This is a genomic window from Sulfurovum sp. TSL6, assembly GCF_019972115.1.
Classification (GTDB): domain Bacteria; phylum Campylobacterota; class Campylobacteria; order Campylobacterales; family Sulfurovaceae; genus Sulfurovum.
In genome coordinates this window covers 230,686-288,047 of the sequence record NZ_BPFJ01000003.1, presented here as the reverse complement: position 1 = coordinate 288,047, position 57,362 = coordinate 230,686, and the positions used below count along the sequence as shown (strand labels likewise).

Annotated in this window: 67 protein-coding genes (2 of these 67 only partly in view); 21 read left to right on the top strand and 46 right to left on the bottom strand. The window is 38.8% G+C overall.

The window, feature by feature from the left end; all coding sequences use genetic code 11:
• Positions 1–288, bottom strand: partial view of a hypothetical protein gene (locus tag LDM93_RS10405; RefSeq protein ID WP_223892339.1) — the start only. Its footprint begins 366 nt before the window's first position; the window shows 288 of its 654 coding nt (coding positions 1–288); the start codon lies at positions 286–288; its stop codon lies beyond the left edge, outside the window.
• A 189-nt stretch (positions 289–477) separates the two neighbouring features.
• Positions 478–1,227, bottom strand: a complete 750-nt coding sequence (locus LDM93_RS10400; protein WP_223892338.1) for a hypothetical protein — start codon at positions 1,225–1,227, stop codon at positions 478–480.
• 259 nt (positions 1,228–1,486) lie between these two features.
• Here LDM93_RS10400 and LDM93_RS10395 point away from each other — a divergent pair, with 259 nt between their 5' ends.
• Entirely contained in the window at positions 1,487–2,572 is a 1,086-nt protein-coding gene (locus LDM93_RS10395; RefSeq protein ID WP_223892337.1) for an HNH endonuclease, read from the top strand.
• 96 nt (positions 2,573–2,668) lie between these two features.
• Here LDM93_RS10395 and LDM93_RS10390 read toward each other — a convergent pair whose 3' ends face one another.
• A complete protein-coding gene (locus LDM93_RS10390) occupies positions 2,669–3,076 on the bottom strand; it encodes a hypothetical protein (protein ID WP_223892336.1) in 408 nt (135 codons plus the stop codon).
• 381 nt (positions 3,077–3,457) lie between these two features.
• On the opposite strand from LDM93_RS10390, the gene rpsR (LDM93_RS10385) reads away from it, so the two are divergent.
• A complete protein-coding gene (gene rpsR, locus LDM93_RS10385) occupies positions 3,458–3,721 on the top strand; it encodes a 30S ribosomal protein S18 (RefSeq protein ID WP_223892335.1) in 264 nt (87 codons plus the stop codon).
• A 521-nt stretch (positions 3,722–4,242) separates the two neighbouring features.
• Entirely contained in the window at positions 4,243–4,506 is a 264-nt protein-coding gene (gene rpsR / locus LDM93_RS10380) for a 30S ribosomal protein S18 (protein WP_223892334.1), read from the top strand.
• A gap of 63 nt (positions 4,507–4,569) precedes the next feature.
• Here rpsR (LDM93_RS10380) and LDM93_RS10375 read toward each other — a convergent pair whose 3' ends face one another.
• The 18 genes from LDM93_RS10375 to yajC all read right to left on the bottom strand — a co-directional run bounded on the left by LDM93_RS10375 (position 4,570) and on the right by yajC (position 23,032).
• Positions 4,570–5,277 carry a class I SAM-dependent methyltransferase gene (locus LDM93_RS10375; protein ID WP_223892333.1) on the bottom strand — a complete coding sequence of 236 codons (708 nt, stop codon included), beginning with the start codon at positions 5,275–5,277 and terminating at the stop codon, positions 4,570–4,572.
• Positions 5,270–5,890: an ATP phosphoribosyltransferase gene (gene hisG, locus LDM93_RS10370; protein WP_223892332.1), complete on the bottom strand. Its 621-nt coding sequence runs from the start codon at positions 5,888–5,890 to the stop codon at positions 5,270–5,272. Before hisG ends, LDM93_RS10375 begins: the two co-directional genes overlap by 8 nt.
• Complete coding sequence (locus LDM93_RS10365; RefSeq protein ID WP_223892331.1) at positions 5,884–6,549, bottom strand: type III pantothenate kinase; 666 nt, start codon at positions 6,547–6,549, stop codon at positions 5,884–5,886. Before LDM93_RS10365 ends, hisG begins: the two co-directional genes overlap by 7 nt.
• Positions 6,536–6,868 (bottom strand): hypothetical protein, encoded by a 333-nt coding sequence (locus LDM93_RS10360; RefSeq protein ID WP_223892330.1) that lies wholly within the window; start codon positions 6,866–6,868, stop codon positions 6,536–6,538. Before LDM93_RS10360 ends, LDM93_RS10365 begins: the two co-directional genes overlap by 14 nt.
• Complete coding sequence (locus tag LDM93_RS10355) at positions 6,865–7,689, bottom strand: tyrosine-type recombinase/integrase (protein ID WP_223892329.1); 825 nt, start codon at positions 7,687–7,689, stop codon at positions 6,865–6,867. The genes LDM93_RS10360 and LDM93_RS10355 overlap by 4 nt, the downstream gene beginning before the upstream one ends.
• Complete coding sequence (locus LDM93_RS10350) at positions 7,682–8,695, bottom strand: hypothetical protein (protein ID WP_223892328.1); 1,014 nt, start codon at positions 8,693–8,695, stop codon at positions 7,682–7,684. The genes LDM93_RS10355 and LDM93_RS10350 overlap by 8 nt, the downstream gene beginning before the upstream one ends.
• Positions 8,695–9,273, bottom strand: coding sequence for a hypothetical protein (locus LDM93_RS10345; RefSeq protein WP_223892327.1), 579 nt, complete (start codon positions 9,271–9,273; stop codon positions 8,695–8,697). The genes LDM93_RS10350 and LDM93_RS10345 overlap by 1 nt, the downstream gene beginning before the upstream one ends.
• A 66-nt stretch (positions 9,274–9,339) precedes the next feature.
• Positions 9,340–11,562, bottom strand: a complete 2,223-nt coding sequence (locus LDM93_RS10340) for an endonuclease MutS2 (RefSeq protein WP_223892511.1) — start codon at positions 11,560–11,562, stop codon at positions 9,340–9,342.
• A 4-nt stretch (positions 11,563–11,566) separates the two neighbouring features.
• On the bottom strand, positions 11,567–12,883 hold the full coding sequence (murC, locus tag LDM93_RS10335; RefSeq protein ID WP_223892326.1) for a UDP-N-acetylmuramate--L-alanine ligase: 1,317 nt from the start codon (positions 12,881–12,883) through the stop codon (positions 11,567–11,569).
• Entirely contained in the window at positions 12,884–13,486 is a 603-nt protein-coding gene (locus LDM93_RS10330) for a hypothetical protein (RefSeq protein WP_223892325.1), read from the bottom strand.
• Positions 13,483–14,610 (bottom strand): succinyldiaminopimelate transaminase, encoded by a 1,128-nt coding sequence (locus tag LDM93_RS10325; RefSeq protein WP_223892324.1) that lies wholly within the window; start codon positions 14,608–14,610, stop codon positions 13,483–13,485. Before LDM93_RS10325 ends, LDM93_RS10330 begins: the two co-directional genes overlap by 4 nt.
• Positions 14,611–14,654: 44 nt before the next feature.
• Positions 14,655–16,397: a D-alanyl-D-alanine carboxypeptidase/D-alanyl-D-alanine-endopeptidase gene (gene dacB / locus LDM93_RS10320; protein ID WP_223892323.1), complete on the bottom strand. Its 1,743-nt coding sequence runs from the start codon at positions 16,395–16,397 to the stop codon at positions 14,655–14,657.
• Entirely contained in the window at positions 16,391–17,545 is a 1,155-nt protein-coding gene (locus LDM93_RS10315; protein ID WP_223892322.1) for a MalY/PatB family protein, read from the bottom strand. Before LDM93_RS10315 ends, dacB begins: the two co-directional genes overlap by 7 nt.
• Positions 17,538–19,640, bottom strand: coding sequence for a 5-histidylcysteine sulfoxide synthase (gene ovoA / locus LDM93_RS10310; protein WP_223892510.1), 2,103 nt, complete (start codon positions 19,638–19,640; stop codon positions 17,538–17,540). The genes LDM93_RS10315 and ovoA overlap by 8 nt, the downstream gene beginning before the upstream one ends.
• Before the next feature lie 56 nt (positions 19,641–19,696).
• Positions 19,697–20,035 carry a DUF6394 family protein gene (locus LDM93_RS10305; protein WP_223892321.1) on the bottom strand — a complete coding sequence of 113 codons (339 nt, stop codon included), beginning with the start codon at positions 20,033–20,035 and terminating at the stop codon, positions 19,697–19,699.
• Between the two features lie 171 nt (positions 20,036–20,206).
• A complete protein-coding gene (gene secF, locus LDM93_RS10300) occupies positions 20,207–21,178 on the bottom strand; it encodes a protein translocase subunit SecF (RefSeq protein WP_223892320.1) in 972 nt (323 codons plus the stop codon).
• A complete protein-coding gene (secD, locus tag LDM93_RS10295; protein WP_223892319.1) occupies positions 21,178–22,758 on the bottom strand; it encodes a protein translocase subunit SecD in 1,581 nt (526 codons plus the stop codon). The genes secF and secD overlap by 1 nt, the downstream gene beginning before the upstream one ends.
• Positions 22,745–23,032, bottom strand: a complete 288-nt coding sequence (gene yajC / locus LDM93_RS10290) for a preprotein translocase subunit YajC (protein ID WP_223892318.1) — start codon at positions 23,030–23,032, stop codon at positions 22,745–22,747. The genes secD and yajC overlap by 14 nt, the downstream gene beginning before the upstream one ends.
• Here yajC and LDM93_RS10285 point away from each other — a divergent pair.
• Positions 22,983–24,329 carry an apolipoprotein N-acyltransferase gene (locus LDM93_RS10285; RefSeq protein ID WP_374706130.1) on the top strand — a complete coding sequence of 449 codons (1,347 nt, stop codon included), beginning with the start codon at positions 22,983–22,985 and terminating at the stop codon, positions 24,327–24,329. The genes yajC and LDM93_RS10285 overlap by 50 nt on opposite strands.
• Positions 24,330–24,382: 53 nt before the next feature.
• On the opposite strand, the gene LDM93_RS10280 is transcribed toward LDM93_RS10285, so the two are convergent.
• Positions 24,383–24,820, bottom strand: a complete 438-nt coding sequence (locus LDM93_RS10280) for a bacteriohemerythrin (protein WP_223892317.1) — start codon at positions 24,818–24,820, stop codon at positions 24,383–24,385.
• A gap of 246 nt (positions 24,821–25,066) precedes the next feature.
• Between LDM93_RS10280 and LDM93_RS10275 the strand changes: the two genes are divergently transcribed.
• From LDM93_RS10275 to LDM93_RS10250, 6 genes are all read left to right on the top strand, one after another.
• Positions 25,067–25,693, top strand: a complete 627-nt coding sequence (locus LDM93_RS10275; RefSeq protein WP_223892316.1) for a Crp/Fnr family transcriptional regulator — start codon at positions 25,067–25,069, stop codon at positions 25,691–25,693.
• Positions 25,694–25,766: 73 nt separating this feature from the next.
• Positions 25,767–26,192 carry a bacteriohemerythrin gene (locus tag LDM93_RS10270; protein WP_223892315.1) on the top strand — a complete coding sequence of 142 codons (426 nt, stop codon included), beginning with the start codon at positions 25,767–25,769 and terminating at the stop codon, positions 26,190–26,192.
• An 11-nt stretch (positions 26,193–26,203) separates the two neighbouring features.
• Complete coding sequence (locus LDM93_RS10265; RefSeq protein ID WP_223892314.1) at positions 26,204–26,992, top strand: Spy/CpxP family protein refolding chaperone; 789 nt, start codon at positions 26,204–26,206, stop codon at positions 26,990–26,992.
• Positions 26,993–27,073: 81 nt separating this feature from the next.
• Entirely contained in the window at positions 27,074–27,682 is a 609-nt protein-coding gene (locus LDM93_RS10260) for a hypothetical protein (RefSeq protein WP_308440705.1), read from the top strand.
• Positions 27,683–27,842: 160 nt separating this feature from the next.
• Positions 27,843–28,271, top strand: coding sequence for a globin domain-containing protein (locus LDM93_RS10255; protein ID WP_223892313.1), 429 nt, complete (start codon positions 27,843–27,845; stop codon positions 28,269–28,271).
• A 73-nt stretch (positions 28,272–28,344) separates the two neighbouring features.
• Positions 28,345–28,905 (top strand): HPP family protein, encoded by a 561-nt coding sequence (locus tag LDM93_RS10250; protein ID WP_308440704.1) that lies wholly within the window; start codon positions 28,345–28,347, stop codon positions 28,903–28,905.
• 43 nt (positions 28,906–28,948) lie between these two features.
• Here the strand turns inward: LDM93_RS10250 and LDM93_RS10245 are convergent, their stop codons facing one another.
• The gene (locus LDM93_RS10245; RefSeq protein ID WP_223892312.1) at positions 28,949–30,316 is read right to left on the bottom strand and encodes a hypothetical protein; all 1,368 of its coding nucleotides are present in this window, start codon (positions 30,314–30,316) and stop codon (positions 28,949–28,951) included.
• 64 nt (positions 30,317–30,380) lie between these two features.
• Here LDM93_RS10245 and yidD point away from each other — a divergent pair, with 64 nt between their 5' ends.
• From yidD to LDM93_RS10220, 5 genes are all read left to right on the top strand, one after another.
• Positions 30,381–30,743, top strand: coding sequence for a membrane protein insertion efficiency factor YidD (gene yidD / locus LDM93_RS10240; RefSeq protein ID WP_223892311.1), 363 nt, complete (start codon positions 30,381–30,383; stop codon positions 30,741–30,743).
• Positions 30,721–31,731 carry a dihydroorotase gene (pyrC, locus tag LDM93_RS10235; protein WP_223892310.1) on the top strand — a complete coding sequence of 337 codons (1,011 nt, stop codon included), beginning with the start codon at positions 30,721–30,723 and terminating at the stop codon, positions 31,729–31,731. Before yidD ends, pyrC begins: the two co-directional genes overlap by 23 nt.
• A 109-nt stretch (positions 31,732–31,840) precedes the next feature.
• Positions 31,841–32,761 carry a cysteine synthase A gene (gene cysK / locus LDM93_RS10230; protein WP_223892309.1) on the top strand — a complete coding sequence of 307 codons (921 nt, stop codon included), beginning with the start codon at positions 31,841–31,843 and terminating at the stop codon, positions 32,759–32,761.
• Positions 32,761–33,363, top strand: coding sequence for an aminotransferase class IV (locus tag LDM93_RS10225; protein WP_223892308.1), 603 nt, complete (start codon positions 32,761–32,763; stop codon positions 33,361–33,363). Before cysK ends, LDM93_RS10225 begins: the two co-directional genes overlap by 1 nt.
• A gap of 10 nt (positions 33,364–33,373) precedes the next feature.
• Positions 33,374–33,835: a hypothetical protein gene (locus LDM93_RS10220; protein ID WP_223892307.1), complete on the top strand. Its 462-nt coding sequence runs from the start codon at positions 33,374–33,376 to the stop codon at positions 33,833–33,835.
• An 8-nt stretch (positions 33,836–33,843) separates the two neighbouring features.
• Here LDM93_RS10220 and LDM93_RS10215 read toward each other — a convergent pair whose 3' ends face one another.
• Positions 33,844–34,746: a LysR family transcriptional regulator gene (locus LDM93_RS10215; RefSeq protein WP_223892306.1), complete on the bottom strand. Its 903-nt coding sequence runs from the start codon at positions 34,744–34,746 to the stop codon at positions 33,844–33,846.
• A gap of 212 nt (positions 34,747–34,958) precedes the next feature.
• Between LDM93_RS10215 and LDM93_RS10210 the strand changes: the two genes are divergently transcribed.
• The 4 genes from LDM93_RS10210 to LDM93_RS10195 all read left to right on the top strand — a co-directional run bounded on the left by LDM93_RS10210 (position 34,959) and on the right by LDM93_RS10195 (position 40,085).
• Entirely contained in the window at positions 34,959–37,025 is a 2,067-nt protein-coding gene (locus LDM93_RS10210) for an ATP-dependent helicase (protein ID WP_223892305.1), read from the top strand.
• A gap of 150 nt (positions 37,026–37,175) precedes the next feature.
• Entirely contained in the window at positions 37,176–38,006 is an 831-nt protein-coding gene (gene truB, locus LDM93_RS10205) for a tRNA pseudouridine(55) synthase TruB (RefSeq protein WP_223892304.1), read from the top strand.
• Positions 38,007–38,119: 113 nt separating this feature from the next.
• Positions 38,120–39,022 carry a 4-(cytidine 5'-diphospho)-2-C-methyl-D-erythritol kinase gene (locus tag LDM93_RS10200; protein ID WP_223892303.1) on the top strand — a complete coding sequence of 301 codons (903 nt, stop codon included), beginning with the start codon at positions 38,120–38,122 and terminating at the stop codon, positions 39,020–39,022.
• Positions 39,023–39,122: 100 nt separating this feature from the next.
• Complete coding sequence (locus tag LDM93_RS10195) at positions 39,123–40,085, top strand: acyl-CoA desaturase (protein WP_223892302.1); 963 nt, start codon at positions 39,123–39,125, stop codon at positions 40,083–40,085.
• Between the two features lie 32 nt (positions 40,086–40,117).
• On the opposite strand, the gene LDM93_RS10190 is transcribed toward LDM93_RS10195, so the two are convergent.
• From LDM93_RS10190 to truC, 5 genes are all read right to left on the bottom strand, one after another.
• The gene (locus tag LDM93_RS10190; protein ID WP_223892301.1) at positions 40,118–40,351 is read right to left on the bottom strand and encodes a VF530 family DNA-binding protein; all 234 of its coding nucleotides are present in this window, start codon (positions 40,349–40,351) and stop codon (positions 40,118–40,120) included.
• A gap of 30 nt (positions 40,352–40,381) precedes the next feature.
• A complete protein-coding gene (locus LDM93_RS10185; RefSeq protein ID WP_223892300.1) occupies positions 40,382–41,323 on the bottom strand; it encodes an alpha-L-glutamate ligase-like protein in 942 nt (313 codons plus the stop codon).
• Positions 41,324–41,326: 3 nt separating this feature from the next.
• Positions 41,327–42,856 carry an inactive transglutaminase family protein gene (locus LDM93_RS10180; RefSeq protein ID WP_223892299.1) on the bottom strand — a complete coding sequence of 510 codons (1,530 nt, stop codon included), beginning with the start codon at positions 42,854–42,856 and terminating at the stop codon, positions 41,327–41,329.
• Positions 42,857–42,867: 11 nt separating this feature from the next.
• Complete coding sequence (locus LDM93_RS10175; RefSeq protein ID WP_223892298.1) at positions 42,868–43,434, bottom strand: RimK/LysX family protein; 567 nt, start codon at positions 43,432–43,434, stop codon at positions 42,868–42,870.
• 108 nt (positions 43,435–43,542) lie between these two features.
• Positions 43,543–44,289 (bottom strand): tRNA pseudouridine(65) synthase TruC, encoded by a 747-nt coding sequence (gene truC, locus LDM93_RS10170; RefSeq protein WP_223892297.1) that lies wholly within the window; start codon positions 44,287–44,289, stop codon positions 43,543–43,545.
• A 48-nt stretch (positions 44,290–44,337) separates the two neighbouring features.
• On the opposite strand from truC, the gene smpB reads away from it, so the two are divergent.
• Together smpB and LDM93_RS10160 are read left to right on the top strand one after the other, a co-directional pair.
• Positions 44,338–44,799 carry an SsrA-binding protein SmpB gene (smpB, locus tag LDM93_RS10165; protein WP_223892296.1) on the top strand — a complete coding sequence of 154 codons (462 nt, stop codon included), beginning with the start codon at positions 44,338–44,340 and terminating at the stop codon, positions 44,797–44,799.
• Between the two features lie 7 nt (positions 44,800–44,806).
• On the top strand, positions 44,807–45,289 hold the full coding sequence (locus LDM93_RS10160; protein WP_223892295.1) for a HugZ family protein: 483 nt from the start codon (positions 44,807–44,809) through the stop codon (positions 45,287–45,289).
• Between the two features lie 2 nt (positions 45,290–45,291).
• On the opposite strand, the gene LDM93_RS10155 is transcribed toward LDM93_RS10160, so the two are convergent.
• The 17 genes from LDM93_RS10155 to purE (LDM93_RS10075) all read right to left on the bottom strand — a co-directional run.
• On the bottom strand, positions 45,292–46,215 hold the full coding sequence (locus LDM93_RS10155) for a hypothetical protein (protein ID WP_223892294.1): 924 nt from the start codon (positions 46,213–46,215) through the stop codon (positions 45,292–45,294).
• A 7-nt stretch (positions 46,216–46,222) separates the two neighbouring features.
• On the bottom strand, positions 46,223–46,786 hold the full coding sequence (locus LDM93_RS10150) for a hypothetical protein (RefSeq protein ID WP_223892293.1): 564 nt from the start codon (positions 46,784–46,786) through the stop codon (positions 46,223–46,225).
• A gap of 202 nt (positions 46,787–46,988) precedes the next feature.
• Positions 46,989–47,348 (bottom strand): 50S ribosomal protein L19, encoded by a 360-nt coding sequence (gene rplS, locus LDM93_RS10145; RefSeq protein WP_223892292.1) that lies wholly within the window; start codon positions 47,346–47,348, stop codon positions 46,989–46,991.
• Positions 47,338–48,033 (bottom strand): tRNA (guanosine(37)-N1)-methyltransferase TrmD, encoded by a 696-nt coding sequence (trmD, locus tag LDM93_RS10140; RefSeq protein WP_223892291.1) that lies wholly within the window; start codon positions 48,031–48,033, stop codon positions 47,338–47,340. Before trmD ends, rplS begins: the two co-directional genes overlap by 11 nt.
• A gap of 4 nt (positions 48,034–48,037) precedes the next feature.
• Complete coding sequence (gene rimM, locus LDM93_RS10135; RefSeq protein ID WP_223892290.1) at positions 48,038–48,565, bottom strand: ribosome maturation factor RimM; 528 nt, start codon at positions 48,563–48,565, stop codon at positions 48,038–48,040.
• Positions 48,566–48,572: 7 nt separating this feature from the next.
• On the bottom strand, positions 48,573–48,815 hold the full coding sequence (locus tag LDM93_RS10130; protein ID WP_223892289.1) for a KH domain-containing protein: 243 nt from the start codon (positions 48,813–48,815) through the stop codon (positions 48,573–48,575).
• 5 nt (positions 48,816–48,820) lie between these two features.
• Complete coding sequence (gene rpsP, locus LDM93_RS10125; RefSeq protein ID WP_223892288.1) at positions 48,821–49,051, bottom strand: 30S ribosomal protein S16; 231 nt, start codon at positions 49,049–49,051, stop codon at positions 48,821–48,823.
• 234 nt (positions 49,052–49,285) lie between these two features.
• On the bottom strand, positions 49,286–50,644 hold the full coding sequence (ffh, locus tag LDM93_RS10120; RefSeq protein ID WP_223892287.1) for a signal recognition particle protein: 1,359 nt from the start codon (positions 50,642–50,644) through the stop codon (positions 49,286–49,288).
• A 228-nt stretch (positions 50,645–50,872) separates the two neighbouring features.
• Positions 50,873–51,610: an RluA family pseudouridine synthase gene (locus tag LDM93_RS10115; RefSeq protein WP_223892286.1), complete on the bottom strand. Its 738-nt coding sequence runs from the start codon at positions 51,608–51,610 to the stop codon at positions 50,873–50,875.
• A gap of 109 nt (positions 51,611–51,719) precedes the next feature.
• Positions 51,720–52,019 (bottom strand): DUF167 domain-containing protein, encoded by a 300-nt coding sequence (locus LDM93_RS10110; protein ID WP_223892285.1) that lies wholly within the window; start codon positions 52,017–52,019, stop codon positions 51,720–51,722.
• A complete protein-coding gene (gene waaA / locus LDM93_RS10105; protein ID WP_223892284.1) occupies positions 52,009–53,178 on the bottom strand; it encodes a lipid IV(A) 3-deoxy-D-manno-octulosonic acid transferase in 1,170 nt (389 codons plus the stop codon). Before waaA ends, LDM93_RS10110 begins: the two co-directional genes overlap by 11 nt.
• Positions 53,179–53,188: 10 nt before the next feature.
• Positions 53,189–53,908 (bottom strand): zinc ribbon domain-containing protein, encoded by a 720-nt coding sequence (locus LDM93_RS10100; RefSeq protein ID WP_223892283.1) that lies wholly within the window; start codon positions 53,906–53,908, stop codon positions 53,189–53,191.
• A 61-nt stretch (positions 53,909–53,969) separates the two neighbouring features.
• Complete coding sequence (locus LDM93_RS10095) at positions 53,970–54,698, bottom strand: Nif3-like dinuclear metal center hexameric protein (RefSeq protein WP_223892282.1); 729 nt, start codon at positions 54,696–54,698, stop codon at positions 53,970–53,972.
• Between the two features lies 1 nt (position 54,699).
• On the bottom strand, positions 54,700–55,200 hold the full coding sequence (gene purE, locus LDM93_RS10090) for a 5-(carboxyamino)imidazole ribonucleotide mutase (RefSeq protein ID WP_223892281.1): 501 nt from the start codon (positions 55,198–55,200) through the stop codon (positions 54,700–54,702).
• Positions 55,188–56,348, bottom strand: a complete 1,161-nt coding sequence (locus tag LDM93_RS10085; protein ID WP_223892280.1) for a 5-(carboxyamino)imidazole ribonucleotide synthase — start codon at positions 56,346–56,348, stop codon at positions 55,188–55,190. The genes purE (LDM93_RS10090) and LDM93_RS10085 overlap by 13 nt, the downstream gene beginning before the upstream one ends.
• A gap of 30 nt (positions 56,349–56,378) precedes the next feature.
• Positions 56,379–57,272, bottom strand: coding sequence for a glycine--tRNA ligase subunit alpha (glyQ, locus tag LDM93_RS10080; RefSeq protein WP_223892279.1), 894 nt, complete (start codon positions 57,270–57,272; stop codon positions 56,379–56,381).
• A gap of 24 nt (positions 57,273–57,296) precedes the next feature.
• A protein-coding gene (gene purE / locus LDM93_RS10075; protein ID WP_223892278.1) for a 5-(carboxyamino)imidazole ribonucleotide mutase crosses the window boundary here: on the bottom strand, positions 57,297–57,362 show its 3' portion. It continues 429 nt past the right edge of the window; the window shows 66 of its 495 coding nt (coding positions 430–495); its start codon lies beyond the right edge, outside the window; its stop codon occupies positions 57,297–57,299.

Here is a 57,362-nt window from a genome sequence, read left to right as displayed (position 1 = left end):
AGCATTACTTGTTCTTTCTCCTAGTGGTCTAGGCATAAAGTGAGGACTAATATCATTTAATTTTTTTAGAATAATTCGAGCATTCCAATCTTGAGTGTAATCACCAGAATCGTCGTCATCTGTTTCTCCTTCAAGGGCTCTAAAATCCTCATAACGCTTTTGATCACAAATGATAGAGGCAAAACAGACTTGCTCAACTATTTTTCTGAATTGAAGAAAACAAAACTCTATATCCAAAGGTGAGAGATTGCTGTTTCTATTGTTGAGATTATCATTAATAGCTTTCATTCGTAATTTTATTTCGAGCATCATTGAACGATAAATTAGGTGTGATTCTATGGTTATTTCCTCATTAATTAATAACGTTTACTGGTTCCCACGTTGTACGTGGTAACCCATACTTCAATTTTTTATACTAGCTAAATATGAGTTTATAATCAAACCCTCATATGCATTCCCACGATGTTAGACTTTTTGCTAATTAGTATTTTCTTTATCAATTCCAGTAGATAAAGAAATTATTTTTTCTTTCGGGAATTGTTTTTTCAGAGATTTGCTTAATTTGTTAGCTATGGAATTTAGACTTAGAATTGTAGAATCAACATGTTCGATAACATCATCTGTAGTGTTACATAATGTATGGAAAAGTCTTTCACCTAACACTTTTTTCATATGTTCAACTGTATAATCACCACCATGCATTATGTTTGCAGTTTCTAATGCTAGTTGTGCTTCTTGGCGATGAACTATAGACCTTTCATTTATCACTGCTATTGCAGCTTTATATCTTGCTTCTTCTACTGAAAGCTCGCCGACTAGATTTTTATCATCCGTATCGAGCAAAAATGATAATGAATCAATATTAAATGAAATATCATCTTTAAAATGTAGAAGAGTAGGTATCATTTCAAGAAATGCAGTAGGTTTAGCGCGTACTGGATCAATAAATTGTCTTTGATATTGCGTAAGTGTATTAAGCATTGTAGCAAGTTTAAAAATTGCCAAATTGCCACTCACTCTATTTTTATTTATTTGCTCCTGTTTTTCTTTGTTACTTTGAAAATCGAAAGCAAACTTAGCACCAAAATAAGCAGCTAACAAGGTTACGATTGCTGGGACATAGTTGGAAAACAGGTAATCTACGTGTTTTCCTTTTAAAATCCATCCAGCAACTGTACCTAAAATAAAGGCTGTAGCAATTGAAATGATTATACTTATATACTTCATTCTTGATTGTTATCCTAACTATTTATTCAACTTATTCAAAGAATATATGTTCTTTTGTTACCGTACTTCAGTAATAAGTATATCAAAAACGCTTTGTATTAAAGCCTTATACAATATATATCTTTATGAGCTTTTTTATCTTCATATGTCTTGCCTTTAAATTTGAGGATATCAAATTAAGCTTTGGATATAATTTACGAAGAAAAGGGGGCAAAAATATGCCAAAACATAATTTCAGTATAGAGATGAGTTTTTAACCATGTACCATAAAGAGTGTGATGGAAGTATAGTTGATATCTCTGGTAAATATATATTTTTCAGTTTTGAAAAATTCATCAATGATATTTGTCATGGTAATTGTTGTTTTATATGTGGTGCAAAACAATCTGATAAAAACTTTAATGACGAACATGTTATTCCAAATTGGATCTTACGCAAATACAAACTTCATAGAACAACAATAGAATTGCCAGGCGATAAGTTATATAACTATGGTCATTATAAAATCCCTTGTTGCGAAGAGTGTAACTCATTAATGGGTCAAACTATAGAGGAACCAATTAGGGACTTACTACATCTTCCATTCAATGAATTTGTAGGAAAGATATTCGATGTCGATAATGAAACATATTTACAATTTGTCAACTGGTTATACTTGATTTTTTTAAAAACTCATCTCAAAGATACTACAGTGAGACTCAATCAGGACAGAAGAAAGGGTGATGGTAAAGTATCATCACTTTTGGATTTGAAAACACTTCATCATATTCATTGTATGGCACGTGCATTTTATACCAAATGCACAATTGATAAGTCAGCATTTCCAATGCTCAATATTTTTCATATAGATGATGATTATGCAAATTCATATGATTATGCTGATCTAAGTTATTGTACTTCAATGATGATGCAAATAGATGAAAAATGTATTATTTTTGCATTAGATGATTCGGGCATGGCAACATATGCTGCTAGACCAATGCTAGATAAAGTTGCAGGAAATAATATAACCCCAATACAAGCAAGGGAAATTTTAGCACGGATTGGTTTTGCAAATTTCATCTTAAAAGAACGTCCAGTGTATCATACAATGACTGACCCAGACAATGGAAGTACAATGATTCTTGGCGATGTTCCTGATAATATTGAAATGCTAGATCACGAAAATGAAGACTTTGGTATGTTATTTTATCAAACAACAAAAGGCTTATTGGAACATATGGTTGTAGACAACATATCGGATGTAAAACAAGAGGTTAAAGAAGGACTAACAACTTTTCTAGTGGATGAGGATGGACAATTTAACACTAGGTCAATGATATTTATCGAGGACAAAAATAACTGATTTTAAAACGCGAAGAATTATGTGTGAATTATTTACGGAAGACGGATTTGAAACAAAACATAGAAACCTTATAAAATATATAACAATATAAGGTTTTCATTTATCTTTTAGCAGATCTTTGTCTTCCTCTGAAATGAGAATAATTTTAATATTTTTTCTTGACAAGTAGAGTGGTTTAATAATCTCATTGATAAGTTCTACAGCAAGAGGATTTGATGTATATATACCAATATGTGTTATGTTCTTTTTGAAAATTTTCCTGTAAGCTCTTTGTGTTGTTTGAATTGAGCCACCTATACCTATTCTCATACGTTTTATATAGGGTTTTCGAATTCTTATACTTCTTTTCAAAAAAATATTATCACTAAGCTCTTTTGATAATTGCTGAATTGTGATAATACTTTTAGATTTGGAAAACTCTAGATAAATTCGAACAGCTGCAATGTCACCAGAAGAGTAAGCTTTAATGCTTGGTTTATTTTTTTCTACTTGTCGCCTATTCAAAATAATCCTTATGCCACACCTTAATATAAAAAAGTTTTTCAACATTTGCACATATGTATTTTCTTCTAAATTATGGGCACTTAAGTAATATGCTCTATATTTTATGGAAGTTAATTATTAAGAGTATATCAAAAATACTTTGTAGAAGAGACCTTATAATCTATATACTTTATAAGGTTTTAGAAAAGTAATCTATTTAACATAATGATGTTTGAAACAAACAAGTCTAATATCATGTTGATGGACTTTTATATAAGTCACCCCCCATAAGAAAAATCAAAGTCTATTTACTGTAATATACGACTTTAAAATTCTTGCTCATTATAGGACGAGTTATAAATTACTCGTATTTATCTGGGCTATTAAACCAAAAGGACCATCATGGCAGAAAGAAGAAAATTCAAAAAAAGATTTTGTAAATATTGTGAAATGAAAGTAGACTTTATAGACTACAAAGACTTGGGACAACTTAAATTCTCACTAAGTGAGAGATTTAAAATTATGCCAAGAAGACTCACTGGCAACTGTAAAAGACACCAAGAGCTTGTAACTGGAGCAATCAAAAGAGCTAGACAAACAGCACTTATTCCTTATATCGTAGATAGAAAGAATGTTGTTGAAAATCCATTTGAAAACGTAAGATAGATTGTACCTTCCTCTTGTTCCCATTCTATCAATGGGAACAAATACCTTAAATATCCTCTAAACTTTTTAAAATCACTATTAAAACACACCTATTTTAAATAATTTGTCTAAAGAATAACTGACTAAAAGTAAAATAAAATAGTATCGATAAAGGGAGTAAAAAGTGTATATTTATAAAAGTTAATGTATTATCTTAATATTAATTTTACCAAATATATTTTTGGTTTTTTGTGTTTATACACAATCCAAGTATCCACTGTGCCTCTATAATTTATTATCTAGGAAACCTTGAAAACACAGTCCTTGTTTAAGGGATATTTTTAAAATCTACATCTTCAGGAAAAAGTCTATAAAAATATTCTATAACCACTCAAAATGTAAATATAATTAATTGTTTTTTCTAAAATAATTGGATTTATTTACATTTAACGTAATATAATTGTGTGCTAATCCCATAAATAAGGGGAATACACAGTTATTTACACTATATTTGTTATACATAACCTTTTTAGGAGAACACCATGGCAGAAAGAAGAAAATTCAAAAAAAGATTTTGTAAATATTGTGAAATGAAAGTAGACTTTATAGACTACAAAGATTTAGGGCAACTTAAATTCTCACTAAGTGAGAGATTTAAAATTATGCCAAGAAGACTCACTGGTAACTGTAAAAGACACCAAGAGCTTGTAACTGGAGCAATCAAAAGAGCTAGACAAACAGCACTTATTCCTTATATCGTAGATAGAAAGAATGTTGTTGAAAATCCATTTGAAAACGTAAAATAGATTTTAGCTTACAGTGACAAAAAGTCCATCTTCAAGATGGACTTTACATCTCAATAAACCCTCTTAACCTTTTTTCAATACAAGAAACAATTTATCCGATTCATCCAAATCATAAAGATTGACATCATCACTCTGAACCAGTTCCAAACCACTTAGCATCACTATCTCGTCTAGAGAATGATAATATTGTCTAATCGTCTCTTGAGACTTTTTAAAACTGCTCCCCTCTTTTTCAAAAAGTGTGAACTCAGAACTATACACACCCTCTTCAAAGTCACTGTCCACAGTTAAAAATCTCTCTTCGTCATCCACGATATAAGAACCTACTGCTACATTTTCAAAACCATACAGCGTGTTGATGTCACAAAGAAAATATCCGCCATCATGTAAGTGCTCTTTTACACATCCTAAGAATTGTGCCAATTGTACTTTATCGAGATAGTTCAGCATATCGAAAACAGCTGTCAATACGTCATAATGGGCATGTAGTTTGCATAAGTCTACACACTCCGCATCATAGCCTTGTTCAAGTGTTCTTGAGACCATAAGGGGACTGAGGTCTATCCCTTTAACCTCTGGAATCTCTAATGCACCTTGCATTTGACGTAAGAAGTCTCCAGAACCGCACCCCACATCCAGAAGGCTGTTAAAATCTATGGAGTTTAAAAAAAGAAGGTAATGGGCATAGAGACTTGGGGCAGCCTCTTTTACGCCAAGAAGGCCCTCTACTTTTGCGTAGAGGTCAAGAGGGTCTGAAGTAGAATTAGCCACGGCTTTCTACAACAGCTTTGATCTTTTCATATAAAGAGAGAATCTCTTCTTTCTTTGCATAAAAACTATTTTTATTTGAGATCAGATGTGCAGAAGAATCCATAATGTCTTCAGCCACTTTCAATCCGTTCTCTCTCATCGTTGAACCTGTTTCAACGATGTCCACAATAGCATCAGCCAGACCGACAAGAGGTGCCAGTTCTATAGAGCCGTAAAGCTTCACTACTTCTACACCTACGGCTTTTTTTGCAAAATAGTTCTTCGTGATATTGACCATCTTTGTAGCCACTTTGATGTTAGGACGTGACCAGTCAAGTTCATCTTCATTTTTGATACCGATAGCCACTTTACATTTTCCTAACTGCATATCCAGAAGCTGGATAATATCTAACTCTTTTTCAGTAATGACGTCAAGTCCAACCACACCGATGTCTGCTGCACCGTGTTCTACGTAAGTCGGTACATCTTGATTACGTACATTCAAAAAACGAAACTCACCCATATCCAAGATGAGTTCTCTACCTTCAAACTTAAATTCTCCACCGAAAATCTCAGCAAATATTTCAAGTGTCTGTTCTGCTATTCTTCCCTTTGGAAGTGCTACTGTTAACATATCTCTGATTCCTTAATCACTTTCCGCATCCCGTTAAATACCAACATTTCATCGTAAGTGGCTTCTTCAAAAAAACTTGATAAAAATTTTCCGTCTCCACCGGTAAAATAAAGCTTTTTACCATCACTATGCTTATCTATGAGTGCTTTTATAGACGCGATTATACCATAGCTTATCCCATCTTTAGTTGTGGAGGGCAATTGCTCTAAAGATATCGTTTCATTCAACGTTGTGTCCAAGACCGGTGAGATAGAACGATAGGCTTGTAACATCGCTTTTATTCCGGGCAAGATAAATCCGCCCCTATACTTTCCCTCTTCCATGATATCGACGGTAATAGCAGAACCTGCATCCACAAACAACCCATTTTCATGACTCAGACACAATGCTCTTCTATCTACGCCCATTGTCTCATAGGCACCTTCCAAGTGTATCTGTGGAGAGATATTTTTCCATAAGGCAATATTTTCTATGGTACTGTCAAAGTGTTGTTTGACAGAGATATAGCAGAGGGCCTCTTTGTTATATTTACGAATCGCCTCTTCATAGGACAAATGCTCTATCTCACGCCCATTATAAATATGGAAATGGGTATTTCCTATATCTGCGAGTAACAACCTATCCTTTATCTCAGTACTTCTCATTTCATTCGGGCTCATGCCATACCTTCCAGCCATTCTCTTCAAGCATTGCTTTGGCATGTGAGCATAATGGTGCTTTGATAAGTATGTATTTTTTAGTGATATTACTGCCCACATACTTTTCCAGTTTTTCATGTAATACCATCAAGTCACCTGTTTCTTTACGAAGTACTCTGCTTTTCTTTTCAAGCTGCATGACCAGTGCATAATACCCTTTCAGGTCAACACCTAAATAGAGTGAAACTTTTTTACGGGAACCCAGTTCTTTTGGCAGGATCTCCTGAAGAGATTTAAAAATAAGTTTTTTATAGTTCAAATATTCAACCAGTGCTTTCATGACACTCCTTTTAACGGATGATAACTGTTCATGGTCTCTGCCAAATTCTGTTTTTGTATATGGGTATAGATCTGTGTGGTCTCCAGAGAACTGTGTCCCAACAACTCCTGCACCACACGCAGATCTGCGCCACCGATGATAAGAGAAGAGGCAAAAGAGTGTCGTAATACATGGGGTGATACACCCAAATACTTCTTCACGATTTTATACGCAGAGATACGGCTGAGGACATCACCTTTGTAATTTAACCAAATATAACTGCTTGCCATATCCTGTTCCTGCATATACATCTCCAATGCCTGAACAGCTATAGGTGCAAGAGGTACGATGCGCTCTTTTTCTCCTTTTGCAAAACGTATCTTCAGCCATCCGTCCACGATATCACTGCGCTGTACATTCAATGCTTCTGAAATACGGCAACCGCTCGCATACAAGAAGAGTATCAGTGAATAATCACGCAGTCCCATGATCTTACTTCTGTCAATATTTTTTAAACCTTGCAGTATCTCTTCACTGCTCATGTATTTGGGTAGATTTTTGGGTACTTTTGCCATAGGGATCTTGATCTTTTCATGTGTAAAGTCTTGCTTATGACAAAAATGGAAAAATGTATTGATAGAAGAGAGTTTTCTGTTTAACGTTCTTTTGTTCTCAAAGGTAGATAAAAATTTTAATATATCCGTAGTATCGAGTTTCGTCAGTGCTTTTTGACTCAACACTTCGAGTTGGGTAAGGTCACCCAAATAAGAAGAAATAGTCAGTGTATCCAGTGCCTTGGTGACACTAAGATACTCTTCGAAAGCACTCAGTAGATCACTCATAACCTAGTTTAGATAATTCAATCATATCACCGTCTTTATAGAGCTTTGTTCCAGTAATGAATGCTGGCTCATCCACTTCACCAACATCATAGATCTTCTGTTTTGTCAATGCACTGTTCATCACGATCAGTGACCCTCCCTGGTCTAAACCATACACCTTGCCATTAAAGGCCGTACCTACAGAATAGTGTGCAAATTTATACTTTGCTTCTCCCACTTTTTCAAGATAGCTATTTAAAGCAAGTATCTCTCCTTCTTTTGTAAAGAGATAAATAATACCCTTATCAAATGCCACTTCAGAGATATTTGCTTTATACTCATTCTGTCCACTGCTACCTAAGGTAAGGAGTCTTTTTGGCGTTGCAGCGATCATAGTGTTGCCCTTGCGAGACAAGTATATAATGTTATTAAATACTTTTTCAGTACTGAGATAGACCACTTTTGCATTATCACTGTCATTGATATTGACAATAATGAGTTTTCCGTCAAGCATAGGCATAACAACTAAACCATCAATAAAGATCGGACTTGCCGCTCTTGTATCAATGGCAACTGTTGCCTCAGATCTACTTTCAACCAATTTTCTATTGTCTTTCATTTGATAAATACCAAAGGTATTGTTGTTGAGAATATAGGCAATGACACCATTGTGGATCGTTGCAGAAACGACAGGCACTTTTAAAGATACTTCACGTACCGCTTCTTTCGTTTTTTTATCAATTACTTTTAAAATACCCTCAGTATTTGTAGCCAGTATATAGGTATCGTTTTCATTTAAAAATCTATACCCTTCACCAAGGTTGACAGTGCTTACACCCGCCTTACTAATGTATTGACCACTTTTAAGTGTTCCGCCTTCACGACTAAGGTCGCTGATACTTCCACCATACGAAGTTGAAGCATTGGAGGCTGAAAATGTCTGTTCTGGTTCAAAGTATTTTTTACTGCTGCACCCTGAAAAGAGTAAAGCTGCTACAGTAAATGTAAGTAGTGACAAACCTTTCATTAGTTTGCCTTTATGGTAGAGTGTTTAAGGAACTCTTTGATCACTGAAAGGGATGAACGTTCGTCTATAAGCTCCAATTTATTCTGAGCCGTTTTTACATCACCTGCAAGAATAGACAAATAGGCTTCTTCAAACAGTGCCATCTCTTTATAGAGCTTTGAGTCCACAGGTTTTTTCTTGAGCACGCCTGCAGTATAGCCACTGGCATCAGCGATCACACTGTTCGTACTTGAAGTCAAAGACTCTAACGCTTTGATATCTTCCTTTTTCACTGCTTGCGCATAAGTGTAAAGCTCTAAAAGTGCCGGATTATTCTCTTGAAGTACTTTAAGAGCATTGCTATCATCACTGTCACTCTGTAGTGTTAGGAAAGCTTCATTTGCTTTTACAAGCTTTGCTTCATGCAGAGCACTTATCACAGCTTGTCCCCCAAAGAACAAAATAAGTACGACAATCACACCCCACAATTGAAACTTGTATTTTTTATACAGTGACTCTAGTTTAAAAGCACTCTCTAGTACCTTCTCATCACCACTTAACTCTTTTTTTACATAATTCACATCATCTTGAATGCTCACGTAGCTCTCCTGCAACATTTTTATGCATATATTATACCTTTTGGAGTTAAAAGAGGGGTTATAGTTCTAGAGTTCGACGACTGTAATGCCTAAGTTTCCGGGCATTCTATAAAACTTCTGTATTTTAGGATGTTGTTTAAGATACTCTGTCACCAATTTGGCTAATACACCCCCGCCAGTACCATGAATGATCTGTACTTCACTTAGTCCGTTCACTAAGGCATCTGAAATAAATTTATCGACGGTATCTATAGCTTCATCAGCATACATACCAAGTAGTTTTACAGAAACAGCTGCTCCTGACTTTTCAACATTGACCTTGACCTCTTTTGCTTTAGGTTTGACTTTGATCTGAGGGGTATCTCCTCTTCTTTTGAGTTGTCCCAAAGGCACTCTCATCTTCAATCCATCTACGATGATCGTCGCATCTTTACCACGGATACCGAGTATCTCACCTTTGTGAGAGCGGTATTTCACCTTGTCCCCTTCTTTGAGTGGTACTTCCTCTTTTAATTTCACTTCTTTTTGCTTGAAATCTTTACGTTGATGTGCCACATTCAGCAGGCGTCTACCCTCTGCTGACTCTTGTGCTTTGAGCGCTTCTCTTGCTTTTTTTGTCGCTGCATTATAACGGTTTTCCAGGGTTGCTAGGGCTTTTCTGTGGCTCTCCTGAAGCTTCACTTCTTCATCCTGGAGTCTCTGTTTTTGTCTCTCTACAGCTTTTAACTCATCATCTATTTTGGCGATCTTCGTGCGCATTTCACGTTCAAGTGAGGTAGATTTTTCTATGAGTTCATTGAGGTTTTCTTTGTCCTCTCCATAGACCTCTTTTGCTTTGTTCACAATGGCTACAGGTACACCATAACGTTGCGCTGTTTCAAAAGCATAACTCTTCCCTATACTTCCCTGCAAGAAAGTATACGTAGGTACTCTGCGCTCTTCATCGTACAGTGCTGCGATGAGTTCCACCTCATCATCACTGGCCATCAGTGAAGCCAAACGTTTATGGTGTGTTGTCACAATAAAGGTAATACCTTTTTTGCGTAATTCATCCAACATCACGCGAAACAGGCTGGCTGCTTCATCACTGTCCGTACCCAGTTCTATCTCATCGACCCCTACGATGGCATCTTCTTTGTGAAAGAGTTTTGCAAACTCCTGCATACGCCCTGCAAAAGTAGAGATGTCATTCTTCACCGATTGAGGGTCATCTATAACCGCTTCTATGCTTTTGTAATGCCCGACTTCTGTCTGTGCAGCATTACATTGAAAAGGAAGCAGATACTTACTCATGTAGACTGCTGAGAGCATTGACTTGAGCAACATCGTTTTACCCCCGGCATTCACCCCCGTGACAAGCATGATCTGCTTGGAGAGATCCATGGTTATAGGGACAGGATTCTCTATAGCTGGGTGGGCAAAATCCTGCAGCTTAATACGTTTGTGTTTACTCGGCAAAATGAATTCATACTCTTTGGCTCTAGCAAAACTGACACGTGCCTGATAATGGTCAAATCTATCATACTCTTTGTTAATGAATGCCAAAAAACGTTCCCACTTGAAAAAGATCGCCGAGATATTTTTACAATAGGTATAGATCAACTCCTCTTTACTGCTTAGCAGAGCAGACTCTTTCTCTTTTAAGTGAGAAATACTTTGGGGGATGATATAAAAAAAGCCTCCTGGACTACGTGCAGCCACAGTGGCCTTAATAGCATTGTTAAACCCTCCGCGTACCAGTAAAGTCTCTTCCCCACCGTTGAAATGTACTTGTGTATCCACGAGATAATCTCTAAGCCTGCTGGAGTGTGCCAGCTTATAGAGCGTCTCTTTGATATCTATCTTGTTTTGCTTGATGGCACGTTCAAGTTTAAAAAGTTCCGGATCACGTTCAGGATTAATGTCGCCCTCAGCAGTAAAAACCCCTATAACCTCTAGGATCTCTTCTGGTATCTCTATACCTTGTATCCAAGAGATGAGCGGTTCTGTGAAACCCACTGTCTTTAAGGTATTGAAGTAAGAGATCATGGTGACAAAAGCATAGATCTCATCCAGTGAAAGTACCCCTTGTTTTTTAATAAGGTTCAATTCTCTGTCTAAGTTCGGTACAGTATGGGGTATGGGGAATTGTACTTTGGAAAGTGCTTGTATATAACGATAGTGCTGGTTGATATCACCCATCATTGCCACAGGTTTCTCTCTTGCTAAAAACTTTTGGAACTGCTGTATATACCCGTCCAGGTCCAGTTTTTGGATAATGGTTTTTTCGCTACTCTCCTGCGAATGCATCACCTTATGCCTCTCCGCGTATCTGATACGTAATATCTCCCGCACCAAAGGCTGTCACAAGCCCGTCACTGTATTCTTGTATGATATGTCCATCTTTAAACACTTTGACAATGCCATCTTCTTTTGTGACAGAGTCTGCCATGAGTAACTTGTATCGACTGAATGCACCTTTCAGGTCTATGTCAACTTCCAGCTCACCTGCAGCCCATATAGGAAGGATCACAAGCTCATCTACTCCTTCAAAACACTCTACAAATCCTTGCAGGTTATCCATCGTTCGGCTGTACTTATGCGGTTGCCAAATGACATTGAGTTTGGAAAAACTTCGTAACTTTTTATAGGTTTGCAGTGACTCCATCGTCACTTTTATCTCTGTCGGGTGGTGTCCATAGTCATCGATGACCACACACTCTTCTTGGTTTTGTACAATGTCAAAACGTTTTTTAATGCCTTTGTAGTGTAAAAGGTTACTTCTTATATCTTCTACTTTTTCACCTAACTCTAAAGCACCCAATATCGCTAATGCGGCATCTAAGGCAATGTGATTTCCAAAACCGAATACTTCAAATGCACCCAGGTCCAAAAGTTCGAATTTTGTATGTGGTTCACCCTCTACTAACACAAACTCTATGTTTTTGATGTCTTTGGAAGGGTAAAGTTTAATGCTCTCCGTCTCTAGAGAAGAGAGGAATTCATCTTCTGCATTAATGACACGTATGTCAGCCAATGACAAAAAGTTTCTATAGGCATTGTAAAAACGCTCTTCATCATACCCGTAGTACTCCATATGTTCCGGTTCTACATTGGTCACGATGGCAAGATAGGGATTGGAGTTTAAAAAACTCTCATCACTCTCATCGGCTTCAAAGACCACTTTGTTGTTCGGATAGTTACGTACGTTTGAACCGAACTCTTTACTGATAGCACCGATGAGTGCATTGGACTCAGGTATGATCGATGCAAGCATCGCTGAAGTGGTACTCTTACCGTGTGCTCCGCCTACCGCATAGACTTCTTTTTCACCTAAAATACTTTTTAAAGACTCTTTGCGTGAAAGTAACTCTATCCCCAGTTCCTTTGCCTTTTGGTACTCAGGGTTGTTAGGACGTACGGCAGCAGAGTAGATCACCCTATCGACACCCTCCACTGCATCTTCATGGTGTGGTATCGTGATCTTGGCATCATAGTTGGTTGCCAGGTCATTGGTGATCTCCGTTTGTTTAATATCTGATCCGGAGATCTTATGTCCATCATTGAAGAGAAATTTAGCCAATGCAGAAAGTCCTATACCTCCGATGCCTATGAAATGTATTTTTTTCACCTATTTTTCCTTTGACTCATCCAATACTTTGAGTTCTTCTTTAGCCTGCTTGACCTCTTTAGCGAACATCGTAAGTAAAATATCTGTAGGCTGTGTAAATGTCTGGATAAAAAATGCCAAAGGGTCATGTTCATCAACACCTTCAACATCTACAAGATTTTCTATAAAGTCTTCAAAACTTTTCCCAGCCATCACTGCAGCCGCATGCACCATCATAGCATCTTTAAGCTCTGCATGGTCTATGGTATAGTTCAATACAAGAAAGATCTCTTTTGCACCCTTTTTATCATTTTCACTGTAACGTTGAATACCATGCTCATAGATGGCTCTTGCCGTGGCTAAATCTTCGGCATCGTTCATATCAAAGGTCTGCGAAGTCGTGAGTTTTTCTGCCAGTCTGTCAAATGCCGTGTTGACGATGAATGTAAAGATCTCGTTGATCTCATCTTCTGGTGCTTCGATGATAAGCTGTGCGTCTAAGAGCTGGTACCCTTTGGCAATACTCTCTTCTTCTTTACATTCAGTTTCCAGTCTTTGAATGTTCGCTAAAAACTCTGGGTCTTTTTTTAACTCTTCTACGTGTATTTCTGGGGTTTCCTTCATGATTGCTCCAATGCTAATTGTATTCGTTCTAATGCTTCTCTTGTTAACTCTTCTTCATAGACAAGGGCCAGTCTTACATACCCTTGACCTTCCCCTTCGCGTCCTAAAAATGAACCAGGGATGACTTTAAGGTTATACTCTTGATAGAGTTTTGTCGTAAAGGCTATCTCATCTTCCACTTTGAGCCAAATATAAAATGTCGCTTCAGGTGCCTCAACTCCTAAAACTTCTTTGGCTACTTCAAAGTTCTTTTTATATTTTTTCCTAAAACCCTCTACATGCGCTTGATCAGCCCATGCGACTGCTGCGGCATGCTGCAGCGGTAGGGGTGATGCACATCCCACATAGGTTCTGTACACCATATACGCTTTGAGTATCTCTGCATCACCGGCAATGAAGCCCGAACGAAGTCCCGGTGCAGATGAACGTTTAGAGACAGAGTTGATGACCAACACATTTTTAAAACTTTCGTTCCCCACTTCTATACTTGCATTAAGTAGTGACGGCAAAGGTTCGTTCAGGTAAAGATCCGCATAACACTCATCATTTAAAAGCACGAAATCATATTTCAGAGCAAGCTTAACCCAACGTTTCAGCTCTTCCATACCCATCACAGATGATGTAGGATTGTTAGGTGAATTGAGTATCACAAAATCTGCTTTTGCCAATGCTACTTCATCCACTACGGGTTGAAAGTGATTCGCTTCATTCAGATTGAGGTAGATCACTTCAGCCCTGCATGCTTTGGCCGCACCTTCATAGATCTGGTAAAAAGGGTTAGGAAAAACCATCACCGGGTTTTCCACATCATGCAGTAAAAACTGGGGAAAATTAAAGAGGACTTCTCTAGTCCCAAAAGTAGGGATGATCTGCCCATTGGTCAGCGTGAGACCAAAACGCTCTTTGTTATAGGTTAGCATTCCCTCTCTCAGCTCTGTTTCCCCAGCTGTTTTGGGATACTTGTTAAGCAATGCAGCAGCACCTTTGAATGCATCCAGTATAAATGCCGGTGTCTCAAACTGAGGTTCCCCGATCGTCAGGCTCAGTGCAGAGTAATCACTGTTGGGGGTTACATTTTGAAGTAGTTGATTAAGTTTCTCAAAAGGGTAAGTTTCGAAGTTCATTGTTGCCCTGTATTTTTAAGTGATTATAGCGTATTTGGGGTAAACTATAACTTTACGACAAATGCACCGCCATTAATATGTGTACGTACTTTTTTCAATGCCTCTCTTGCATTTTTTTCATCTTGATAGGCACCTATAAGCACTTTATAGTTATCTGTATGGTGAACCTTGTAACGTAATCCTAATGCTTTTATCTTTGATAAATAGGCTTTGTTTGGCATTGCAGAAAATGCTCCCACTTGAATATAATACTGCACAGCACTCTCTTTTGTTTCACGTTTCATTGTAGGTACTGCTTTTGTTTTGACATTCCTGAATAACTTTTCTGCTGCAGGCTTTTTGGGTTTCACTCTTTTAGAAGAGGATGGTGCTGAAGATAATATGCTAGGTTTCACCCTGCTTTTTGCCAACCATTTTATGATCTCATCTTGTAATTTGGCTCCACGGTATTTTGCCTTTGCACTGTTGATGATAATGACAACCGTATAGAATTTTCCTGCTCTGTTTTTGACATACCCCCCTATATTTTTCACACGCTTAAGTGTCCCTGTCTTCATCCATGCATGTTTCTTGACCGCGGTATGTCTCAAACGGTGTTTGATAGTGCCATCGATACCTGCTATCGAGAGTGTCTCCATCCATCTGTACCCATAACGGTCATAGGCATTATCGTACATTTGAGCCAATAGCTTGGCATTGACCTTGGAGGTACGAGAAAGGCCGCTTCCATTGTCTACCCTTAATTTTCCTTTACCCAGTGCACCTTTTGTTTTCAATATCTCTACAATAGCATCTCTTCCCTTCTGTACTGTAGCAGGTGTACCATAGACTTTTGCACCCAAAAGCAGTAAAAGATGTCTTGCATAAAGGTTATTACTCTCTTTGGCAGTTTCAGAGATGATCTCTTCTAATGGCTTCGAGTAATGGGTAAAAAGTCCTCTTGCCTCTTTAGGTATCTGACGTAATTTCAAGCCCCCACTTACAGATATCCCCTCTTGTGTCAATCTATCTTTCAATGCATAATAGAATGACATATAAGGTTTGGTAATGACTTTACAGATATTCCGTTTACCGCATCGTTTGGAGATCTTCCCTTTAAGAAACACGGTAGGGACCACTTCACTTTTATCAATTTTTACCTTTGGCCAGGAGTATTTTCCTCTACAGGGTTTATTGACATGTTCTAATTGATCAACCACTTTGTAACTTTCATCCACATGTTTTTTATGTACTTTTTTTTCCTTGGGTATCACGCAGACGGTCACCACACGTTCATTGAACATCATGGCATCTGGCATTGCATTATAGGCGCTGTAGAGGTTTTCATCAAATCCAGAACTGTCTTTGTCACCGACTTCAAAATAGCTTCTGTCTATCACAATATCACCCCTGATCTCACGTATGCCTTCCGCACGTATATCAAAGACGATCTTCTCAAGGTCCTCAGCATTTAAGGTAGGGTCTCCAAACCCTCTAATAAGTAGATCACCTTGAAGTACACCGCTTTGTAATGTCCCAGTGGTATAAAATTTCGTAGGCCAACGGTAATCAAACCCCAGTTTCAGTACCGAGGCATAGGTGGTTAACACTTTGATCAGAGATGCAGGTGTTCTGCTCTTGTATGCATTGAGTGAAGCGATCAGTTTTCCATTTTTACCGGCTTCTTTAATATAGATACTGATATCTTTTTTTGAGATGCCTGATTTACGGATCTCTTCATTGATGACTTGTGGTAATGCATACAGCCATAGGGACAGTATCACATAGGCAAATAGCGTTCTCAACATACTGCCTTATATGCAGAAAGCAGTCGCTGCATCGCTTCTTTGAGTACTTCTTGGGATGTACCCACATTTAAGCGCATAAACCCTTCACCCGCCTGACCAAAGCTCTTTCCGTCATTCAGCCCAAGTTTTGCTTTATGTACAAAAAAATCAACCAGTTGGGCATGAGACAAACCCATCCCTGTACAATCAAGCCACATTAAAAAAGTCGCTTCTGTAGGGACGGCCTTTATAGGCAGTTGATGCTCGTTTAGAAATGTATTCACATAGCCAATATTTGAGAGTAAGTGCTCTTTTAACTCCTCTAACCATGGTGCACCTTCTTTGTAGGCACTCATCAAAGCTTCTAACCCAAAAGGGTTTCCGTTGCTAATGCCTGACCTGTCTTGTTCCACTCTGTAAGCTTGACGTAATCGTGTGTCAGGAATGATCGCATAAGAGGTATTCAGCCCTGCGACGTTAAACGTTTTGGAAGGTGCATTTAAGATGACACAATGATGCATGATCTTCTCAAAACTGCCAATGCTATGATGTGTTTTTTTGTAGACAATATCCGCATGGATCTCATCAGAAATGATCAAAACCTCATGCTCTATGCAGATATCAATGATCTTCTCCAATTCTTCTTCAGACCATACACGTCCAGTTGGGTTATGCGGTGAGCAGAGTAAAAAAAGTTTGGCTTCTTTGGCTTTATGTTCAAAGTCTTCAAAGTCTATATGATAACTGCCGTTCTCATACACCAAGGTATTGTCAAGTACTCTTCTCTTTTGATGTTTTACAGAACTTGAAAATGGCGGGTATAACGGTGTTTGTATAATGATTCCATCACCCTCCTGACTGTATGCAGATATAATAAAGTTCAAAGAAGGCACAACCCCATAACAAGGAACGATCCACTCTTTTTCTATCAGCCAGGAAAAACGGTCTTGCATCCAATGTTGTATCGATTCATAATAAGCATCTGGATACATCGTATAACCGTAGAGAGGATGGGAGGCTCTTTTGAGCATTGATTCTTGTACGCAGGGAGGAGAAGCCAGATCCATATCTGCTACCCATAAGGGAAGTAACTCATCTGTACCAAACTTTTTCTTGGCTTCATCCCATTTTACACTGTGTGTCCCTTGGCGGCTGATCGCTTCAAACATTTTTACCTCTCTTTTCCCACAAAGTCATCTGCGCTATCGTATGCTGATGTTTACGTGCAGTCTCTTGTATGACAAAAGGAACGTCTTTGGTATCGATAAGTGTAAAGTCTTTACCCAGTATCTCTCTAAGCCCATCCAGTGTGCTAATATTTTCACCGTCTCTTTTGTACCCGCCTATCCATTTCTCTTTAGGTGTAGACTCTTCCTGCCATGTGTAGGGAGACGTTAAAATGAGTAGTCCTCCATCATTAATACGCGACGCCATAGCATCTAAAAACTTTTTAGGGTCATAGAGCCTGTCTAACAGGTTACCCCCAAAGATCAGGTCAAAATCTTTGTAAATAGGTTTTAAATTACACGCATCCGCTTGCCAAAATGAGACTTTGTTTCGTTCTTCTTCCAAGTGAAAATCTGAAAGTTGTACCTCATAAAAATTCTCCAGTTCACCCTCTTTCGGCATCGTATAACGCAATATGCCATCCTCTTTGAGCTTCTGTGCTTCCTGTATGAAACGTGCAGAAAAATCGACACCTATCACTTCATCAAAACCACGGGCAAGTTCAAAGGTACTTCGCCCTATGGCACATCCAATGTCCAATGCTCTTTTCTTAGGCTTCCCTTTCATACTCTCTAAAGCGATCCGCGCACATGCTGCGGGATAATTTTCTACACCCAAAGCATTTTCACCCCACCCGAAATGACAATACTGGGAAATAAGGCTGTCTGTATTGTAAATATTGGTGGTTACCTTCTCTTCATATTCACTCTGTATATACCTAAACCCTGCATGTTGATAAAAATGTCGTCTAAATCCATAACGGCTCTTTTGTGTGGCAAGGTTCCCACAGCTTATCCATGATCCGCCATTGATCAGATTATGTTCTCCATCATAAATAGGTACGGTAAAGTCATCATAGACAGGATGGACTTTAAAGCCCTCAAAAGGATATATTGGTGTTCGTGACCATTGCCATACATTTCCTATCACGTCATAAAAGTCACCATGTTTATAGGTATCTACAGGCATGCATGAGGTAAAACCTTCAAGATTGATGTTGGCGATCGTTTCACCTTTGGAGGTCCATTCCAGGTAAGAAAGCACTTTGCTTTCATCACGCAGTCGGATGTATTCATCCTCAGTCGGCAAAGTGATAGTGACACCCTCTTTCTGGCTCTTCCACTTACAAAATGCAGAGGCTTCCAAGTGATTTACTTCTACTGGCCAGTTCATGGGAAGGTCTATCTCTCTGCTTAGTGTACGAAGTGTGTATCCCTCTTCACCTTTGCGCCAAAATATTGGATGTGCTGCATGGGTATAGGCTTTCCATGCTTTTCCCTCTTCACACCAAAACCTATCATTGATGTATCCTTCATCTTTGACAAACTCTAAAAATTCTGCATTCGAAGTGAGATATTTGGCTGCTTTAAATGCTGGTATATGTGCCTGATGGTCTCCATATTCATTGTCCCAGCCAAAAAGTTTTGCATCTTTATTTTTCCCCAGGATCACGGTACCCTGAGGTACATCAAGAAGTACATTTTGGGGTGCAGAACCAACCATTTCACACTCTTTCCATTCTCTGTTTTCCAGTATGGTTTCAAAGGGAAGTTGACGTATCAGTACGGAAGACGTTTCAAGATGGATATTTTCATGCTCAATGCCCATCAAAATGACCCACCAGGGTGAATCTTCCGTAATAGGAAGTTCTAAAGGAAGGGAATCAATGAGAGAAGAGACTTTCGTATATACTTTGTTACGATAGGCTTGGGTTTCTTCTAAAGTCGGCCAGTCATAATGTGCTTCATTCAGGTCATCCCAGCTCATTTCATCTACACCCACAGCAAAAAGTGACTCAAGTCCAGGGTCTACACGTTCATCGATGATCTTGGCAAGCTTTAATTTGTTAATGAAAAAGGTAGCCGTATGTCCATAGTAAAAAATGATAGGATGACGAAGAGGATCTGCTTTTTGAAAATAAGCGTTTTTGTCTACAACCAGATGAAAGAGAGATTCATATCGTCTATAACAACGTTGGAAATAACGTTGAATCTCTTTTCGTTTCTGTTCAGGGTCAGTCCCATAAAGTGTAGGCATCTTTATCACGTCACATTCCTTCGAATTAGTATACATGCAAGATACCTACCTAATACTTAAAAATCTGCCTTTTCTTTTGAACTCTCGATCATAGAGATGAAAATGGTATAAAGGTTCGCGATCACAGCACCGATCACTAATCCGGTGGCTAGCGCATCATTCCCATAAAACTGTAAAGCAAAAAATGCAGGTAAAAGGTGTAGATCCGCAACCAATGAACCTGCCAAAAGTTCAGCTGAAAGCAGGTTTCTTACCCCTATCTTTAACAGTGTAGAGATCACATTCACTGAGCCCGCTATGAACAGTGCTACTATAGAATGGTCATACAAAAATGCTGCTGATGTCGTAAGTGACATCAATGTAAAAAACATATAAAAAACTTTACCCCAATTCATCCAAAATCCTTCATTTTTAACTATAAGTGTACCATATCATTCTATGGCATACATGTATTATTATACTCTTTCTTCTTTTGTAGAGGCGAAGCCCATACAAAATGCCCGCAGGAAATACCCTTGGGGTACATCTCACGAAAGTCGCGTAGTTGGCAAGAAAAAATACTTTTTTTAGAGCGTTCCATTTTCATACATGGCACGCATTTTTTCTTTCTCTTTTTCTCTTTTTAATTTTTCTGCTTCTTTTGTTCTGAAGCCGCCCACTGAGAAACCAAGCCACATCAAGATAGGCGATGCAACAAAGATAGAAGAGTATGTACCCACTATCACACCTACCAGTAGTGTGAAACTAAACCCGTTAATGATCTCACCACCAAAAAGATAAAGTGTAAGAACCACAAAGAACGTTGTCAGTGATGTCAACGTCGTACGAGAAAGTGTACGTGTGACAGACTCATCAATAATACCCCCAAGATCTGGGTCTTTGATCGTTCTGATACCCTCACGGATACGGTCAAATACAATGATTGTATCGTTCAGTGAATACCCGAGAATGGTCAATAGTGCTGCGAGTATATCAAGGTTTACCTCAACATTAAACAAGACGATCATTCCCATAGCAATGGTAACATCATGCATGAGTGCCATCACAGAAGCGACAGCAAAACGCCATTCAAATCTAAAGGAAACATAAATAAGGATACCGATGATCGCAAGAACCATAGCCATCAGTCCCTTTTCACGTAACTCAGATCCTACTTTTGCACCTACCATATCCACACGTCTTACTTCAAAGTTACCTGTCTCTTGAAGCAGTGTTCTGATTTGATCACCGACATCTACACCCAGGGCTTTTGAACTTGTCTTCGTACGGATAACCACTTCATCTTCACCCCCAAAGAAAGTCACTGTTGCACCTTCATAAGAGGTATCAGAATCTATCGCTTCTCTCACTTTCTCTATAGGTGCTTGACCTTCGTATTGTACCTGTATGAGTGTACCACCTGCAAAGTCTATACCGTAGTTAAATCCTTTACCTATGATCAGTCCCAACGACAGTATCAATATCGTGACCGAAAGCAATCCAAAACGTTTACTCTTATTCATCAATGAGAGAGGTTTTTTATATTTAAAAATTTCCATTATTTTGCTCCCCCGGTTCTGATACCAAACCATAATCCCAGTTTGTTCTTATCTATCTTTGGCAAGACCCATTGGTAAATACCATGTGTTCCTACAATAGCCGTCAACATAGATGCCATAATACCGATACTCATCGTAAGCGCAAACCCTTTGATCGCACCAGTACCATAGGCATACAATACTGTTGCCGCGATCAGTGTGGTCACGTTAGCATCCCAGATCGCAGTAAAGGCATTACTATACCCATCTTCTATCGATTTACCGATAGATTTACCTGCATAGAGTAGCTCCCTGATACGCTCAGAAATAATGACATTCGCATCCACTGCCATACCGACAGTAAGAACGATACCTGCCATACCAGGCAGTGTCAGTGTTGCACCAAAGAGTGACATGATCGCAAGTATCAAAAAGAGGTTGCCTATCAGTGCGACATTTGCGATGATCCCTGCCATACCATAGTAAACCACCATAAAAAGCACAACCAAAATAAACCCTAAGGCCAAAGCCATAGAACTGGCCTTAATGCTATCGGCACCCAGACTTGGTCCCACCGAACGTTTTTCCATCACATAGACAGGTGCAAGGAGTGCTCCCGATCGAAGTGCGATAGCAAGGTCATGGGCTTCTGAAAGTTCAAATCGTCCAGAGATCTGGACACGTCCGCCACCGATACGTTCGTTAATATTTGGTGCTGAATAGACCTTATTGTCCAAAACAACCGCCATACGTTTCCCTACACTCACACCTGTAAAGTCACCAAAGATCTTGGCACCTTGTCCGTTCAGTGTAAAGTTGATCACAGGCTGATTGTTCTCATCAAAACCTACTTTTGCATCAGTCAGCATAGAACCGTCAAGTACCGGAATGGCACGAAGCAGATATTTTTCACCTGTATTGACATCAGGGAGTATCACATCACCATAACTTTTTGCTTCAGCCAGGCTCATCGTGTTTACTCTTATGTTTCTGTCTTCATCTACAGCCATAAGCTGCAGATGTGCCGCACGCGCGATAAGTTCACGTATACGCTGTTCATCTTCTTGTGTTTTGATCCCCGGTACTTCTACAAGGATCTTATCTTCACCCTGTTTAGCCACAGTAGGTTCTGCAAGTCCAAACTCATTGAGTCTGTTTCTGATCGTATCTACTGCCTGTTGAATGGCATTTTGTTTCGTACGCTCTACTTCAGCTTCGGTCATAGCCACTGAAAATTTCATCCCATTGTCAATAATCACTGTACCTTCAAGCTCTTTTTTGAGAAGCGCTTTGGCTTTCGCCACATCATCTTTATCAAGAAGTTCAAACGTGATTTGTTCACCATCGACCATACGAAGTGCATCAAAAATGATCTCTTCATCATCAAAGATGTACTTGACGGATGCCGCCATAGACTTAATACGTGATTCAATGGCAATTTCACTTTTAATACCAAGCAGCATATGCAGACCACCTTGAAGGTCAAGCCCTAAAGTGATCTTCTTTCCACTTTCACTTTGTGTCAAAGAGGGAATAGAGAAAACGACACCGAAGATCAGAGCAAAAGCAAAAAGGATGACCCTAAAATTAAGCGTCTTCACCAGACTCAACCTTTTTAGCTACATATGCTCTATCAAGTTTGACAATCGTGTCGTCATTTAATTTGATTTTGATAAAATCTTCTTCAGTTTTAACGATCACAGCTATAAGACCGCCTGTCGTAATAATGTTGTCACCTTTAGCAAGACTGTCAAGCATTGCTTTGTGCGCTTTTTGATGTTTTTGCTGTGGTCTGATAATTAAAAAATAAAAAATCGCAAATAAAATGATGAGGGGTAAAAATGAACCGATCATACTGCCTTGTTCTGCTCCCATAGGAATCCTTTTGTATAAAATTAGCCAATATTCTAGCACCTTTGAACTAACAAAAGGCTTTTTCATAGCACTTTTAAGCTCGGGCTTTATCTACCTTAATCATTGGGGATTTTCATATCCTCTTTTGAATACCATCTTAGGTATTACAGCACTCTATCTGCTTCTGCGGGAAGGGAAAAAAGTGTGGTTCATTTCCGGTGCTTTTATAGGACTGTTTTGGTTTTGGTGGATCGCCTTAAGCTTTAAACATTATGGCATGGTTTGGGCTGTACCTATAGAGATAGCTATCATCATGCTATGCTACGGGGTACTCTTTTGGCTTGTTGCATGGATCAGCCAAAAGATCACATCACTGCTGCAAATCTCTGACACTTTACTTCCTTTACTCATCAAGGCTTCAGGTCTTTGCATCTTAAGCTATATCCATCCTTTCTCTTTTGATTGGCTCAAGCCTGAACTAATGTTCGTAGAGAGTTATCTCGGCATAGAAAAATGGCAGTATGCCATCATTTTATCTGCCATTGTTTTGAGTATTTGGAAACAACAGTTCCTCTATATGTTACTTATGCTCTTTGCTTACCAGGTCCATCTTCCCACACATTTGAAAGCAGATGACAAAATAAGAGCAGATGACAAAATCAAACTTGTAACGACCCACACTTCTGTTCAGGACAAATGGGATGAAACACTTCATCCTGCACAATTTGAGAACCTTTTCAAACAGATAGACCAAGCCATCAAAGAGAATAAAACGCTTATCATACTCCCCGAATCTGTCTTTCCCATCTTTCTCAATCGTTCAAAACTTCTGGACAAACTGCAGGAAAAAGCCAAAGATATCTCTATCGTCACCGGAGGACTATACTGGGATGGGAAAACGCCGCGTAACTCAACCTATGTTTTCACAGGCAACAAGATCTCTGTAGCCAATAAAGTCGTTCTGGTTCCTTTTGGAGAAAGCAATCCGCTGCCGGATTTTTTAAGTGAATGGGTCAATAAGGTATTTTACGATGGTGCAGTGGATTATGTGGCCAGTCCCAATGTCATAGACTATAAAATAGACGAAAAAACCTATAGAAATGCCATCTGCTTTGAAGCGACCAGTGAAAAGCTCTACGAAGGCGAGCCAAAAAATATGATCGTTCTAAGTAACAACGGGTGGTTCACCCCCTCTATCGAACCTACGCTGCAAAAACTTCTGTTACAGTACTACAGCAGGAAGTATGGAACGACTATCTATCACTCGGTGAATATGTCGGAGTCTTATGTAGTGAAAAATGGAGAAGTGGATCAGTAGAAAACCTTAGGGTGGCAGGCATTCTATTTGTATATGATCCAAATGCTTTGCTATCAATCCTCTGAATGATTATCTTCCATTTTTCTCGCAAGGTAATCTGCTGTTGGAGCATCTACCGACCTGACGTGCATGACGATCCACTCAGGTGTTTTCGCTACAAAGTTGATAATTTTATTGATATCTCCAAACTCTTTCCACTGTCTTGTTGCATACTGAAGATCCATTAAAAACATATCATGTGCCAATTTATGCATCTCATAAGACGGGAAGTCATACTTTTGCATCAAACGCTCTTCATTGGCAAAGTGTGCTTTCACATGTTCGATATATTCATCCAGTTTATTTTCGAGCTCTTCTTTTTCTATGGTACCTCTTTCGTATCCTATAGCCAGTTTATCGATCTCATTGATAATTTTAATTTCATCCTCATGTGTCTTCTGCATCTGATCGACACTCATATACTCTACCTGTTCAGCATAAATGATTCCCATATGAGGCTCCTTTTTTATCTATTATAGTATAGAAGTGTAAAAAGTGTATTGATATAGATCAATATGTCTTATTTCTGTTAATGAAAACACTTGACTGAAATGGTTGTATATGAAAATTGAAAATGTTTTGAAGGAAGATAGATAGAGCTCTGGAGTTGTGCTATAATTCACTCAACTATCGGTCATACAAAACTCTGAACGATCTCAAAGTCTCTTTATCAAACATAGATAGATGTAAGGTGTATTATGGAAAAACGGAATATTATAGATATCCTTGAACAAATCAATCTGTTTTCTTCATTAAATGAACAAGAACTCAGTGAACTTGCAACAGAAGCACATATATCTCATTATCCTAAAGATTCGATCGTTTTTACACAGGGAGAGATGAGTAAAAATGTAATGATATTGATCGATGGCGTAGTGAGTGTCTATAAACATGACAGTAAAGGAAATGAGGTTGTGATCGGATACTTTAACCGATATGCATTACTGGCTGAGGCAGCTGTCCTAAGAAAGACCCCGTTACCCTCATCAGCCAGGTTTCAAACAGATGGGTCACTTCTTAAAATTTCACTGGATGGTTTTGAAAGTTTTCTTCTCAGTCATCCTGGACTTTCTTATGAGATTATCCAATCACTTCTTGCAAAAATCGATCTCCTCCAACAAAATATACATTTTAACCTTGCTGCAACTTCCAAAGAAAAAGTATTAAATTTTTACCAGAAAAACCCTAAGTTGGCTCTAGATCTCAAGCAATATGAGATAGCTTCCATACTCAGCATGACTCCCGAAACACTCTCTCGTAATATAGCTAAACTCCTGAAAGAAGAAAAACTGGTACAAACTGCAGCCGGATATAAAGTACCCTAATTTGTAATTCTTGACAAATATCAATACACTTTTTTTCTTTTTCATTTAAGATGCAATAAAAAAAGGATATTGCATGCCACTACTTACGATCGATCAAGTGCATCATGTTGCTGTAGATGAGATGCAGCATACACATGAAGAAGAGATCAGTATGCTCAATGAGATAGATGCACTTGCCACTATCTATGAAAATGATAAAACAAAACATGCAACACTGGAAGCAAAGCTTGAAGCATATATTCAACATGTAAAAGAGCACTTTGCCAATGAAGAGCGTCTTATGCGCTTATATGCGTTCCCTCCTTATCAGATGCATAAAGCAGAACATGACAGAGTACTGCATGAATTGAATCATTTTACAATACGTTGGAAGCAACATGGTGAACTTGATGCGATCATCGCTTACCTCAGACAGTCCGTTGATTGGATCATCAATCATATACACACCATGGATAATATGACAGCGATGTTTATTTCACAACAAATGTATAAAAATTAAAAGGAGAAAAAATGATAAAAAAAACTGTTTTAGCCGCAGCAATGATTGGGATCAGTACATTACACGCGAGCGAAGTTGATCTATTAAAGTCAAAATGTGCCACATGCCATATGCTTGAGAGACCCACACCTGATATGATACCTACATTAAAAGCGCCCCCTATGGAGGCTGTGATGTTTCATACGAAGCTGGTGATGAATGATAAAGAGAAAATCAAAACATTTATTGCTGATTATGTGCTAAACCCTGCAGCAGAAAAATCAGTATGTGAATCCAACAAAGTACAACAGTACGGCGTGATGCCTTCACTTAAAGGTACAGTTTCGAAAGAAGAGCTGTCTAAAATCTCAGATTACCTGATCGAGCATTATCCCTCCGAAGAATTTGTAGCTATGATCAATGAAATTCAAAGAAATGACAAAATGAATGCACTGCAAAACTCTCCATTCTTGATCAACAAAGAAGCATTGCCTCATATGACAAAGCTGCTTATCAAACATTGGGATAAACAGGCTTTAGGACTGAGTGACGAGCAAAAAAAGAAACTTCTTTTGATTCGAGAGCATACGATGGGAGAGGTTCAAAAAGCAAAGCGAAAAATTGATACTTTAGAATCCGAAATGATGGAGGCTTTGTTCATGGATGATGCATCCCCAAAAAGTCTGGACCATAAGATAGATGAAATAGCCAAGTTGAAAGCATCTGTGACAAAAGTACATATTCAATGTATTGCTGACACACTTGAGATACTCGATGATGAACAAATAGAGTATTTACTGCCTTTTTGGGAATATAAATAGCTCTTTTTGTATCTCGAATTGCAATACCAGTTGAGTAGAATATATATACTGGTCCAATAGTATATTTTAAATAGGATGGTGATGAAAATGAAATATCCCTTATTTTTTGATGAAGTTGATTCAATTCTACTTTACGATCCGCTCAGTGATTTTTTAGGAGCATTTGCAGAGGGTAAAATTGAGATTGGTTATTTAGATTGTGTGAAGCAAGCAGGCCACTCTTGTCCTACTGTTGCAGGAGCCTATCTTATGGCAATGCTTGGGTTAAACGTTCTTTACGGTTCTGAACTGCCGCAGCGTGGGAACATACATGTCGGTATAAAAGGGGAAAAGACAGAGGGAACAACCGGTGTCATAGGAAATATTATTTCCTTTATTGTAGGCGCTAGTGGTGAAGAAGGCTTTAAAGGGATCCATGGGAAGTTTTCAAGGAATAATTTAATGGCTTATGATCAAAAAATGGCGGGAGAAGTCACTTTAAAAAGAACGGACAAGGATATCTCCGTATCACTCAGTTATGACCCTTCAGTTATTCCAGGAGATCAAAGATTAAAGCCTTTGATGGGAAAAGTATTGCAAGGAAAAGCGTCCGATCAAGAGAAAAATCTTTTCAAAGCGTTATGGCAGGAAAGAGTAAAAGACATTTTACTTACCAAAGAGTTAAGAAATAAAATAATTCAAGTCAATTAGATAAGAGTGGGATAGTTTTTCCGAGTCCGTTAGAAATTTTGTGTCAGCAACCAGATGAATGTTTTAAATCTTGTCTCGTTTTCCTGGAAGTTGATATAAATCAATTTTTTAAATCGTTTTCTGGGTTATACTTCGAACACTTAAAAAAACAGGAGATTAAATGTCACTTTCACAATCAACAATCAATACGGTCAAAGCTACATCTGGTGTTGTTTCTCAACATGCAGAAGCGATCACAACAAAAATGTATGAGATCCTTTTTAGCCAACATCCGGAACTCAAAGAGCTATTCAAGGATGCAGATCCCGAGCAACACAAAAAACTTGCTTCGGCTGTTGGTGCATATGCTGCCAATATTGATAACCTGGACGTTTTATCTAAAGCGGTAGAGAAGATGGCGCAAAGCCATGTCCGCACCAATGTCAAACCTGAGCACTACCCAATGGTCGGTGCTGCCATTCTTGGTGCTATCAAAGAGGTGCTGGGTGATGCTGCTACAGATGAGATTCTTGATGCGTGGAAAGAAGCCTATTTTTTCTTAGCTGATATTCTAATTGCCAGAGAAAAAGAGCTATACTACGCATCGTAAAAAAAGTATTCAAGCCTAATAATTACTTTTATAGGCTTGTAACTGCAAATAATACCCTTCAAAGGAGACGGTGATGCGTCGGCATTTATATGGCTATTTCAATCGAATGCGGGGGTTGGAAGCTCCGCCGTCTAGAGCACGTTTGTCACATGTTGTCTGGTCCGGGATAGGAGCTTTCCTTGGAATTTACCTCATATCCGTTCTCAATCAATATATTTTTGTGAATGCATCAGACACTATTTTTCTCGTTGGCTCGTTTGGAGCTTCTGCAGTATTAATATACGGTGTTCCCCAAGCAGAGTTGTCACAGCCCCGTAATTTAATTGGCGGCCATATTGTTTCGGCATTTATAGGTATCACGGTATATAAATATGTCCCAATGGAAATTTCAGTCCTAAGTGCCTTAGCTGTCTCTTTATCTATCGTGCTCATGCACTTTACACGCACTTTGCATCCTCCTGGAGGTGCTACGGCCCTAATCGCTGTGATAGGGAGTTCTCAAATACATGAGTTAGGCTATATGTACGTAATGACACCGATTGCAACAGGTGCCTTCATTTTATTGATCATTGCACTTGTGGTCAATAATATGTCGAACAATCCAAATCGACATTATCCACGCTATTGGTGGTAAGGATAAGGATGATCACCTAGGGGCATAAATATGTAATCTTCAGCTACACATAAAACCTAGAAGATCTCAACAGCTTCAAAGCATGCGCAATTCTATCTTTTAAAACCTCTTCATGTTCGCATAAAAGAGGATCTATATCTAATGTTTTGGTTTCTGACTTCGCTTTAATGTCATTAAGTATAGCTGCACGCTCTTTACAGTTTCTGTACTCACGCAGAGGCTTAAACAGAAGATTAAGTTCTTCGACGAGCATTCGTGACTCTTTTTCTCCGATGATATGGAAAAAATCTTCTATTAAAGTTTGAAGAGAATCCATAAAGACATAAAGCGCTTCAAGCACTTCATCATCATACCCCTCTTTTGTTTTTGCTAAAAGCATTTCAAATCTTCCTAAACGCTCTCGAACCACTTTTTGCACCTCTTGTTGTAAAGAAAGATATTTTGGGTTTTCCTGAAGTCCTATCTCTCTTGTAACGATATTTAACATTTGTCTAAAAGGTTGAGACAAGAGCATTTGTATAACAGCTTCCTCTTCTTGGGTGATGAGACTTTTTAATTCAGTGTAGAGCGTTAATTTAACATTTTCACGTGTGGCACTCAATTCATCTAAAAAGTAAAGATACCGCAATAGCGTTGTCTCTTTATAATAACGTTGAAACAACTCAATAGAAAAATGCTGTACATTTGGAGTATACAGATCTGGAAAAATCTCCAGTAAAGTAGCGGTACGACGTAAAAGTACACGTAAACGATGCAGTGTTGCACTAAAATGTTTCTTCTGGAAATTCATTTTATAGTAGTTTATCAGACGAATATTCCGGTAAAGTACTAAAGAGACACCGTCACGTACATAAACACGTTGCGGCACTTGCCAGAAAAAGAGATTGGGGGACTCAAAAGCATCTAGTTTTTCGAAAAACTTTTGTACATTGTACTCCATAGGTTTCACATACAGTGCAAGGGAATGATCACTATATTTATCATCCTGGTTGATCTCTTTAAGCACAAAAGGTTGTATTTCCCGGATCGTTTCTGAGTTTCTAAATGCTTTTTCATCTTGAAAATGTGCGATCACTATATAGAGTCCTTCAAGTTTTTTTAAGTACTTTTCAACCACAAAAGTACTCCCGTCTGTCATAACCGTGTACGATGTTTTAACGATAATTCTGCCCAAATGGTTTTTACGCTGGGATGCATACGCCTCTTTACTGACAGATACGACCTCTTTATTTGCATGATCATCTATCATTGTTTTTGTATAGGTATCTGGAAAATGTTTATGGTAAGAACACGTCTCTTTCACATTTGAAACCGTATAGAACTGTTCTGTTTTATGGATCTTTGGCCTATATTTTTTAAGCCAGCGGCGTATGTCTGCAGATACTAAAAACTTGTGTTGTATGTTATTCATATCAGGGATTATATCACGAAAATCAAAAATTGACTCTATACGCCTTTTTGAGCTATAATACGCCATGAAAAACTTCTTTTTAGCACCTATCAAAGGCTATCAATACATCTCAAAAATGTTACCTGCAAGCTGCCGTTACTATCCTTCTTGTTCAGAATATGCCAAATGGCAGTTTGAGTTTAATCTACCGCATAAAGCATTCACCGCAAGCTCTTTGCGTATTTTACGGTGCAATCAATTGTTTAAAGGGGGAATAGACTACCCTTTGGTTCACTTCAAACCTCCAAAGCCTACTGCTTTACTCAAACTTAATGCATTTTGTGGCAAAATTAATATAATCTATTGGTTAGTACCCAAAAGTATGGACCAGGACAATACAAACTATTATGTAATAAAGGACTTTGATGCAATTAACCGCACCGCTTGATATGCACTTACATCTCAGAGATGGAGAGATGTTGGAGAAAATCGCTCAAACGAGTGCCCATACTTTTTCAGGTGCTATTATTATGCCCAATCTTGTGCCCCCGGTGAGCACCAAAGAAGAAGTGATCGCCTACAAACAGCGTATCATGGCAAACATAGGTGATGAAAAATTCACACCCTATATGACACTTTTTTTCAAACCCTCGTATGACAAAGCATTTTTAGCATCAGTCAAAGATGAGATCACAGCGATCAAACTCTATCCTGCGGGTATCACCACGAACTCCGAAGGTGGAGTAAGCGGTTTTGATGTAGAAGAGTTGCGTCCTGCACTCGAAGCAATGAGTGAATTGAATATACCGCTGTGTGTCCATGGGGAGACCAATGGTTTTGTGATGGACAGAGAAGCGGAATTTGTCAGTATCTATGAAAAACTGGCCACTGCCTTTCCGAAACTCAAGATCATTATGGAACATATAACCACCAAAGAGAGTGTCGAAGCGTTAGATAAATTTGAAAACCTTTATGCAACCATTACCCTGCATCATCTGATCATCACCCTTGACGATGTAGCCGGAGGCATGCTTAAACCGCACCTCTTCTGTAAACCTATAGCCAAACGTCCAGAAGACAGAAGTGCTCTTCTCAAAGTCGCCCTGGAAGCACACCCTAAAGTGATGTTCGGTTCAGATTCTGCTCCGCATCCAAAACATGCCAAAGAGTCTTGTGGATGTGCAGCAGGTGTTTTTACTGCACCTATCGCCCTGCAGGTCTTGGCTGAACTTTTTGAAAATGAAAATGCACCACTGGAAAATCTCCAGGCTTTTGTTTCAGGTAATGCCCAAAAGATCTACGGCGTCACACCTGTGAGTAAAACCATTATCCTTGAGAAAAAAGCATTTACCGTACCTTCAGATTACAATGGTGTAGTCCCTATGTATGCAGATGAAACATTGGCTTACAGTATCAAAGATGTAAGAGATACATAAGTGATTCATAGCGTTTGAATATTAACTACAATGATGATAAAAATGATGACTTTAAAGCACGTACTCAAAAATAACCTGCTAACATAAGACAAATGAACAAGGATGGTAAATGATTGCAAACAATATTGAAGAACTGATAGGGAATACGCCTTTAGTCAAGATCAATACACTTTCAGAAGAGACAGGTACAACTATCTTAGGTAAATGTGAATTTATGAATCCTACCTCTTCGGTAAAAGACAGAATCGCATTTAACATGATCAATGAAGCACTAAAGTCAGGTGACATTGATCAGAACACTACCATCATTGAGCCGACAAGCGGAAACACAGGCATCGGTCTTGCAGCCATTTGTGCATCAAAAGGCCTTAAACTTATTTTGACCATGCCTGAGTCTATGAGTATAGAACGTCGTAAAATTCTTATGCACTTAGGTGCAGAGCTTGTTCTTACCCCAGCTTCAGAAGGTATGGGTGGGGCTATCTCTAAAGCATCTGCATTGGAAAAAGAATTAGACAATGCAAAAGTACTTCAACAATTTAACAATCCAAACAATCCAGATATTCACCGAAAAACAACTGCATTTGAAATCCTGGATGACACAGCAGAAAACCTAGATATCTTTATAGCTGCTGTAGGTACAGGGGGGACACTGACCGGTGCTGGAGAGATACTCAAAACAAAGATACCTTCACTTCAGGTCATCGCCGTTGAACCTTCAGATTCTCCTGTACTGGAAGGGGGACAGGCGGGACCGCATAAAATTCAAGGTATCGGTGCAGGGTTTGTCCCTGAGATACTCAATACAGAAATTTATGATGACATCGTTGCAGTGAGCAATGAAGCCGCTTTTTCCATGGCACAAAAAATTGCCAGAGAAGAAGGCTTACTTGTGGGTATTTCAGCAGGAGCAAACCTGCATGCAGCCCATGTCATAGCAAGCAGACCGGAAAATAAAGGTAAAACCATCGTCACGATACTCTGTGATACGGCTGAACGTTATCTCTCTACGGAACTCTTTGACACTTAATGTCACAAGAACGCTCAGCAGCACCTCTTTTACTTGAAACGATCAAGATAGAAGATGGAACAGTACATAACATTGGCTACCATCAGCATCGGTGTAACAAGAGCCGTCAAATACTCTTTGACTGTCATGATACACTCGATCTCTCTTCCTTTATAGATGCCCCCAAAAAGGGCTTATATCGTTGTCGTATCCTTTACGGAAAAGTCTTACACTCTATAGAGTATATACCCTACACACCAAAAGAGATTCAAAAGGTAAAAATCGTCTCCTCAGACATTGAATACAGTTTAAAATATGCTAATAGAGATGCATTAAATGCTTTGCTTGAATCCAACAAAGATGTCGATGAGGTCATCATAGAAAAAAAAGGCTATCTGACCGACACCACCATATCCAATATTGCTTTTTTTGATGGGGAACAGTGGGTTACCCCCGTAAACCCTCTGCTTGAAGGCACGATGAGAGCCAAATTGATCGATGAGGGATTTCTCAAAACAAAAGAGATCAAGAAAGAAGACCTCCGAGACTACTCACAAGTAGCTTTAATGAATGCTATGATAGGATTTAAAATTCTAAATATCGAACCATACCAAATACCATAAAGGGTACATAATGACCATTAACCTTTTACAAACGCCTGAATATCGTACTCTCATCCAGTCACATATCTTTGAAACCATTAAATTTCTATTGAACAAAGATCAGGAATTTGCATTGGCATGTGAGATGAAATATGTCACATTTACACCCGAACTTCCTGCGGATATCAAAGACTCTTTTGATGATACTGTGCTTTTTATATTGAGTGGTTTTACCTTTGAAAGTGCGCAACTCAATGAAGAGTATTTCTCTTTTGAAGCAGGGTTTGGAAGTGAGAATTTCGGTTCAACGGTATCCTTACCTCTACTTGGAATAAAACAGCTCTTTGTAGGGGATAATCCTATCGTCATCAATCTTGCGGATCCGGTGATAGAGAGTGAAAAGAAAAAAGAAGAAAGTGCATCCAAAAAATCTTCAATGGAAGCACTTTTAAAGAATCCTGAGAATAAAAAACTTCTCAAGAATAAAAAATAGATTGGATCTTAGCAGCGACCTGCTAAGATGTAATTAACGACATTGTCGACATACGCATTATGTTTATTTTCTTTAGAATAGACAATAAAGAATTTACGATTCATCGTGTAACCTCTAAGTCTTGCTTCAAAAAGCTCTCCATTAGCCACTTCGTCCATAATAGCATATTTCGAAATGATAGATACGACCGGTTTTTCTGGATTTTTTTCACTTTTCTTGATCGTTTGAAGTACAGTAGCACTGTTATTTACTTCGCTTAGTACATTAAAACTTTTACATGAAACACCCAATTCATCAAATACTTCAGAAACAACACGTCTTGTATGTGAACCCTCATCACGACAGATCCAATCAAAGTCATAAAGCTCTTCTGTTTTGAGTGTTTTATTTATAGGCACATTACTCACTACGACAAGTTCATCTTCCAACCACTCTCTGTAAATAAGATCATTATCAAAAAGAGGTGATTCGATCAGACCCACATCTAACTTTCTGTCTTTCAGTTTTTCTATAATGGTATCACTTCGATCAATATCCAAATTTACACTGTTGTTGATCGCTTCAGCGATCGTATTAAGACATTGACCAGGAATAATATATGCCCCTATAGTATAAGAAGCACCTAATTTAAATGTGATCTCTTTATTGATGATCTTAAGTATATCCTGTTCTGAAGAGAGTATCTCTTTTTCAAGTCTTGTGGCTATCTTATAAAGCTCTTCACCTTCATTCGTGAGTTTAATACCATTCTTTTTACGTTCGATCACCTTACACCCAAGATATTTTTCAATAAACTTGATCTGCTGTGTAACAGCCGGTTGTGAAATTCCTAACTTTGCAGAAGCTTTAGAAAAACTTCTCTCACGCGCTACAGTTAAAAATGTTTCTAATTTTACAAAATCTTTTAACATTGAATAATGTCCTTAACTCTAAATTAATTCTTAAATATATACATAAATAAATTAAGAAAGTTATTATATCTAATTATACTTAATTAAACATAAGTTGTTCTTATTAGAATGATTTTATTTAACGTGTTATTAAAATTCCAATTTTTTACTTTATGGCACTTCTAATCAATTTAAAGGTATAATTAATACTATATAGGAGCACAATAACTTTCATGGAAACAATTTTAAATGCATTAAACCCATCACAGCGTGAGGCCGTTGAACATATCGACGGTGCGATGCTTATCCTTGCAGGAGCAGGCAGTGGAAAGACAAAAACACTGACGACCAGACTTGCTTACCTTGTGGGTGAAGTAGGGATTGACCCGGCAAACACTTTAACACTTACTTTTACCAATAAAGCTGCTGCGGAAATGCGTGAGCGTGCCCTTAAACTGATGCCCGAAAAAGTCTCTTATCCTCCACTTTTATGTACCTTTCACAAATTTGGCTTGCTCTTTTTAAAATTTCATATTGAAAAACTGGGTAGAAGCAATGCCTTTGTGATCATAGACAGTGATGATAAAAAACGTCTTTTACGTTCCATAGCCAAAGAGTTAAAAGTCGACCTCAACATCTCATTTATCGCTTCTGAGATCTCAAAATATAAAAACTCACTTCTCTCCCCTGAGCTTGTGTTGGAAAAAGCTGAACTTCCTGACTACAAAAAAATCGCCAATATTTATGTCAAATATCAAGCGAACATCGAAGAGAACAACCTTGTAGATTTTGATGACCTTCTCATGCTCACCCACAAGATACTCAGTGAGAATGATGAACTCAGAAAAGAGACAAGCCAGCGATACCAGTACATCATGGTAGATGAGTACCAAGATACCAATGAACTGCAGTTCCAGCTCCTTGAACTGCTCTCCTCTGAACATAACAATCTCTGTGTGGTAGGTGATGATGATCAGAGTATTTACGGATGGAGAGGTGCAAACATTCGTAATATCTTAGAATTTTCAAATAACTTTGAGACGTGCAAAACCGTAAAACTTGAAACAAATTACCGTTCTACGGAACCCATACTCAAAGCTGCCAATACGCTTATAGAACACAACTCCACACGTTTGGGTAAAAAACTCACTTCGCATAAAGGGTCCGGTCCAGAGGTCAAGCTTCTCCATTCACTCGACGAATCAATGGAAGCCAAGGCCATTGCACATGAGATCCAAAAACTGCTTGATGAAGGTGCAGACCCAGACGAGATAGCCGTACTTTACCGTATCAATGCGTTGTCACGTTCACTTGAAGAGGGTTTTACAAAAGCTGGTTTAGGCTTCAAACTGATTGGAGGTATGCGCTTTTATGAACGTGCAGAGATCAAAGACCTCATCTCTTACTTAAGAGTGCTTTCCAATCCACATGATGACTTCTCTCTTATACGTATTATCAACAAACCTAAAAGAGGTATCGGTAAAGCTTCTATAGAGAAGCTTCAAAAAGCTGCATTTGATCATAAAATGTCAATATATGAATATATAGATAAATCGGTTCAAGGTGAACTTCCTTCTGTCATCAGTAAAAAAGTAGCCACTGCTTTAGGTAAACTTGTCGAAGACATCACGTTTTTACAAGAAGCCTTGGAAAATGAACTGGATAACTTCATTACACTCTTTGAAGAGCGTATCAAGCTCAAAGATCATTATGCCGGTATGGTTGACGGTTTTGACCGTATCTTGAATATTGATGAGTTTTACGGGTACTTCAGGGATGCTGTGATCAAAAACCCTGACCTTACACTGGATGAGTTCCTCAATGACATTTCACTGCAGAGTGACCAGGACCAGGTTGAAGAAGATACCATTACCATCATGAGTATCCATGCGGCCAAGGGACTGGAATTTGAACACCTTTTTGTCATAGGATTGGAAGAAGAGTTCTTCCCTCTTCTGGGTGAAGGTTCCAACATGGAAGAAGAACGTCGTCTGGGCTATGTCGCGATCACAAGAGCAAAATCAGATCTGACTTTGTGTTATGTCGACAGTCGTTTTTACAAAGGCCGACGTAAAATGATTGACAAGAGCCGTTTCCTGGGTGAAGCAGGACTCATTCAAGATACAAGCCTCAAGATCACTAAAAGTTCCGCTTTCAAAAAAGGGGACCTCGTTAAACATAAGATCTTTGGGATCGGACGTGTACAGGCTGCCAATAAATCCGGTAAAGAGTATAAACTGCTTATCAACTTTGGCGGGAACAAGAAAGAGATACTCAGTTCATTTGTGCAATCCATATAAAATGTTTGACTCTATGATACAACCAAAACTGACTACTATTTTAAATTTTTCTATCTACTTTTTTACAAAAGTAGGCAAAAATCGCCACGGCTCTCGAATCGCTTCGCTTTCAAGGGCGTTCGCCGTGACATTATTTAATGGGAAGGTTACATGAACCGTCTTTTTGTAGTCAATAAACCTATCTTCCGTTCTTCCAATGGATATATGGGGTATGTCAAACATAAATACGGGACGAAGAAAGTGGGCTTTTCTGGTACGCTTGACCCCTTTGCGACAGGATGCCTCATTGTGGCTACAGGACAATACACCAAACTCTTCCAATACCTCAATAAAACGCCTAAAAGCTATAAAGCTACACTATGGCTAGGGGCAAACTCTCCAAGTCTTGATATAGAGAAGATAGATAGCATTAAAGAGGTACCTCACTTTACAGAAAAGCAGGTAGAAGAAGTATTGCTCTCCCTCAAAGGTGAACTTACCTATTATCCGCCAAAATTTTGTGCCAAAAAGATCAATGGTAAACGTGCGTATGAACTTGCACGTGAGGGTCAAGAAGTCGCATTGAAGACCATCACATCCACGATTTACGACATCAAACTGATCAACTATAACCATCCTTTTGTACACTTCGAGGCTACAGTGAGTGAAGGTACCTATATACGCAGTCTTGGTGCCCTTGTTGCAGATAAACTTGGGGTAGACGGTACACTCTCAAGCCTGCATCGTATCCATGAAGGACAATTCTACTTTGATGATGAAAAAGCACTGAACCCCTTTACGCATTTAGCGATTCCTTCCAATGTCTATACGGGTGAAGAAGCGTATATGGAACTGGGTAAAAAACTCTCTGTAGAGTATTTTGAAACAAAAGACGATGGAGTCTATCTCATCGAGACTTCAAACTTTTTTTCTATTATCGAAATCATGGGTGAAGAGGTCAAATACAGATTTAACCGTATCCCAAAATTTGAAGCATGCTGATCCAGCCAGTCAAGCTCTATGAAGATCAAAACTACGACTCTGCAGTGAGGTTTTACTACCAATCTTTTTTATAGTATAATACGCATCCAATTTTTATAAAAAGGGTTTTGTTAATGGGTGGTTTTGAAGGTGGTGATGAAGGTGGATACTGGGATATCGATACTCTTCCCGCAGGGATGAATAACGGAAATGACAATACCTCTACTACACATAGAAGACCATCAACTATAGAAAAAACGGATTCAGGATACAGTATCAGAGCCCATGCCAAAGTCAATATTTTTTTAAAAATTACTGGACATGAAAATGGCTATCATACCCTGCTCTCGCGTTTTATGTGTGTGGAAGACCTCTATGACACTATTGTCTTTGAACCCTGTGAATGTGATACGTTTACCATAGAAGGGTGTGAGAATGTACCTCTTGAATCAAACACCATTTTCAAAGCCTACAAAGCACTTAACGACTATACCGGTGACTTAGATATACTCAACTTCTTTTATAAACATAAAGTCGTCGTCACCAAACGTATTCCAAGTCAGGCAGGTTTAGGCGGAGGAAGTTCTGATGCCGCAGCCTTCATGCGTTTGGTCAAAGAGGTATGCAACCTTCTCATCAGTACTGAAGAACTTGCCAAACTCGGAAGTACCATAGGTGCGGACCTCCCTTTTTTCATCTACAATTACGCCTCGGCAAACGTCAGCGGCTTTGGGGAGATCGTTGAACCTTTTGAGGAGGAACCTCTATCTTTAGAACTTTATACCCCAGAGATAGGGTGTGACACTGCTCTGGTCTACAAAACATTTAAAGAACATCTTCTGGATGATATTACCCTCAGTTCTTTCATAGGATGGGACAAACTTGATTCAAAAACTTTACTCGAAAGTATTGCAGATCCAATCATCCTGAATGATCTTTATAAGGCTGCACTCATCGCGTATCCTGAGTTAAAAAAAGAGGCTAAAGAAGGATGGTTCTTTTCAGGTAGTGGAAGTACATTTTTTCGTCTGGCTTAAAGTGATACATCGTCATTGTATGTTGTACCTATCTTCTCCAAGACATAATCCATTAACCTATACTGGTTATAATACGCAAATTAAATAAAAAGAAATAATCGTGTCTAAACTCCCCCAATATCCTTATAATTTCGATGAACTCAAAGAACAAGTACGTAATGCCGGTCTGCTTGAGCGTGTACCTGTTCGCGGTAGCATAGAAATGCTCGCTATTCTTGTCTCTATGACAGCTGCACTTGCAACTGCAGTATTTTGGCATCCCATACTTTTAGGACTCTTTCTCACTTTGCTTTTCACGCGTGCCGTATTTGTTTCTCATGATATCTTGCACACGCAGTATTTCAAAAATAAATCCCTTTCCAAAAAGCTCAGCTATCCTTTTTCAGCACTCATACTAAGCAACTCCTCTTCATGGTGGGACTATAAACACAATGTCAACCATCATACATACTGTAACATCGTAGAAAAAGATGCAGATATCCGTGCGCTTGATGGTGCATTTACACCAAACAAAGGGAACAAACCTTTTATCAAAAAATATAAACATCTCATCTTTTGGGGCGCGATGTTTTTTATGTTTCCTGCATTTATTGCGCAATCATACAAATTTGTGATCACCCGAAAACTCTGGGGTGAGTTTGCCCTTATGCTGCTTCACTGGCCGCTCATTTGGGGAACATTACTCTACCAGATAGGTGCACTTGATACATTTATAGTAGCACTTACACTCAATTTTGTGCTCTCTCCATGGCTTGCTTTTGGTTTCATTACCAACCACTTGGGCTGTGAGACATTGAATGAAGAGGAAGCCAAAAATGTTTCTTGGATGGAACTGCAGATGAGGGGAAGCCGTTCTTTAAAAGGCGGTTTTTTAATACACTGGTTCTATGGCGGACTCAATACACAGATAGAGCACCATCTCTTTCCCAAAGCACCACGGTTTAATCTCCTTAAAGTACAGAAGATGACAAAAGAGTTCGCACGAAAATACGATATACCCTATTTTGAAACGACACCTGTGATGGCCTATATACAGATCAATAATGCGTTAAAAGCGTATTGATCTTACACACGATTTTTGCAAAGAAGCCACTATCACTCTTTTTCTTTCTTCTTTAGCATAAGCAGATACAACGCTTCAACTTTATCTCTTGCCCAAGGTGTTTTTCTTAAGAATTTTAAACATGAATTGGTACTGGGATCATAATTAAAACATCGTATGTTTACAAACTGTCCCAACAGTTCCCAACCGTACTCTTCTTGCAACTCTTCGAGTATCTGTTTGAGTTTAATGCCGTGCAAAGGATTGTTTTTATGTTCATCACTCATCACTTATCTCCATCCTTTGAATTTCTTTTATCATGACGTACCAAAATGGCTCATAGAGAATTTTACTCTCTGCGTCACATCTAAATTTGCTGGTTGATTATCAATCACATCATAGCGTTTTACTGCACCTGTTCTATTGGCAATTTGTATTGCCAGTCCGGGACGGGCATTGAGCTCCAGGATCAAAGGTCCTAAGTTTTTGTCTAGTACGATATCCACACCCAAATATCCCAAATGGGTGACTTCATAGCATGATGCTGCCAGGGTGAGTATCTTCTCCCAATGCGGTATTTCAAGCTCTGAAAAATCATACTTTGTATCGGGATGATGTGTTACGGGCATACCATGCTGTACAGAAAAAAGTGACTTTCCTGATTCCATATCAATACCAACACCCACTGCACCTTGATGTAGATTAGCTTTGCCATCACTTTCTTTGGTTGAACAGCGTAACATAGCCATAGCTGGGTAACCTTTATAGACTATGACTCTGATATCGGGAACACCTTCGTAACTGTAACGTTCAAAAATAGGGTCAAATTCTACCAATGTTTCTATCATAGCAACATCAGGTTTTCCTCCAAGTGAATAGAGACCGCTAAGAATATTTGAGATATCACGCTGAATATCTCTAAGTTCAAGTCTCTGCCCATTTGCTTTAATAAATTCGTCACCTTCACGTTTTATGATCACCAAAATACCTTTTCCCCCACTTCCTTGCGCAGGTTTGAGTGCAAATTTATCAAGACCGGTTAACATATCTTTTAAGTTACGCAGTTGTGACTGGCGTTCGATAGTTACAAGTAATTTAGGCACAGATATACCTGCATTTTGGGCAACCACCTTGGTCTTGAGCTTGTTGTCTACTAAGGGGTAGTACTTACGATCATTTTGTGCTCCTATATAATGGATGTTGCGTTTATTCATCCCCAATATGCCCAGCTTTTTAAGCTTAAAAGGATTAGCAAACATATATCAGTCCACCATGGATCTAAAGCGGATGAGTTCGCTTATACGGTAACCACTATAGCGTCCCAACATAATGATCAATGCTAGTACTACCAGAAGTAACTCTGGAAAATTAAAAGCAATATGCGAAACAAAAGGATCGGTCATTGCAAAATAAGCGAATATTGCTACTATCAAAGAGCCACCACCTTGAATAAAAACCTCTTTAGCACCTTCCTCTTCCCAGAGTATAGACATTCTTTCTATCGTCCAGGCCAAGATGATCATAGGGAAAAATGTCACCGTGAGTACTTCTTTGATCCCTAGTTTAAAACTTAAAATACTCATGAATGACATGATCATAATAACCACGATCATCACAGCTGAGATCCTTGCCACCAGTAACAGGTTTAGACTGCTTAAATAAGAACGAATAACCAATCCAGTTCCTACGATCAAAATAAACATGATCAGTCCGGCAGATAATGTTGTTTCCATAAAAGCCAAAGCTATCAAAACCGGCATGAAAGTTCCTGATGTTCTCAATCCTCCTAGTATCCTTAGTAATACCACCACCAATGCGCCAAAAGGCACCAATAGTATATGCCTGTATGCATTTTGTTCTGAAACAGGCAATGAGAAGAGTGAAAAGTCCAGTACCGCAGCTTTTTTTAGAAGTTCTTGTTTATCAAGAAGGTATTCAACCGGGACTTGGCGTTCATTGAGTGAAAAGCGTATATGGGATTTTGTTGCCCCAGTGACTTCAATCACTGAATCACCGCCATGTTGCCAGATAAAAAAGTTTTTATCCCTTGTAACTTTTCCTTTTTTTAAATCATAAAGTTGCCATTTCTTTCCATCATATACTTCAAGCATAGGCGTCAATGCAATATTGCGTCGTTCACTCTCCAAATAGAGTCCATGGATTTTTCGTACCAATATTTTTCTATATCGTAAAAGGCGGGAGATTATTTCAAATTTGGATTCTCCGCCTTGTGCAAGCAGTATTTTTACTGCCTGGGAAGGTTCTTTTGCATTGAAATCATGAATCAATTGTGCTGCAAATGAGTGTGTATCTGCTGATCTGGACCGTACATCATCCAGAAGAATTTTTGCTGTATCTCTTAATGTATCAGGAAGATCACTCAGTGTTTCAGTCTTCTGTTCATAAGACACAAGAGGTAATTTGGGTTTATAATCTCCTGGTTCCATAAAGACTTCAATGGAATAGTAAAGTATTTGAGGCCCTGAAACATTTCGCTTACTCCATTCTGCTCTTTTACCTGTTTCTGTTTGTGCTTCAGCATAACCAAAACCTGATGATGCAACATCTTCAGAAAGTATTTGAATTCCTTCTTGAGGCTCTGGTAAAGCCATGGATACCAGAACAGGTTTATTCTTACCTTCAAAAGAGATCTCTGCTCCAATTTTATAGACTGAACGTTTTTCATGCGGTAAGAAGGGTATACCTAGTACTCCGACTTTATACCAAACAATAAAAAATCCTGTAAAAGCCAAACTCAGGGCAATAAGTAATACTTGAAATCTTCTAGACATGAGTTTCCTTGTTATTTAGGTAAAGACATAGGTTTAAATTGATATTTTTTTGCAACATCAACCATAAAAAAATCGCGTAAGAAATTACGTCCTATAAGTACAGGGTATTTATAGTCATCTCTATCACTCAAGTTCACAGAGATAAGCTGAGATACATTACCAAGTATGATACGCATCTTTACAACATAACGATCTTGTGACTCTGCTCCATGACGCTTGATCTGCACTGTTTTGACCACTTTTCTCTCGATCGTATACTCTTTTTCCCCGGACACACAGACAAACCGCACCCACTGTTTTCCATCACGTTCAAAAGGAGTGACGTCCCGTGCATCGATAGATGTTGTTTTTGCACCTGTGTCAATTCGCGCTTTAAGTACCACATTAGGAGGTACAAGTCGAACATACTCTAGTGCACCTATAACTATCTTAGAATCTGGTTTTTCGGTATTTAGATTGACATACGTGTTTTTTTGTTCTAGTGAGACTGCTGTATCTTCTTTTGCTTCAATAAAAGATGCAGTACAAAACAAAAACAAAAATAGTACACTGTAATACCATCTTCTTGGTAAAATCATTCTATGCTCCACATATTAAATATTCCTATCATTATACCATAGAAGAAGATACAGTATACCTCATAGAGTAGTGATGTTTTAATGGGATAGTAAGTGCGTACAACTGCTTTAATAAACGACCTTCTCCCATCCGAATCCTTTAAATAATCTCTGCCAGGTATCATCGAATATGGCATCTATGACTAATTTTTCTTTATGTACAGGATGGTTAAATGAGATCCTGTTTGCATGCAACAGAAGCCTGTGACATGCATACTTTTCACGGAAAAGTGTATTATGTTCACCTCTCCCATGTTTTGTATCCCCTACAATAGGATGAAAGATGTGTTTCATATGTCGTCTGAGCTGATGTTTTCTTCCTGTTTTCGGAAAAAGTTTTACCAAGGAGTAGCGTGCAACAGGGTAACGGCTTACGGGAAAAGGCAACTCCACTGTAGCCATACGTTTATATGCCGTTTGTGCCTCTTGTACTTCTTTGGTAATACCTTTTTTCTTTTGCTCTTTGGTATCTAACATCTGTTTAAGCGGATAGTCTATCAGTGACTCATCTTCGGTAAACCCGCGTACGACAGCAATGTACTCTTTATATACCTGTGATGAACGAAAGAGAAGAGACATCGTCTGAGCCATTTGCGCATCCAATGCAAAAAGCAATACCCCTGAAGTCGGTTTATCCAAACGGTGTATGGGATAGACATACTGCCCTATCTGATCACGTACCATTTGTAATGCAAACTGTGTTTCATGTTTGTCTATGGGAGACTTGTGTACAAGCAAACCTGATGGTTTATTGATCGCAACCAAATATTCATCTTGATAGAGTATTTCCAAGGGGTTTGTTTCTACATTATTCATAGTGAATTATATGATATAATTCTGGAAAATATAGACTAAAGGAACGATTTGGCTATCAACATCATAGCACAAAACAAAAAAGCCCGACACGACTATGAGATACTTGAGAAGTTTGAAGCGGGTATTGTACTCTCAGGTGCTGAAGTCAAAGCTCTACGTGCCAAACGAGCCAACCTTGCAGATGCTTTTTGCCGATTCATCCAAGGTGAACTGCATCTTATGAATGCCCATATTGCTCACCTTGAAACAGCAAGCAAATATTTTACTCCAGATACACGTGCACCACGAAAACTGCTTTTACATAAAAAACAGCTGGAAAAACTCTATGTCAAAGTACATAAAGACGGCCTGACCATCGTACCACTTATGATCTATTTCAATGAACGTAACATCGCCAAAGTAAGCATCGCGATCGCCAAAGGTAAAAAACTTCATGACAAACGTGCCGACATGAAAGAAAAAACACTCAAACGTGAAGCACAGCAAGCGATGAAAAGTAAAGATTACTAACAGCAGTATGAAAACACTTACAGAACTATTGGCTGGATATCAGAGTGTTGTTCTAGGAACACAAGGCAGTAATGGCTATCCTTTTTCCTCTTATGCACCTTTTTACTATGATGGGGAACACGTCTATATCTTCATCTCCAGCATTGCCACACATGCAAAAAACCTACAAGCTACACCACAGGCTTCTGCACTTTTTATAGAAGATGAAAGCAAGAGTGAAAATATCTTTGCAAGAAAACGCATCTCACTGCAATGCGATGTCACTTCTATCTCTAGAGATGAAGAGAGATTTAACGCTATTATGAAACATTTCCAACATAAATTTGATGCCAATATGGTCACGATGCTTATGGGCATGAAAGACTTTAACCTTTATGCGCTCAAGCCCATTTACGGTGAAGCAACCTTCGGATTTGGGGAAGCCTACCATATAGGCGGTCCAAAGATGAATACGCTTGTAACACGAAGCGGGGACAAAGGCCACAAATAGTTTTACTCTTGATGCTTTCTCTTTGCTAATAACACTTCATGATGAGAAATATATGTACCCTCTTTTTTCCCTTGCATTCTTTTGTTGCGTTTCTCTAAGAGCTGTGTGTAAGTACTTGGATTGAGCGTTCTTCTTTGTTTTAATCTTTGCCATGCTGATACCCCTTCAACTCCTATAAAATGATAAATACTATTTTGTATCTTTTTCACCAGCCACTTTAAAAATCCTTTGAGAGGAATATGAAATATCTTTTCCACATAATACTCCACCCAGCCAAACCAAAATACAAAAAAAGCATATATTTTACGTAATCCCCTGGCCAGAAACGGTACTTTTTCCATCCATGAGAGCAACCATGTAAAGATGACTACTTCAACAAGAGGGGCAAGCCAACTTCCCCATAAATAATCTGTAAAGAAATAAGTAACTGCTGTACCTACTTTAAGAAATATCGCCAGTAAAAAACTCCATACCTTTGCAACAAAAACTTTCACAGCTAGCATCCCACCCATGAACTTACCAATGAAACCCAATGAGCCGAGAAAAACAAAAACAGTCATCATTTTTTTCACTAAAGAAAAGTTCTTAAAATTCTTTTTTGCATGTCTGACCAACCTTTTGATATCATCAGAAAGATGATCTAAAAAATGTGTTTTGACATTGCCCATGATCACTTTTTCTACCACATAGCGTTTCCCTAATCCGGTGGCTGAAAGTATAGCTATCTTTTTCAGAAAAAGTTTTAGAATAAACTTTCCCTTCACAAGAAAAAATGCAGCCAGCAACGCAACAAAATTTTTCTTTACAAACAGTACGATTCTCAAAAATAACGCTATCATAAAGGTACGACTCTCCTCAATACCCATGAGTACAATGATGATAACAATAAATAAGGGTAGCCCCCATAAGAGAAGTCGTTTTTTCATCTTCGATCTATTTTCTTAATAACGCTTTGAGTCTCTTATAAAGCTGTTTCATTTTCTCTATAAACGGACTTTTACCTGCAAAGTACTTTTCTTTTAAAGCTTTTATGTACATCTTCATCTGCACTAAATATGCTATGGTTTTCTGATGTATCTCACTAGACTTAATCCAGTCAATCGCTTTCATGATCCAGTCATACGTCCATTTAAACCATCCAAATTGCATAAGCTTCTCTTCTGTCACTCTAAAGAGCCAAAAAGTAAATGCGGCTATAGGTATCTTGGAGATATACAGCACCAGACCTAAGATCATTTGTCCGCTTACAAACAACATCCCAGCATAAATACCAAATGCCTCCACAATAGAGAGTAAAACAACAAAGATAAAAAGAATGGCAGAAGGGTTTACTGTCTCTAACTTCAGTTCGATCTTCTGAAGGATTTTTAGTGAATGAATAGCTTCATAGATAGGCTTTGCAATTCCCTCCCAAATCAACTCTTCAAAGATAATATAAGTGATAACAAGCAGGAGTTGTAGAAGTAAAATAAGTTTGTGTTTGAAAGTTGATAACATGATGGAGGTATCCCTAAATAAATTTTAAAATATTATAGCGATTAATTAAAAAAGTTTTGTACCTAAGGAAGTAAATATTTCTTTTTGATTTGTAGTAGTTTTGGATAAATGGGTTTTGTGGAATGCGGGATCTTACTAATAGTAAGTGACCAAATGGAACAAAGCCCATTTAGCCGAAAATGCTGTGAAGCATAAAGAAAGATTACTTTCTTCTGAGTTCTTTGATTCTTGCTGCTTTACCTTTAAGCTCTCTAAGATAGAATAATTTAGCTCTTCTAATTCTACCTCTTCTAAGTACTTCGATACTCTCGATAGAGTCTGAGTAAAGTGGGAAGATTCTTTCAACACCAACAGAGTTAGCACCCATTTTTCTCACCATAAATGTTCTACCTGTTCCTTGACCTCTGATTGCGATACAAAGACCTTCATAGTTCTGAACTCTTGTCTTTTCACCTTCTTTAATTCTAACGGCTACTCTTACTGTATCACCTGCTCTGAATGCTGGAATATTTCTGTTTTCTACTTGTGCTTGTTCAAAGCTTTCAATGTATTTATTTCTCATGTGTTATACCTTTTTTGTATAAGTCTGGCCTAAAATACTTTGTTTTACACAAAGCAAGCCCTCTTTTTAAGTCCGTGATTTTACTATGATTACCCTTTAGGAATTCTGAAACCACTTCATTGTTTTCATAATTCTTAGGTTTCGTAAAAGAAGGGGCTTCCAAAAGTGATTCTTCAAAGCTCTCTATACTTAAAGAGTCAATGTTCCCCAATACCCCTTCAACATTACGACTAATCGCATCACAAACCACCATACTTGCCAGCTCTCCACCTGTTAAGATAAAATCTCCTATGGAAAAAAGTTCATCTGCCTGAGCTTCTATCACACGTTCATCTATGCCTTCATAACGTCCACTTACCAGTACAACATGCGATTTTTTTGCTAAACGTCTCGCATCATTTTGTGTAAAAGGTTTAGCCACAGGGGAAACAAACACTACATGTGCCTCTGGAGAAGTCTCTCTTACCTTACGAAGCGTATCCATCAAAGGCTGCGGTGTCATCAGCATACCTGCTCCCCCACCTATCATCGGTGCATCCACACGGTTGTGTTTATCTGTAGTAAAATCACGCGGATTGTAAAAATCTATAGCAATTTTTTCATCTTCTATAGCACGTTTTAAAATACTTTCAGAAAAGTACCCTTTGATAAGATCAGGGAACAGAGTAACAAAGGAAAATTTCATCGTATCAACTCGCCTCTAAAATGTCTTTAGCATCTTTCGTATAGACTATTTTTTCTTCTGTGTCTATCTTGATAATGTAACGTTCGATGTAAGGAAGCAAAAATTGTTTAGACAAACCTGCTTCGATCAAACTGGCATCTGTTTTCACAGAAAGATAATCTGTATCTGCCATACGTTGTATATCATCTACCACACCTAATACTTCATCATCCTGCTTAACCACACAGCCGATCACATCAAACCAAAAGTGTTGACCTTCACCCAGTTCACAATGCTCTTTTGTCTGTGCTTCATTGGCATAAAGTTTGGTATTGGTCAATTTTTTTGCAGAGTCAATACTTTCATACCCTGTAAAACGAATCGTACCACGTGTAAAATTGATATCTGCGATAGTAAGGTTTCCACGGTCACTTTTATAGGTCTGACCTACTTTAAACTGTTCTGGAAAATCTGTATGAAGATGAAATTTGAGGTCGCCCCAAAGTCCAATAGTTCGCCCTATTTGAGCGATAAAAAATTTGTCATTGGACATAAGAGAGTTACTCGGAAGCTTTTACATTTACGCGGTAATTTTTACCGCCTTTTGCTTTACAGCCGGAGATGACTGTTTTGATAGAATTGATCATTCTTCCTTCTTTACCGATAAGTTTACCTATATCTTCGCTGTTTGCAAAGATGGTGATCTCATCGAAACCCTCATCAACCTCTGCGATCTCTATAGAGATATCTTCAGGGTTGTTTACCAAAAGTTTGGTATATGAGAGCAAGAAATCTTTAACCATTAAGACTATTTTTTACCTGCTAGTCTCTTTACTGTTGGGCTCATTTGCGCACCAACGCTTAACCAGTAGTTCAATCTTTCTTCATCAAGTGTAAGATCTTTGTTTACACTTACTGGGTTATAGTGACCGATTGCTTCGATCCAACCACCATCTCTTCTTTTTCTGCTGTCTGTTACTACGATTCTATAAAATGGCTTTTTCTTTCTACCCATTCTTGTCATTCTGATCATTGTCATATTGTATCCTTTGTTTTTTCATTTGCTTTAATGCTTATCTCGAGGAAAAGTTATGCATTTTCGTAACAAGTACTGACAACTGTTTTTTAATGACTAAAACACTCATCAACACTTCATAAATTCTTTTGGAACGCGATTTTACCATAAAAATTATAAAGATTTTATTAAACTCTATGGTCATCTCACCTATAAAGGTGGGAGTTGTAGTTGCTTCATACAGAAGCGCATCATATCTTAGCGTGGTCCACCAGGGAAACCACCTCCGCCTTGCATCTGTGCCATCATGTCCTGCATCTGTTTCATACCGCCCTTGCCTGATAACTTTTTCGCCATCTTCGCTGCGTTCTTAAACTGCTTAAGCACACGGTTCACCTGCACTTGGTCAAGTCCTGCACCTGCTGCCAAACGTCTTTTACGTGTATTGGTAAGAAGATCCGGGTCTTCTCTCTCTTTAGGTGTCATAGAAGAAACCATCGCTTTGATCATTTTGATCTCGTCAGAGTTTTCCAGGTCCATATCGCCTATCTGTTTCGCCATATTCCCCATACCAGGGATCATCCCCATAATGGACTTCATGCTTCCAAGCTTTTTCATCTGTTCCATTTGTGCCAAGAAATCATTAAAATTGAACTGACCTTTTTTGATCTTCTGTGTCATTTTTTTTGCTTCTTTAGGGTCTATGGCAGCGGCAGCTTTTTCAGCCAGTGATTCCACATCTCCTGCACCCATCAAACGGCTTACTATCCTGTCTGAGATGAACTGCTCAAGATCCGGCATTTTTTCACCTGCACCTATAAAGCGAAGGGGTGCTCCTACCTGTTGTGTCAGTCCAAGTGCGACACCACCCTTAGAGTCCCCGTCAAACTTGGAAAGTACGACACCGGTGATTCCGATCTTCTCTTTAAAAGTTTGTGCTGTTCTGACGGCATCCTGACCTGTCATCGCATCAGCCACATAGAAAAGTTCATCAGGTTCTGCTACCTTCTTCACCTCTGCAAGCTCATTCATCAATTCATCATCTATAGCCAAACGTCCTGCGGTATCTATCAGTACGACATCATAAAGCTCTTTTTGGGCTTTTTCAAGACCCTGCTTAACGATTTCTACAGGTGTGGCATTCTCATCAGCCACGAGTTCCACTTCGATCTGTGAAGTGATCTGTCTGAGCTGCTCTACCGCTGCAAGTCTCTGAAGGTCTGCTGCGATAACCATGACCTTTTTCTTTTTCTGTTCTTTAAGGAAATAGGCTAATTTACCCGTTGTCGTTGTTTTACCAGACCCTTGTAGACCTATCATCAGAACGACAGTTGGCGGTTTAGAAGCGAAAGTAAAGCCTTTGGGTGCACCCTCTATGGTCAAAATGTCTGTCAGTTTATGTTGAAGTGCTTTGAGGAAGTTGTCTTTACCTACACCATTTTGCTTGGTTTCGATCTCTACACTGCTAATGAGCTCTTTGACCACTTTGTGGTGTACATCTGCTTTTAAAAGTGATTTCTTCAATTCTGCAGTTGCTTTTTTAAGTGCCTTTTCATCATCATGAAAACGAATTTTACCTATGGCATTTTTAAAACTATCGGTTAAAGTATCAAACATTTCTTACCCTTAAGATTACTTAGGACATATTTTGAGCAAAGCCCAAAATTGTCTCTTGAAAAAAACTTGCCATTTAGGCAACTTGTTTTACAAGAGATTGCTGACGCTATGTCAACTTCAGCAGTTGGCTCATGCGACTGATCGCATTTATTGACAAATATCTGAAGTTTTTCTAAGATTTTTATTATTTATATTGACGCGATTTTACCCTAGTTGGGCTTAAAATCATTATTTGTATCTCGCGATGTCTTTGGGCTCTGATGCATTAAACTCATAATCTAAAATCTTCATTTTAGCAGAGTGCAAAAGGATACGTTTTGACTGTGTACGGCTTCCATACTGTTCATCCCCTACAATAGGATGTCCTATATGTGCAAGATGTACACGGATCTGATGTGTTCTTCCTGTTGTGATCTCTATATGTACTTTAGACTTTTTACCTTGTATCTCTTCAGGTTTGACCACGGTATGTGCTTTTTTACCTCGTACAGGGTCGATCATAGAAAATGCTTTACCCTTTTTCACCGTGAAGATAGGTTCGTCTATCTCCACTTTTTCATAAATTACACCCTCTACCCATGCGACATAATGTTTTTCCACTTTTCGGTTTTTGAACTCTTTAATGGCACGTTCTATGAATGCTCTGTTCTTTCCTAAAAGCAGTACTCCTGATGTATCTCTGTCAAGTCTATGAAGAAGTTCTGCACCTGCTATGGAATCCTGGATCTCATAACTGTCCACTTGTGCCGGTTTGTTCACAGCAATGATATCTTCATCTTCGTAGAGTATCTCTATATCCTCAGGGTATTCGATACGAAAGATCGTATCTGTACGTATCTCAGCTCTTGCGATCTTTACTTTTTTATCTTCAACATAAACCAGTCCTCTGTCTATCAGTTCTTTTGCTTTGTTGTTTGATATATCCTTTGCCATTGCAAGGACTTTATATGCTTTATCTGTAGCCATTTTCTTCTATCCTTCTTCTAAATAATACGCAAAATGAGCAAAGCCCATTTTACTATGCTAACACTTAGTTCTCTTCAACAGAGTGTTCACGCGACTAGTCGCTTTTTATTTAAATCACATTACTGTGATTTAATTTTATCCATTCTATAAATTTATCATTCAGTGGAAATGCCACTATTTTGATCTTGCTGTTTTGCCCTGTTTTAAAAAGTATATCACTTTTTGAAACTTTAAAACTTTTTGCAAGAAATTTCACTAACTCTTTGTTTGCTGCACCTTCTACAGCAGGCGCTTTTATACGTATCTTAATAGCATCGTTTCCATACACTTCACAAAATTCGTTTTTACTGGCATTGGGTTGTGCTTTGATCCGTAGACTGACGGTTTCATCTTCTATGTTATAAAACACGCTTCAGGCTCTCTGTGATGACAGTGATGTCACTCTTGCTTTTTATCTTTGTGGGTTTAAGCAATCCATGCTGCAACAGTCTTCTTGAAAGATTTGATGCTTCTACTACTGCGATACCTTCAATGGCATCAAAAATATCCTTTTGGTTGAAGTAGTGTTCCCCGGAGATGATCTTACATCCGAACTGTGCTGCCTCTGCCGCATTATGCCCACCTATAGGTTCAAATGCACCGCCAAGTATCACAATATCGCTGATCGCATACATATTGACCAGTTCACCCAAAACATCTACTAAAATAATATCAGAACTCAACACTGCATTTTGAGAATAACGTTGTGCCGTGACCTGATACGTTTCAGCAAAATCTTCCATCATTTTAGCCACTTTGTCAAAACGTTCCGGATGACGCGGTACTAAAAGCAGAACGGCTTCGGGATGTTCTTTTTTAAATACAGCAAAGGCATCCAGGATCAGTGCTTCTTCTCCCTCATGCGTACTTGCTCCACATACAACCAAACTGGAAGGTTTTTTTATCTCTTTGCTTATAGAAGGTAAATGGGCCAACTTTATATTACCCGTAACCACTACATTTTGGGCGCCCAAAGACTCTAAACGCTCTTTGTCTTTCGCTGTTTGTGCGTACACTTCATCTATGTGCTTAAAGATCTCTCTGTAGAGCCATCCTATCTTTTCATACCTGGGAAAAGACCTGTCACTCATACGTGCATTGATGAGTAAGGTTTTAGCTCCTCTGCTCTGTGCCAATGCAAAAAGAAGATACCAAAACTCAGCCTCCATCACCACCAGTGCCTTTTGCGGCTTCAGCCAGCCAAAAAGTAAAGGTTCAAAAGGAAGATATCTGCTCTCTTGCGTATACTCCTCTATCACTTGAAAACCCGTGTGCGTTGTTGTACTCATCCGTAAACTCTCTTGCGGCAATCTGTCTACTAAAGATTTGATCGCTTTTGCTTCTCCAAAACTACAAGAGTGGAACCAGATACCATGAGGCTTTAAAGGCTTGTTGTTCCATAAGAAAAATCTTGCGGGCAGCGAGTCTTTATATTTGGTTTTAAAAGAGAATACAACTAAAAAAGGAAGGGCAAGTATATAAAGGAGAAAGGAAAGAAAACTATAGAGAAAAAAGAAAAGTTTCTCCATAGTGCAACACTTATGCTTCTTCTGTTACAGGCTCGATATATAAAATACGTCCACAGTGAGGACAATTTACGATTTCATCTGCTTTGATCACTTCTGAATATGTTTTGTCATTGAGTTTCATGTAACATCCGTAACATGCTTGTTTTTTAACAGGAACAACAGCTGTATTGCCTGCCCAAATACGGATCTTCTCATAAAATGCAAGTACTTTTTGTTCCACATCTCTACTGAGCTTTTCTCTTTCAACAAAAAGTTCACCCTTGTTTTTTTCGATCTCTGCTCTTTCTACAGATACCACTTCATTGACCGCTTCTGCTTCTGCAGTCAATGCTTCTACTTTTGCCTTTGCTTCTTCTAAAAGCAATTTTGTCGTTTCATTGATCTTCTGAAGTCTTTCGATCTCTTCATTGGCAAAAGTCATCTTTTCTTTAGCGATATCTTCTTCCAAAGAGAGTGCTTTCATCTCTTTTTCTGTAGTGATCTCTTTAGATTTTTTAGCATTTGAAGCCAATTGTTCATTCAGCATTGTGAGTTGTTCTTCAAATGTTTTTACTTTTGCATCATTTTCAGTGATACTTTCATTTAATGTATCAAGTTCTGCTTGTGCCGCATTGATCTTTTTTTCTACTTTTGCGACTTTTTTATCTGATGCTTCAAGCTGCGGCGTGTAACTGTCTATAGCTTTGTCAATTTTTGAAAGCTCGATGAGCTCTTTTAGATGTTTGTTCAATCTCTGTCCTTTTAGAGTTTAAGGGTTCTCAATGATTATTTTGAGAGGTTCAACCCATACTTTATATTGTTTCAATATGAAATGGGTTTTTTGAATTCGAAATTATAGCTAAAAGAGGTAAAACTTTCAACTCATCCAAAATGATCTCTGCAAAAAACTTCTCACTCTCATAGTGTCCGATGTCTACCATCATCAAATCTTCACTCATTGCTTTCATTGCATCATGATACTTTATATCACCGGTCAAAAAACAGTCAGCCTCGACCTCATCCATCAGTGAAGCCCCTGCACCTGTGGTTAAAGCGATAGATCTGATCTTCTCTTTCTTGCCTATGACTTTGAGTGTAGGCAGGTTTAATTTCTCTTTTAAAAGGGTCAAAAGTTCTTTATAATGCCATTCTCCTTTTGTCGTACAGACAAAAGGATCTTGTGACTCCAGATGAAAGCCTAAAACCTTTTCAAAAACATATCTGTTCAAATGTGTTTGGTCAAAATTGGTATGCAAAGCGATAAGAGATTGCTTCTTAAGTATCATCTTTTCGATAAGGTTCGAAGGGTACTTTGCAAAATCAAGCTGTGTCATTTTCCCAAAGATAAGTGGATGATGAACGACAAAAAGCGTATGTTCGTCTGTCGTCTCTATCATCTCTTCATCAATGTCCAGTGCCACTACGATCTGAGATACTTCTCTAGACAACTCGCCTACGATAAGTCCGGAGTTATCCCATTTCTCTTGAAGTTCAAAAGGACTGATATTATCTAAATGGTTATATATTTCTTGTAGCTTCATGCTAAACTTTCTGAGATTTCACTCTTTTTGACTTCTCTATCACTTGCTCCGCAAGACTCTGCTTATAGGCGATGATCTCTTTTCGAGTCTCTTCAGAAGCAGTTGAGACGATCTGCGCAGCAAGGATACCTGCATTCTTGGCACCATTGAGTGCCACTGTAGCCACTGGTACACCTCCAGGCATTTGCAATATGGAGAGTACTGAATCCCATCCGTCAATGGAGTTGCTTGACTTTACGGGTACACCTATGACCGGCAGCGGAGACATGGAAGCTATCATACCCGGTAAGTGCGCAGCACCCCCTGCTCCGGCAATGATGACTTGAATGCCACGCTTATGTGCATTGGCAGAAAACTCAAAAAGTTTTTCCGGTGTTCTGTGTGCTGAGACGATATCCAGCTCATATCCGACATTAAACTGCTCTAACATATTGGCAGCCTCTTGCATAACAGGAAGATCAGAATCTGATCCCATAACGATACTCACCACTACTTTTTCCATGATTTAACCTTTAGTATATTTTTTACCTGATTGGCTTTTTTGAATGCATTTTCAACCGTATCTGCCAAAACGGTCACATGTCCCATCTTCCTGGAAGGTCTTGTGCTTTTTTTACCATAAAGATGGATCTTGACCCCATCAATAGCCAGAGACTCACTAAAACCTTCATAATAGACCGGTCCTTCATACCCCGGCTCTCCCAAAAGGTTCAGCATCACTGAGGCACTGGTGAGCTTTGTACTTCCCAAAGGCAGGTCAAGTATCGCACGAAGCAACTGTTCCAGTTGAGATGTCACAACACTGTCTATCGTATGATGGCCACTGTTATGCGGTCTTGGAGCCACTTCATTGATGAGTATCTGGCCTTGTTTGTCTATAAAGAACTCGATAGCCAGAAGCCCGACCATATCCAACTTTTCAATAATATCTATCGCTAATGCTTCTGCCGTTTTATCCTGTTCTTCCGTAATATTGGCTGGACAAAAGATCTCTTCAACCAAATTGGTTTCATCATTAAATGTCATCTCTACAGCAGGGAAACAACGCACTTCTCCTGCACTGTTCCTTGCAGCGATCACAGCGATCTCTTTATCGATATCTACTTTTTTCTCTATGATAGAAGTACCATCTAAAAGTGTTTTCTCACTACTGTTGATGAGTGAGACACCATGTCCATCATATCCGCCTTTGCGTAACTTTTGCACAAAAGGATAGGCAAATTTTCCTGTTTGGAGTGCTTCTGCTATCTCTTCTGTATTTTCACAACATACAAAAGGAGATGTCGGCATAGCATGCTTTGCATAGAACTCTTTTTGCAATCCTTTATCCTGGATAAGTGCCAAGATATCAGGATCTGGGACTATTCTAAGCCCCTCAGATTTAAGTTTTTGCAAAGCTTCAATATTGACATTTTCAAGTTCAAAAGTCAATATATCTACACGCTTTCCAAATGCATAGACTGCGTCGAAGTCTGTAAAGTCCCCTTGTACATAGACAGAAGCTACATTGCGTGCAGAACATCCCTCATCCGGGTCAAGTACATAGGTAGTAATATCCCATTTACTAGCCTCTTGAATAAGCATCTTGCCAAGCTGTCCACCGGCAATGACTCCCATTTTCAAACTTGAAGTTACTAGTTTTTCAATCACTGGTTCATCCCTTCTATACAGATGCTAACGCTAGCCTCTAACACGTTCATCACGCTCTTGCTCTTGTGCTTTATAAAGCTTTGCACACCCTATAGAGAGTTCTCTTACTTTTAAAATATAGTTCTGTCTCTGTGCCTGAGAGATCGCTTTTCTTGCATCCAGTACATTAAAAGCATGTGAGGCTATCATACATTGGTCATATGCTGGTAAAGGCAAGCCTGCATCAAGACAGACTTCACATTCATTGGAAGCATCTTCAAAATGTTGGAACAGGTTCTCTACATTGGCTACTTCAAAGTGATACTTGGAAAACTCATACTCTGTCTCTTTATGTACATCACCATACGTTGTGACAGTGTCTCCCATACGGTTCCAAACCAGATCATACACTGAATCTACCCCTTGCAGATACATCGCAAGTCTCTCTGTCCCATACGTGATCTCCACTGCTACAGGGTCACAAGCGATACCACCGACCTGTTGAAAGTAGGTAAACTGTGTCACTTCCATACCATCAAGCCACACTTCCCAACCAAGACCCCAGGCACCCAAGGTCGGAGACTCCCAGTTGTCTTCTACAAAACGGATATCATGCTCTTGCAGGTTCAGTCCCAAGTACTCTAAAGACTTCAAATAAAGCTCTTGAATATTGTCAGGACTGGGCTTGATCAATGCTTGAAACTGATAATAAGCACCAAGACGGTTAGGGTTTTCCCCATAACGTCCATCTGTTGGACGGCGTGAAGGAGCCACATAGGCAGCTGACCAAGGCTGAGAGTCTAGACTTCTCAGCAGTGTGGCAGGGTGAAATGTTCCTGCACCCGAAGGGATGTCATAGGGTTGTACGATATTACACCCCTGTTCAGCCCAATATTGTTGTAGTTTTAGGAGTAGTTCGCTAAATGTAATGGCGTTGTTGTTCATCTATATTTTTACCTAGTGTTAATTTTACAGTATTGTTTCAATCTCTGAAGAATCAAGTTCTACTTTCTTTGCTTTGCTTATGCGGTCTTC

Coding starts and splice junctions, on each gene's coding strand:
- LDM93_RS10190 (WP_223892301.1), bottom strand. CDS start 40,351: ATGAGTGATGAACATAAAAACAATCCTTTGCACGGCATTAAACTCAAA.
- LDM93_RS10260 (WP_308440705.1), top strand. CDS start 27,074: ATGAAAATGAAATATCCCTTATTTTTTGATGAAGTTGATTCAATTCTA.
- LDM93_RS10265 (WP_223892314.1), top strand. CDS start 26,204: ATGATAAAAAAAACTGTTTTAGCCGCAGCAATGATTGGGATCAGTACA.
- dacB (WP_223892323.1), bottom strand. CDS start 16,397: ATGTTGAGAACGCTATTTGCCTATGTGATACTGTCCCTATGGCTGTAT.
- LDM93_RS10400 (WP_223892338.1), bottom strand. CDS start 1,227: ATGAAGTATATAAGTATAATCATTTCAATTGCTACAGCCTTTATTTTA.
- LDM93_RS10180 (WP_223892299.1), bottom strand. CDS start 42,856: ATGTCTAGAAGATTTCAAGTATTACTTATTGCCCTGAGTTTGGCTTTT.
- LDM93_RS10210 (WP_223892305.1), top strand. CDS start 34,959: ATGGAAACAATTTTAAATGCATTAAACCCATCACAGCGTGAGGCCGTT.
- LDM93_RS10315 (WP_223892322.1), bottom strand. CDS start 17,545: ATGTTTGAAGCGATCAGCCGCCAAGGGACACACAGTGTAAAATGGGAT.
- trmD (WP_223892291.1), bottom strand. CDS start 48,033: ATGAAATTTTCCTTTGTTACTCTGTTCCCTGATCTTATCAAAGGGTAC.
- LDM93_RS10225 (WP_223892308.1), top strand. CDS start 32,761: ATGTCACAAGAACGCTCAGCAGCACCTCTTTTACTTGAAACGATCAAG.
- LDM93_RS10255 (WP_223892313.1), top strand. CDS start 27,843: ATGTCACTTTCACAATCAACAATCAATACGGTCAAAGCTACATCTGGT.
- rplS (WP_223892292.1), bottom strand. CDS start 47,348: ATGAGAAATAAATACATTGAAAGCTTTGAACAAGCACAAGTAGAAAAC.
- LDM93_RS10285 (WP_374706130.1), top strand. CDS start 22,983: ATGATGAGGGGTAAAAATGAACCGATCATACTGCCTTGTTCTGCTCCC.
- truB (WP_223892304.1), top strand. CDS start 37,176: ATGAACCGTCTTTTTGTAGTCAATAAACCTATCTTCCGTTCTTCCAAT.
- rimM (WP_223892290.1), bottom strand. CDS start 48,565: ATGTCCAATGACAAATTTTTTATCGCTCAAATAGGGCGAACTATTGGA.
- LDM93_RS10365 (WP_223892331.1), bottom strand. CDS start 6,549: ATGAGCCCGAATGAAATGAGAAGTACTGAGATAAAGGATAGGTTGTTA.
- LDM93_RS10130 (WP_223892289.1), bottom strand. CDS start 48,815: ATGGTTAAAGATTTCTTGCTCTCATATACCAAACTTTTGGTAAACAAC.
- rpsP (WP_223892288.1), bottom strand. CDS start 49,051: ATGACAATGATCAGAATGACAAGAATGGGTAGAAAGAAAAAGCCATTT.
- LDM93_RS10250 (WP_308440704.1), top strand. CDS start 28,345: ATGCGTCGGCATTTATATGGCTATTTCAATCGAATGCGGGGGTTGGAA.
- LDM93_RS10275 (WP_223892316.1), top strand. CDS start 25,067: ATGGAAAAACGGAATATTATAGATATCCTTGAACAAATCAATCTGTTT.
- LDM93_RS10200 (WP_223892303.1), top strand. CDS start 38,120: ATGGGTGGTTTTGAAGGTGGTGATGAAGGTGGATACTGGGATATCGAT.
- hisG (WP_223892332.1), bottom strand. CDS start 5,890: ATGTTAACAGTAGCACTTCCAAAGGGAAGAATAGCAGAACAGACACTT.
- LDM93_RS10270 (WP_223892315.1), top strand. CDS start 25,767: ATGCCACTACTTACGATCGATCAAGTGCATCATGTTGCTGTAGATGAG.
- LDM93_RS10305 (WP_223892321.1), bottom strand. CDS start 20,035: ATGAATTGGGGTAAAGTTTTTTATATGTTTTTTACATTGATGTCACTT.
- LDM93_RS10330 (WP_223892325.1), bottom strand. CDS start 13,486: ATGAAGGAAACCCCAGAAATACACGTAGAAGAGTTAAAAAAAGACCCA.
- LDM93_RS10245 (WP_223892312.1), bottom strand. CDS start 30,316: ATGAATAACATACAACACAAGTTTTTAGTATCTGCAGACATACGCCGC.
- LDM93_RS10360 (WP_223892330.1), bottom strand. CDS start 6,868: ATGAAAGCACTGGTTGAATATTTGAACTATAAAAAACTTATTTTTAAA.
- rpsR (WP_223892335.1), top strand. CDS start 3,458: ATGGCAGAAAGAAGAAAATTCAAAAAAAGATTTTGTAAATATTGTGAA.
- ffh (WP_223892287.1), bottom strand. CDS start 50,644: ATGTTTGATACTTTAACCGATAGTTTTAAAAATGCCATAGGTAAAATT.
- ovoA (WP_223892510.1), bottom strand. CDS start 19,640: ATGCCTACACTTTATGGGACTGACCCTGAACAGAAACGAAAAGAGATT.
- LDM93_RS10340 (WP_223892511.1), bottom strand. CDS start 11,562: ATGCATTCGCAGGAGAGTAGCGAAAAAACCATTATCCAAAAACTGGAC.
- glyQ (WP_223892279.1), bottom strand. CDS start 57,272: ATGAACAACAACGCCATTACATTTAGCGAACTACTCCTAAAACTACAA.
- purE (WP_223892281.1), bottom strand. CDS start 55,200: ATGGAAAAAGTAGTGGTGAGTATCGTTATGGGATCAGATTCTGATCTT.
- truC (WP_223892297.1), bottom strand. CDS start 44,289: ATGAATAATGTAGAAACAAACCCCTTGGAAATACTCTATCAAGATGAA.
- LDM93_RS10395 (WP_223892337.1), top strand. CDS start 1,487: ATGTACCATAAAGAGTGTGATGGAAGTATAGTTGATATCTCTGGTAAA.
- LDM93_RS10355 (WP_223892329.1), bottom strand. CDS start 7,689: ATGAGTGATCTACTGAGTGCTTTCGAAGAGTATCTTAGTGTCACCAAG.
- LDM93_RS10115 (WP_223892286.1), bottom strand. CDS start 51,610: ATGGCTACAGATAAAGCATATAAAGTCCTTGCAATGGCAAAGGATATA.
- LDM93_RS10215 (WP_223892306.1), bottom strand. CDS start 34,746: ATGTTAAAAGATTTTGTAAAATTAGAAACATTTTTAACTGTAGCGCGT.
- LDM93_RS10220 (WP_223892307.1), top strand. CDS start 33,374: ATGACCATTAACCTTTTACAAACGCCTGAATATCGTACTCTCATCCAG.
- LDM93_RS10185 (WP_223892300.1), bottom strand. CDS start 41,323: ATGTTTGCTAATCCTTTTAAGCTTAAAAAGCTGGGCATATTGGGGATG.
- rpsR (WP_223892334.1), top strand. CDS start 4,243: ATGGCAGAAAGAAGAAAATTCAAAAAAAGATTTTGTAAATATTGTGAA.
- yidD (WP_223892311.1), top strand. CDS start 30,381: ATGAAAAACTTCTTTTTAGCACCTATCAAAGGCTATCAATACATCTCA.
- secF (WP_223892320.1), bottom strand. CDS start 21,178: ATGGAAATTTTTAAATATAAAAAACCTCTCTCATTGATGAATAAGAGT.
- waaA (WP_223892284.1), bottom strand. CDS start 53,178: ATGGAGAAACTTTTCTTTTTTCTCTATAGTTTTCTTTCCTTTCTCCTT.
- LDM93_RS10175 (WP_223892298.1), bottom strand. CDS start 43,434: ATGATTTTACCAAGAAGATGGTATTACAGTGTACTATTTTTGTTTTTG.
- LDM93_RS10325 (WP_223892324.1), bottom strand. CDS start 14,610: ATGAACTTCGAAACTTACCCTTTTGAGAAACTTAATCAACTACTTCAA.
- LDM93_RS10155 (WP_223892294.1), bottom strand. CDS start 46,215: ATGAAAAAACGACTTCTCTTATGGGGGCTACCCTTATTTATTGTTATC.
- LDM93_RS10160 (WP_223892295.1), top strand. CDS start 44,807: ATGAAAACACTTACAGAACTATTGGCTGGATATCAGAGTGTTGTTCTA.
- cysK (WP_223892309.1), top strand. CDS start 31,841: ATGATTGCAAACAATATTGAAGAACTGATAGGGAATACGCCTTTAGTC.
- LDM93_RS10350 (WP_223892328.1), bottom strand. CDS start 8,695: ATGAAAGGTTTGTCACTACTTACATTTACTGTAGCAGCTTTACTCTTT.
- yajC (WP_223892318.1), bottom strand. CDS start 23,032: ATGGGAGCAGAACAAGGCAGTATGATCGGTTCATTTTTACCCCTCATC.
- LDM93_RS10095 (WP_223892282.1), bottom strand. CDS start 54,698: ATGAAGCTACAAGAAATATATAACCATTTAGATAATATCAGTCCTTTT.
- pyrC (WP_223892310.1), top strand. CDS start 30,721: ATGCAATTAACCGCACCGCTTGATATGCACTTACATCTCAGAGATGGA.
- LDM93_RS10280 (WP_223892317.1), bottom strand. CDS start 24,820: ATGGGAATCATTTATGCTGAACAGGTAGAGTATATGAGTGTCGATCAG.
- LDM93_RS10150 (WP_223892293.1), bottom strand. CDS start 46,786: ATGTTATCAACTTTCAAACACAAACTTATTTTACTTCTACAACTCCTG.